We start from the raw sequence: 43,769 nt of genomic DNA, 5'->3' as shown, positions 1-43,769 counted from the left end.
GGAACCTCGCCCTGCAGATCCACGAACACATCACCGGTCACCCACGCCACACGACCCGCCCCGTTGGCCGCCAACGACGGAGAAACCTTCGCACTCTCCGCATTACGGGCAATCTTGACCGTCACGTCACCGGCCTCGGTCACCTTCTCACCACCAGGCAACGGCACAAACGTGTCTGCATTCGCAGCTCCGGTCGACATCAAGCCGAGCACAACCGCCGCTACAGCACCAAGGCCGGCAACGCGGGCTCCACGACGCAGACCGGACTTACGGATCTCGCTCATTCGTTCCCCTCATCAGGATTCTTGCTGACACTCAACCTCGGATGTCGACGCTGAGAAGTGGCCGTATCGGGACCAGCGGGTTTCACACCTGCTGAACCCAGGGAGTGAACTGGAGATGACCACGAATTCATGACTGCGCCGGAACCGATCGACTCCGTCAGAAACGGGGAGCACATTCGATTCGCGTGCAACTCCATTAACAACTCGCGGAGGACAGTAACGCCATTTCGCCCAAAACGGCAATAAATCCGGACACAAACAGGAGCGTGATGTCGAACACACCAATTTCAGAGTTCGACAATGATCGGAAAATACATCAGATTCACCCAAAGCACACGTCTGGACCTGCATGTTTGATTGAATTTTACCGTGCGTACATCAGCACACTATTACAATTAACCCAGCCGTCATTTGGTGCGACTAAACGATCTTCACTCCAAATCCCATGACCCGAAATTGCGGAACGTGAACACATTTGTTCATCTTCAGTTCATTCGGTGAACAAGAACACCGAACCAGAAGAAAGCGATGGAGCCGACCCGGAAGGGTCGGCTCCATCGCTGAAGAGGGACGGTATCGGTCACCCGTGATGTGGGGGGACCTGACTTCGCAACCATGCGTCCGATCCGCCGGACTCCCCCGACGTCTCCGGGATACGTTCGTCGGACGTGGTGTCCGGCAAGATGTCACCGAAGATCCGGGCCAGTTCGGCCCGGTCCACCGGCTTCTTGTCAGCTGTGATGGTTCAGTCCTCCAACCCGGACAGCTCCGAGATGACATGGCTGGCCAGCAACGTCAGCGTCGCCATACCGTCACGCACCGCCGAACGCGACGAAGCGAGGTTGACCACGAGCGTGCTGCCGGATACGCCGGCCAGACCGCGGGACAGTCCGGCGTCCAGCGACCCTGCCGCCAGCCCGGACGAGCGCAGGGCCTCCGAGATTCCAGGTATCTCACGATCGAGAACCTCCGCCGTCACGTCCGGTGTGACGTCACGAGGAGACACCCCGGTACCTCCGACCGAGATCACGAGATCGACGCCTCCGATGACCGCGGTGTTGAGGGCGTTCCGGATTTCCACCTCGTCGGCGGCGACCGCAACGGTGGCGTCGACGATGAAGCCTGCTTCGCCCAGCAACTCCGTGACCAGCGGTCCGATCGAATTGTTTCCATCTCCGTGAGCGGTTCGGTCATCGACGATGACCACCAATGCACGACCGGCCAGCGAGGCTTCGATATCCATGCTCCCTACCGTAGTAGGCAGATCGGAAAGGGACGCGACGTCCCCGACAATTCCCGAGATCATCAGCGGCCTCCCCGGTCCGCAACCGCGAGTTCGAGGTCGACCGATTTCTCCGACCTGCCGCCCGGCTCGACGTAGGTGACGGTCACCTTGTCACCCGGGGCGTGAGAACGAATCGCCGCAATCAATGCGTCGCCGCTGTTGACCAGCCGATCGTCGACCTTGGTGATCACCGCACCCTCCGGGATACCGGCTTGCGCGGCCGGACCGCCCTCCATGACGGAGATGACGGTTGCCCCGTTTGCGTTGTCCCTGGACGGAACCGTGATCCCGATCATGGCGTGCTTCACTTCGCCGGTTTCGATCAACTGCTCGGAGATGCGACGGACCTGATCGACGGGGATCGCAAATCCGAGCCCGATCGACCCGCTCTGCCCGCCGATACCCCCTCCCATGCTGGCGATCGCAGTGTTGATTCCGATCAGCTTGCCGTTCATGTCGACCAGCGCACCGCCCGAGTTCCCGGGGTTGATCGCAGCATCCGTCTGCAGTGCATTGATAACGGTGTTCTGATTCTCGGATTCACCACTCGTGGACACAGGGCGGTCGAGAGCGGAGACGATCCCCTCGGTGACCGTTCCCGCAAGCCCCAGCGGGGAGCCGATGGCAACAACCTGCTGGCCAACCTGCACATCCTCGGAGGTGCCGAGTTCGATGGGGGTCAGGTCGGTTTTGCCCTCCGCCTTGATGACAGCGAGGTCCGACACCGGGTCGCCGCCCACCAGTTCGGCGGGTGCCACGGAACCGTCGGAGAAACCCACCTTCAACTCCCCACCACGCGCGGCGGCACCGACGACGTGGTTGTTGGTGAGAATGAGCCCGTCCGAAGAGAGAATCACCCCGGAACCCTCACCGCCGCGTCCCTGCGGTGTTGCGATTTCGATCTGCACCACGCTGGGTACGACTTTTTCGGCGACCGCCTGCACACTTCCGGACGGAGCATTCACGGCCGGACTTGCCGAGTTGATGGGTGCGTCGAGCGAATTGGTGACGCTGCCACTCGAACCGTTGGTGCCGACGGACCAGGCGCCCACCGCGCCGCCGATGCCTCCGGACACCAGCGCCAACGCCAGGCCACCAGCTACGAGGGCGGTGCGGCCGGAACGCTTCGGCTTGCCTTGCGCGGGCTCGTGTTGCCCATGACCGGGATGTCCGTAACCACCTCGACCGGGAGTCGGCGCTCCGGCCGTGGGCTGCCCCAGCTGACCTGGAAACGGGCCACCAGAGAAGTTCCCTCCGGGTTGCGGCTGTCCGTACCCACCGGGATGTGTGTGCTGCTGGGGCGGCACGCCGTAGGGCGTCGGCCCGCCCTGTGGCGTGACACCATAGGGATTGCCACCCAACCCTGCCTGCTCCTGAGGCCGAGTGAACTGCCCGTTCGGATCGTGCGGCGACGCGTTCTGAGGATTCGGGTTCTGGGGAGTCATGCCGTTGTCGTCTTCAGTCATCGCACCGCTTTCTCTCCGGCTACCACTCGTTCGAGGGTTGCTTTCTCTGCCTACAAGACTGCCAACCGCAACTGAGAACGCCCTGAGACCGGGCTGTCATTTGTCCAACGATGTGCAGTCACTTGTTCATGTGGGTTCCCCGGGTAGGACGATCCTGATGAGCGCGCCGCCGCGCTCGGATACGTCAACCGCAATTGTCCCACCATGCTTGACGACCACCTGCCGCACAATCGCCAGGCCCAGTCCCGAGCCCGGCATCGAACGCGACGCCGTAGAACGGTAGAAGCGTTCAAACACCAATTGTCGGTCTTCCTCGGGAATGCCCGGACCGGCATCGCCTACGGTCAGTTCGAGGAGTCCGTCACGAGGAAGCATCTGTACGCGCACACGTTCGCCGGTGGGACTCCACTTGGCCGCGTTGTCGAGCACGTTGAGCACCGCGCGAGCCAATCCGGCTTGGTCGCCGTAGACGAACCACGGCACCGTCTCGGCGGTGAAGTCGATCTCGTTGCGACGTCTACGCGCACGCTCGAGGCTGCGATCGACCACTTCTCGCAGGTCCACCCGCTCGAACACCGTCTCCGGCGCATCCTCGCGTGCGAGATCGACAAGGTCACCCACCAGTGTCGACAGTTCCTCGATCTGTGCCACCACATCGGCGCGCAACTCGGCCATGTCGTCGTCGGGAATCCGAGGCGCTCCGGGACGACTGGAGGCGATGAGCAGTTCCATGTTGGTGCGCAACGAGGTGAGCGGTGTGCGCAGTTCGTGGCCGGCATCGGCGACCAGCCTGCTCTGCCGTTCACGCGATTCCGCCAGAGCACGCAGCATGGTGTTGAAGCTTTCGGTGAGCCGTGCCAACTCGTCACTTCCGGCCACCGGGATCGGGGTCAGGTCGTCGGTGCGCGCCACACGCTCGGCCGCCGCGGTCAGGCGGGCCACTGGTCGCAGACCGGTTCGGCCGACAGTGGTGCCCGCAGCTGCGGCGAGGATCACGCCGCACCCACCGACAACCAGCAACACCCAGGCGAGGCGGTCCAGCACCGCATCCGTCGGTGCCAGTCGCTGCGCGATCACCAGCGTGCTGCCGTCCTGGGTGCGCTCCGCGAGAACCCGCTGCTTGTCGACGGTCCGCAAAGAGCTTTCGCGCTCACCGCGGGCAACGGCCAACTCCGCCGCCCCGACCGGAACGTTCGATCCAGGAGGTGTGTACGAGTCGAGATTCGGGAAGATCAGCGCCACACTGATGTCGGTCGCGTACGACGTGGCACCCGCAATGTAACGAGGATCGAACGTGACCAGACGACTGTCGACCAGCGCCGCAGCACGGGTACGCAACTGATGGTCCACGTCGGCGTAGAGAGCACGCGCGACCACCGCGTATGCGGCAACCGCCATCACAGCCACCGTGATGGCAACGACGGACGCGGCCAACAACGTCACCCGCCACCGCAACGACACCGAGCGGGTCAGCGGAATCGGTGGTCGCATCTGGGCCGGAACCGGCTCGGTGGGGATGGGACCGGTGCGCGGATGATCGTTCTTCGACTGATCCTTCGGCTGACCCCGGGTCCCGAAGGGCGTGGCCATCACGGAGGAGTCTCCCGAAGCACGTAGCCGACGCCTCTGACCGTGTGGATCAACCTCGATTCCCCATCGGCCTCGGTTTTGCGACGCAGGTAACCGACGTACACTTCGAGCGCGTTACCCGAGGTGGGGAAGTCGTATCCCCACACTTCTTCGAGAATACGGCCGCGGGTGAGGACCCTGCGCGGGTTGGCCATCAGCATTTCCATCAGGGAGAACTCGGTGCGGGTGAGGCTGATCGAGCGACCGGATCTGGTCACCTCTCGGGTCACCGGGTCCAGCGTCAGGTCGCCGAACTCCATTTCCTCGGAATCCTCGCCGGGGTCGGGCGTCGTGCGGCGCAGGAGCGCCCGTAGCCGTGCCAGCAGCTCCTCGAGCGCGAAGGGCTTCGGGAGATAGTCGTCGGCGCCGGCATCCAGACCGGAGACACGTTCGGATACCGAATCCCGGGCAGTGAGGACGAGGATAGGCAGATCGTCACCTGTGCTTCGCAATCGGCGGCACACCTCGAGACCGTCGAGGCGCGGCATCATCACATCGAGCACCAATGCGTCCGGCCGCGAATCGGCGACCTGTTCGAGTGCGTCCAAGCCATCTACTGCAAGGTCCACCGTGTAACCGTTGAAGCTGAGTGAACGCCGCAGGGATTCCCGCACGGCCCGATCGTCGTCGACCACCAAGATGCGCATACCAGACAGTTTGAACCGACCAACTGAGATATGTCTGAGAAGGGCAGATCAGCGCGTCGGACGCGGTGACGGCAAACTCCACTTCCGCCACAGCGCAACGAGCCGCAATCCCGTCGCGAACACCGTCCCGATCACCAGGGCGAGATTGTTCACGCCACCGATCTCGATCACCGCCACCACCAGCGCGGCACCGAGCAGGGCCGGCACCGCATACAGATCCTTGTGCAGCAACAACGGCATCTCGTTCACCAGGACATCACGCATCACACCACCACCGATCGCGGCCGTGCCCCCGATCAAGCACGCCGCCAACGCCCCCGAATCGTGTTCGAGTGCGACGACGGCGCCGGTCGTCGCGAATACGCCCATACCCAGGGCGTCGAGCGTCAGAATTGCTGTCCGCAGTTTGTCCAGGATCAAATGTGCATAGAACACCCCCAGTGACGTGACCGCTGCCGTACCGAAGTTGGCCCAACTGGTCAGCGAGGTCGGCGGATGGATTCCCAGCAGGAGGTCACGGACGATGCCGCCCCCGATTCCGGTGAACACGCCGACGCAGAAGACACCGAACAGGTCGAGGCGTTTGGACACGCCGACGAGAGCACCGGAGGCCGCAAAAGCCGCGATACCCACCAATTCCAGTAACTGCTGTAGCACCGGATCAGCGTGCCACGCCGCGCCCTCACATGTTCTCGACGTCGATCAATCCACTCCGAACAGCTTTCACGAGTCTGCGCGGCACCCGATGCGTGACACCACCGACCGTGACACTCACCAACTCCGGCGCTTGTGCTTTCCACTGCGCTCTACGACTGCGGGTGTTGGCTCGCGACATCTTCCGTTTCGGAACGGCCATTTCTACTTCCCTTTCGCCTGGCGCTTGCCGTAGCGGCGCTCGAACTTCTCGACCCGACCCGCGGTGTCCATCACGCGCTGCGCACCGGTCCAGAACGGGTGCGATTCACTGGTCACGTCCACGACCACGAGCGGGTACTCGTTGCCGTCTTCCCACTCGACGGTGCGGTCGCTTGTCAGGGTGGACCGGGTGAGAAACCCGTTTCCGGTACTTGCGTCCCGGAAGACCACCGGGTGATAGTCGGGATGGATGCCTTGCTTCATTGCTGTCCTTCTTTCCTGTCCTGGTCTGCGTACGGTGATTCGGTCAGCTCGCACGGGTCTTCGTGGAACTGACCGAACGGGTCGTTCCAGGTCCGCCATCGGGTCTCGTCGACGAGTTCGTCGTCGGACACGAGCGCCCATTGCAGGGTTCTGTCGATCTCGGTGGGGTCCGCAGCATGGACCAGCACGACGATGGACGAGTGCCGGTCGCCGAAGCGCTCGTCCCACCGCAGAGCTGCCATCGCCCTGCGATCGGTGGGTACTTGTTCCTGCTCTTCGGGCGTCATGGCGGCCAACCACCGGTTCGCACTCGCGACACGCAGTCCCCCGCCCGCCGATTCGAGCCACAGCGCTTCGTCCGATTGCGTGGCAACCCACACCCGTCCCCGCGCAGCGACAACACCTTCGAGCAGTACGTCGATTGCCTCGTGCAGGCGTTCCGGGTGGAACGGGCGCTGCGCTTCGAACTCGACGATCATCACGCCACAATCGTCGGTCAGTGGCGGTTGCCCGCGCAGTAGCGGGGAATGCGCGTCGGACACCGCACCACGGCGTGCGTCTGCGGGCACCTGCGACAGCAGCTTTTCGATATCGGGGAGGTGGCTCTCGGCGGTGGTACCCCACGCAATCGGGGCTCCCGGTGCGAGACGAACCAGTACAGCGTGCAATTTCGCCTGTTCCCATCCGTCACCCGCACTGCCGGTGACGACGAGCGCATCCGCATAGTCGACCTGCCCGACCGCTATCTGCGCGACCGTGCGACCGTCGTCGAGTTCGTCGTCGCCGGTGGCATCGCCGAGCCACGTACCCGCGTCGACGCAGGTGATCACTGAATCGACACGAACGTCGCGGGACGCGGGTCCGTCAATCTGTCCCACCACACCTGCGACGACGACATGGTCGATGGCCCAGCACAGCGCCTCCGGCTCGAGTCGACGATCGAGATGCAGGACGATGCGCTGTACGGAACTACGCGTGTGCAATACCCGGAGCAGCGGCAACAGATCCTGACGCAGGGTGCAGGAGATGCACCCGTGCGCGAGTTCCAGAACACGGAGCCGGTCGGTCGGCCGACCGTCCTCGACGGTGGTGACCGTGCAACGCACGACGCCTTCGTGGACGAGGTCGAGATCGTGATGGACCACCACCGTTCCCGGTTCGAGCAGCGCCCGCGCGGTCGCGTCCGTCGTCTCGTTCCACCCCGCCACCAGGATCAGCGGCGTCCGGCCGTCGAGAATCTCACTCACGGATAAACCCTTTCGGCAACGATTGTCATTAACGATAACGAACGGTACATTGAACTTTCGCTCTTGTCGAAAATGATTATCACCCCCAGTTGGGGTGGAGAAGGACCGCACATGTCGAAGCACTGTCAGGTGACCGGACGCGCACCCGGATTCGGAAAGTCCGTGTCGCACTCCCACAAGCGCACCAGCCGTCGCTGGAACCCGAACATCCAGAGCAAGACCTACTTCCTCGCCAGCGAGGGTCGCCGCGTCACACTGACGCTCTCGGCCAAGGGCATCAAGACGATCGACCGAGACGGGATCGAAGCAGTGGTCGCGAGAATCCGCAATCGTGGAGACAAGGTCTGACCATGGCGAGAAACGAGATTCGTCCCATCATCAAACTGAAGTCGACCGCCGGAACCGGGTACACCTACGTCACCCGCAAGAACCGCCGCAACGACCCTGACCGGCTGATCATGAAGAAGTACGACCCTGTCGTGCGCCGTCATGTCGACTTTCGAGAAGAGAAGTAGCTCCCATGGCAAAGAAGTCGAAGATCGCGAAGAACGAACAGCGGGCGTTGCTCGTGGCAAAGTACGCCGAACGGCGGGGTGAGTTGAAGGAGATCATTCGTCGCCCCTCGAGCAGCCACGACGAGCGTGTGCGGGCACAGGCCGCCCTGCAACGTCTACCACGCGACTCCAGTCCGGTAAGATTGCGCAATCGAGACGCTGCGGATGGACGTCCGCGCGGCCACCTGAGGAAGTTCGGGCTCTCTCGCGTGCGTGTACGCGAGATGGCGCACCGCGGGGAGCTGCCAGGCGTCCACAAGTCGAGCTGGTAAGGAAAGTCAATGGCAGTCAAGAGATCATCGTCCAAGAAGCCGCGGCCGGTCGAGGGTCGCAAGCCCAAGAAGAACCCGTTGTTCGCCGCCAAGATCGAGCATGTGGACTACAAGGACACCAACCTTCTCCGCACCTTCATCTCGGATCGCGGCAAGATCCGTAGCCGCCGCGTGACGGGCCTGACCCCGCAGCAGCAGCGCCAGGTTGCCATCGCCGTGAAGAATGCGCGCGAGATGGCGCTCCTGCCCTTCACGAGCCGGTAGCCCCACCCCTTACCCGACGAATGTCACACCCGTTCAGCTCACGCGAACCGGTGTGACATTCGTCGAGGTGAACGGTTGCTCAGGAACCGGGCACCGTCCGAATGATCTCGATCGCCGCGTCCTCGAGCGACCCGATGGTGTTCGACAAAATCACCACACCGCGGTCGTGGCTTCGATCCAACACGATCACACTCTGAAACCCGCCGGTGGTACCGGAATGCACCGTGTACTGCGTACCCGCAGCTTCCACAGCTTTCCAGGTCAAGCCGCTCCGACCACCGTCCGCAAAGGACCATCTCGGATCCATCGCCGACTCGCCGGGCACCGAACCCAGGAGCAATTGCCTGGTGTACGCACCCATGTCAGCGATCGTCGAGCGCACCCCACCTGCCGGCGCATAGCCGTCGAGCGGCCACGCCGGCTGCGACCGGCCCAGAACGTCGAACCCTGTGGTCACCTCCGGCGGCAGCGCCGACGCGGTCAACGGAACCCAGGTATCGGAAAGCTCCAGTGGACGGAGCATCCGCTCGGTCAGCAGCGTCGAATAGTCGGTGTGCGCGGCCGCGGCCAGCGCCTGTCCCAGCAACGCGTACCCGAGCGTCGAGTACTGGTAGCGGCCCGGCGTCAACAATGGTGTCTGCCGTGCCTGCTCGAGCAGTTGTTCCCGGTCGATTTCGAACGGGTTCCGGCCCACGACCCAGCCGAGCCCGCCGACCGCCATGTCGGCCGTCAGCGCGAATGGAGGCAGACCCGAACGGTGGCTGGCCAGATCGAGCAGAGTCACCCCACCAACCGCCGTGCCACCCAACGGCAACAGTTCTTCCAGGCGCGTGTCCTCTCGGACCTCGCCCCGACGCACCGAATCCACGAACAACGCCGCAGTGAAGGTCTTGGTGATGGACCCGATCTCGTACTGGGTGTCGTTCTCGGCCCCGAAGTTTGCGTAGCGAACTCGCTGACCATCGACGACGACGACACTCACACTGCGCTGAACGCTGCGCTCGAGAATCGGCGCAGCTGTCGCGATCACCGTGGGGTCTCCCGACGAGGGTGGCGCCAACGCACCAGCTGCGGGGAGCCCCCCGAGAAGCATCGCGAACACACACGTGGCGACAACCACACATCTACCGAACATATTCTGCCCCACCGTCGTTCCCGCAGGAACACCTGCTCCGGGCTCCCGACTCACCGTCAATTGTCTCGCACTCGAGCGCTCCAACACTAGACTGCTGGACGTTTTTCCAGTCGAGGAGGTCCCGCAACATGTCGGGTGTGGTTGCGGGATTCACCGTCATCTTTGTCATCATCGCGATCGGCTATTCGCTGGGCCGATTCGAAACGCTCGGCCCACAGGCGGAGACCGTGCTCGGCAGGCTGGTGTTCTTCGTCGCGACGCCTGCCCTGCTGTTCGACACCCTGGCCACCTCCGACCTGTCGGTGATCTTCTCGCCGACCCTCGCCGTGGCGTCCGCCACAGCCTTCGCGGTCGGCGGCTTGTACGTGGTGATCGCAAAGCCCTGGCTGCACCGGCCGGTTCCCGAATTGACGATCGGCGCGCTGTCGGCCTCCTACGTGAACTCCGCCAATCTCGGCATTCCCATCGCCGTGTTCGTTCTCGGTGACGCGTCGTACGTGGCACCGTTGTTGCTCTTCCAGATAGTGGTGTACTCCCCGATCGCACTGAGCATTCTCGACATCTCATCTCTGCGTGGTGGAGCGTCGCGATGGGAAACCATCAGCGCACCGTTCAAGAATCCGATCGTCCTCGCAGGCGCAGCCGGACTCGCCCTCGCCATCTCCGACTGGACGCCTCCCGAGGCGTTGATGCAGCCGTTCCACCTCCTGGGCGGCGCCTCGGTGCCGGGCGCTCTTATCGCGTTCGGCTTGTCGCTCTACGGCGTGCGCGTCCTCGAAAAGGGAGCGAGCCCCCGCCGTGACGTCGCGCTGGCGTCGACATTGAAAATCGTCGTACAGCCCGTTCTCGCCTACCTCATGGCGCACCACCTACTCGGACTCGACGGACACGAATTGTTCGCCATCGTCGTCGTATCGGCACTTCCCACAGCGCAGAACGTGTTCGTCTACGCCAGCCGCTACCAACGCGGCACCGTACTGGCACGCGACAGCGCATTCGTCACCACACTCGCCTCCATTCCCGCGATCGGGGTCGTGGCAGCGCTCCTCGCGTGAGCACGCGTTACGCTCGAGCCATGCGTGTTCTCACCGTGACGCTGATCGGTCTCGCCGTCGCGGGGTGCTCGTCCGGGTCCGATAGCGAAACCCTGGAACCGTCCCCGGAGCGGCCACAGGCCATTCAGAAGGTCCCTGTCGACGACTTCCGCACCGCGTTCACACCACGTCCCGACATCGTGCGTGGCCACGAGACCGCCATCGAGTCGTGGTCGGAGGTCAACCCGAAGACGATCGCGTTGAACTTCACCACCGGAACCCCGGAGTGCTACGGCGTGGACCCTGTCGTCAGCGAAACGGCCGCGACGATCGAAGTCTCCGTTCGCACCGGGGCACTTCCCGAAACCGCGGACAGGATGTGCGTACTCGTCGCTGTCATGGGCACCGTCGAAGTCCCGCTCGAAGCGCCCATCGGTGACCGCATCGTGGTCGGCAGCTGATCGGTGAGCCGTTGGTTCTTCAACGTCTGCATTGCGACCGCACTTCTGCAGGCCGTCTACAACGCGGTTCGCGTTCTGGTTTCTTACCGGATTCTCGATCTGGGCGGGGACGCGACCACCGTCGGTGTGGTCACCGCCCTCTTCGCTTTGACGCCACTGCTGCTGGCGGTGCAGATCGGGCGCGCGGCCGACCGCCACCACACCGGGTCACTGATGCGGGCGGGCGTGCTGCTCACGACAGCCGGGACGGCGGTGATCGCGTTCAGCGGCGATCTGCTCACCCTCGCAGCCGGAAACGTCGTGCTCGGTTTCGGTCAAATCCTGGTGACTCTCACCGCGCAGAGCTTCGTCTCCACCCTGTCGCCGCCCGGCCAACTCGACCGGGGATTCGCGGGCCTGACGCTGGCTGTGTCGATCGGTCAGGCGCTCGGGATTCCGACGGTGGGTCTGATCGTGTCGTGGAGCAGCGACGCATCCGGCGTCCACACGACACCTGCCTTGTTCGCGATGGCGGCCGTATCTGCCCTCGCGATACCCTTCGCATTCCCGCTCCGTGACCCAGGTCCGCGTAGCCAGGACGGCCCACGCAGGGCGCCGGAATCGATGCGGAGCATGCTCGGCACGGGCGGCATGAAAGCAGCTCTGCTGAGCAGTCTCGTCGTATTGTCGTCGATGGATCTGGTGCTGGCCTACCTTCCGGTGCTCGGTGCGGAGTTCGGGTTCAGCGTGATGACTGTGACCCTGTTGATCACTGCCCGCACCCTCGCCACCATCGCTTCCCGCGCATTCCTGCCGCACTTGCTCGATCACCTTCCCCGCGAACGACTCCTGGTCTCCGCGACCCTGTGTTCGGCTCTGCCGATGGCGCTCGTCCCGTTCGTTCCGAACGCTGTCGCCATCGCAGTGCTGATGGTGATCGCAGGCATTTTCTGGGGTATCGGCCAGCCACTCACGATGACCTGGGTGGTGGGCCTGGTCGCCCCGACCGACCGGGGGGCTGCACTCTCGTTGCGTCTGACCGGGAACCGTCTCGGCCAGGTCGTGGTCCCACTCGCGGCCGCTGGGGCTGCAGGAATCGCCGGAGTCGGCTCGATCTTCGTCATCGCCGGCGTGCTACTCGGGGTGTCGGCCACCGCCACCTGGCGGGCGGTTCGAAAACCGATCCGTTAGAACGCCGTGGCCGACTCGTTGTTCGCCTGCAAGAGTTCGCCACGGGTGCCGGGCATGTCGCTGCGCCCCCGATCGGTGCACTTGACGGCCAGCACATGGTTGATCCCGAGCCGGTTCGCCGAAAAGCTCAATGCCGCACCGGCCATGTACAACCGCCACACTCGTGCTCGGCCGGCACTGCTGTGGGCGACTGCCTCATCCCAATTCGCCTCCAGGTTCGCCACCCAGGCACGGAGGGTCTGCGCGTAATGCTCACGCAACGCCTCCACATCGCGCACTTCGAAACCGACGCCTTCGAGTGCCGCGATCATCGTTGCGAGCGGCAGAATCTCGCCGTCGGGGAACACGTAACGATCGATGAAGGAGGTTTTGGAGAACGCGGGCACGGACGTGCGCGGTCTCCGCGAGATCGCGTGGTTGAGCAACCGCCCCTGTGGCCGTAGCAAGGCGAACAGGTCCGCTGCGTACGTCTCGAGCATCGTGTCACCCACGTGCTCGGCCATGCCGATGCTCGAGATCGCGTCGTACGGGCCGTCGGTGACGTCGCGGTAGTCCTGGACTCGGATCTCCACCAGATCGCCCACACCCTCCTCGACCATTCGTTTGCGGGCGTAGTCGGCCTGCTCCTGGGACAGGGTGACGCCGACGACGCGCGCACCGTACTGCCGTGCAGCGTGTAATGCGAAAGTCCCCCACCCGCAACCGACATCGAGTACGCGCATCCCCTCGGCCAGCCCGAGCTTGCGTGCCACCAGATCGCATTTGGCGTACTGCGCCGCGTCCAGATCCTCGCTCTGCTGCGCCCAGTACGCGCACGAGTAGGTCATCGATTCACCGAGTACGAGTCGATAGAAGTCGTTGCCGACGTCGTAGTGGTGGCTGATCGCGACAGCATCGCGCGCCTTGTCGTGCCGGTGCCCGCGGCCCGGTTTCGTCTCCTCCGCCGGCGGCTTCGGCGGCGGGCCCACGATCCCCAGTCGCAGTGCCGCTTTCGCAAGTTCCTTCTTGGTGTTCCCGTCGATCTGCACGCCGGGACCCCGACTCGGGTCCGCCACCTCTTCCAGCGCGTCCAGACCGGCGAGCAGGTCGCCTTCGATGTCGATGTCGCCGGAGACATAGGCACGCGCGAAACCGAGATCGTTGGGCGCCCACAGCAACCGTCTCAGACCGCGACGATTGACGAGGCGCACCCGCCACGGAGCATCCGGAGGACCACTGCGGCTCCCGTCCCAACACTCGATACCGACCGGAACCTGATCACCCAGCACCGCACGAACCAGCGGCGCCACCGTGTCGGCGACCGTCATGTGCACCTCCACCCCAGCTGCAGGACTGCGACCTCGGAGGATGTTCCGAAGTCGGTGAAACCTCTGCAATGCTCCCTGTGCGGATCACAGCGGAGCACGCCCGATCAGTCTGCACCACCTACGCTCCCGCCATGCGGAGAATCGCTGCCAAGTCGGTGACGGCCATGCATTCGTCAGGCGGTCCCTGCCGGTCACCACCCTGTCCACAGGGCTTGTTCCTGCCCCGACGGCCGACCGGAGGGGGACTATCCCCCACCGACGAGACTTCATTCCTCGTACCGAAATCCGGCACCGAGGACCCTATCTCCTACGCCGCACGTAGTCGCCGACCACGGCCGCACCGAGTCCGTCGAGGCCCGGTGCCACGACTCGTCCGCCGACTCGTTGCGCCAAACGATCGACCACATGCGCAAGACCCGGATCGTCACCCAGACGGAAGAACGTGACCCGCGCACCGAAACGCGCGACCGAATCCAGCTCTCGCACGGTCAACCCCAACGTCCGCGCTGTGGGCGGATAGTCGAAGTACGCGAAGCCATCCGGCTCGAGATGAGCCGTCGGTTCACCATCCGTCACGACCATCACCACCGGTTGCGCGTTCGGGTGCCGACGAAGGTGACGCTCGGCGAGCAGAAGGCCGTGATGCAGGTTGGTGCCCTGTTCCCACACGCCGTCCAGACCCGCCAATTCGGTGGGCGTCACCACCTGTGCGTGTCGGCCGAACGCGATGATTTGCAGTTCGTCGCTGCGGAATCGCGTCGTCACAAGGTGATTCAAAGCGAGCGCGGTGCGCTTCATCGGCACCCATCGCCCTTCCATCACCATCGAGAACGACGTGTCCACGAGCAGAGCGACGGCGGCGCGGGACCGTTGCTCGGTCTCGGCCACTTCCACATCCGACATCTGCAGACGTACCGGAACGCGACCGGGTTCGCGAAGCACGGCGTTGGTGATCGTGCGGGTGACATCCCACGACTCGGTGTCCCCGAACTCCCATTCACGCGAGGCACCCGTCGGTTCCCCCAGAGCTCCCGCGCGCCGGGTCTCGCGTTCACCGCCCCGCGACGACAGTTGACCAGCCAGGTCCCGCAGGACAGTTTGCCCCAACTGCCGCATCGCTTTCGGAGACAGTCGCCATTGCCCGTCGGCACCGCGGTCGAAGAACCCTTCGTCACGTAGCGCCTTCTCGAGATCGGCGAGGGTACGCACGTCTGCCGCCGCCTCGTCACCGAGTTGGCGTGCCAGCGCCTCCGGATCGATGTCGTCGAGTTGCGCGCCGGCATACTGTTGCGACAGCTGCTCCGCCAGCGACTCGAGCTCGGCAATGTCCTGCAGCGCTCCGGTCCCCTCGCCGAGACCCATTCCGTCGTCGCCGCGGAAGCGGTGCGCACCCTGCCAATCCTCGCCCGGTCTGGCTGCCTGCAGTTGCTCGTCCAGCCGATCGAGTTGCCCCATCAACGACGGATCACCGAACGCCTGCTGCGCCAACGCATCCAGCTCATCGCGTTGCTCCGGGCTCAGTGAATTGCGCAACCGCTGGGCCGCTGCGGCGCGCTGAGCCAACGAGTCCAGCAGTTCGCCGACATTGCGCGGGTTCTCGGGGAAGAACTCGCCGTACGCGTCCATGAACTCGTCGAAATGCTGACGCGTGTCCTCGCCACGCGCGTGCTCGTCGAGCAGGTCGTTGAGGTCTTCGAGCATGTCACGGATACGCGCACGATCTGCGTCGGTGGCACCCTCGAGTGCCTGCTTCATACCCTCGAACCTCTGGTCCAGCATTTCCCGCCCGAGTAGATCGCGTACCTGCTCGTACTTTTCCCGTGCGTCGCTGCTGCGCCAGTCGTAGTCGGCAAGGTCTTGGACTGCCTGCGCCGCGGACGGCGGCAACTCTTCGATGCGCATTTCCGCGAACCGCGCGTCGTCGTCCAACGCCCGCGCGAGTTGTTTCCGCTCCTCGAGAACCGCCTCGTCGAGGAGTTTTCGAACCTCGTCGAGCGTCCCGTTCAAGTTGTTGCGCTTCAACAGCTCTCGGCGGCGTCTGTTCGCCTCGGCGGCAAGTTTGTCCAGACCGCGCATACGTTCGCTACCGCGGCGCAAGTACTCGCGCAGTGCCTGCCGGGGCGACGAGCCGCCGAGCACGTCGTCACCGATCGACGACAACGCATCTCGCAGATCCACGGGCGGGGCCAGCGGGTCACCACCCTCGTAAGGCCCGTAACGCGATCCGTGCGACATCAGGAATACACCGTCTGACCTTTGACATCGGGACTCTTGGAGATCCGCCGCACCAAGTACAGGCCTTCGAGGGCGAGTTCTGCTGCGGCAGCGCGCTCTCCGTCCGACTCCGCGCCGAGACGTGCAGCCACCTGGTCCAGAACTGCGAGCTCGGGAAGCTCGTTCAACAGAGCCTTCGCCGTGACCCGCTCTCCCGTCACGACCGGTTCGCCCTCCTCGACGGCGGTGACGAGGGACGCCAAATCGATCCCGCCGAGCCGGGTCCGCACCGTATCCGCGGTCGCGCGGCGCAGCAGGTGGGACAGAACCTCGAGTTCGCGCCCCTCCTCCCCCGCTTCGAACTCGACCTTCCCACGCAGGACCTCCACCACTGTGTCCAAATCCACCGGGCGAGCAACAGGGTCGGCCTCACCGAGAATTGCTGCGCGATGGACCGCTGCTGCGCTGATCGTCTCGGCTCCCGCGACGGCGAAACGTGCCGACACACCGGCACGTTGGTCGACGGAGGTGGATTCGCGCAACAGCCTCGTGAACCGGGCCAGGATCTCGACGAGATACACCGGAACGGTTGCCGTCAGGTTTGCTTCCTGCCCGATCAAGGCGATTTCGTCGCTCAGCTCGGATGGGTAGTGCGTACGGATCTCCGCTCCGAACCGGTCCTTGAGCGGAGTGATGATACGTCCGCGGTTCGTGTAGTCCTCCGGGTTCGCGCTCGCCACCAATAGGACGTCCAACGGGAGGCGCAGCGTGTACCCGCGGACCTGGATGTCGCGTTCTTCCATCACGTTGAGCAACGACACCTGGATTCGTTCGGCCAGGTCCGGAAGCTCGTTGATGGCGACGATGCCGCGATGTGCCCGCGGGACCAGCCCGTAGTGAATGGTCTCCGGATCACCCAGGCTACGACCTTCCGCGACCTTCACCGGGTCGACGTCGCCGACCAGATCTGCCACCGACGTGTCCGGGGTTGCCAACTTCTCCGAGTAACGCTCACTGCGGTGCCGCCAGCGGACCGGCAACGCATCGCCCAACTCCTCGGCTCGACGGATCGATGCCGGAGTGATGGGCTCGTACGGATGCTCTCCGAGATCGGAGCCGTCGATCACCGGAGTCCACTCGTCGAGCAGCAATTCCAATGTGCGCAGGAGGCGGGTCTTGCCCTGGCCACGTTCACCGAGCAGAACCACATCGTGGCCTGCAATCAGAGCTCGCTCGAGCTGCGGTGCTACGGTGCCGCCGAAACCGACGATGCCGGGCCACGGATCACGCCCGTCCCGAAGAGCCGCGAGGAGATTCTCACGGAGCTCTTCCTTGACAGTGCGATGCACGTGGCCCGACGCGCGTAGCCGGCCGACGGTCGAAGGAGTTGGACGTTCGGAATTGGACTGCGCGGTGAAGGTCACCACTCAAAGCTACGAGCGATCACCGCTTACGTCACGCGATTACCTGTCCGTCACTGCCCGGGCCGCGATCGAGCGGACACGTCAGGCGTATGCGACCACGTCGACAAGGTCGAGGGAGTCCCACAGAACATCGAAACGTTTGCGGGTCACCTCGTCGGCGTCGGCGAGCAAGGCCACGAGCAGCAGTCGTGGGTCGGCCTCCCATGCGCGTGCCGCGTCCGCCACCACGCGGTTGGAGAACAGACCCGACCGGGCGACCGCGTCGACCCACTCGTCGATCTCGCCGCGGTGGATTCGCGCGACCGACTCGAAGCCGTCCGGGCCTGCCACGAAGTCGAGTCCGAACACGGCGCTGATGTAGTCGCCGGGGCGCAGTGTCGTTGCCGTAGAAGCAATGGTCGATGTGCTCATCGGGGGCCGCCTTTCCATATGCAGCGGATCATCTGCCCGCTACGGTCGATCTGTTGGTAATGACGCTAGGCCGCGGATTTGTGAGGACTGTGAGCCTTCTCTGAGAGCTCTGGTAGACACGACGACATGTCTGACACCGAGATCACCTTCGACAGCGGCGACGTCACCCTCCACGGAAGCCTGCGCATCCCCGAAGGGGCAACCAGCGCCCCGGCAGCACTCGTCCTCGCCGGGAGCGGACCAACCGATCGGAACGGTGACAGTGCGCTGCTCGCCGGGGACATCGGCACCCTCCGGCACATTGCCGACGTTCTCGAAGAGAACGGTTTCGCGAGTCTGCGCTACGACAAGCTCGGCAGCGGGAAGACGGCGCTGGGACCCTACGAGATGGAGGACATCGCCGATCTCGGTTTCACCACGTTCGTCGATGCCGCGTCGGCCGGGCTCGACTTCCTCGGCGCCCAGGATGCGGTGGATGCGTCGAAGATCATCGTCATAGGGCACAGTGACGGCGCCCTGGTTGCTCTGGCCCTGGCCGCCGAAGACGACAAGCCTCGCGTACACGGCCTCGGACTCCTCGAACCGCTCAGCATTCGGCTGCTCGATCTGCTGACCACCCAGATTCACGCCCAGCTCGACGCCGTCGTGGCGGGCAACCAGCTTCCCGTGGGCGTTGCCGACGAGCTCAGACTGGCATTGGCCGGAGCGGTCGAATCCCTACGAGCCGACGGCACGATCAGCGACGACCTCCCGGAACCGCTGCAGAACGCCGGCCTCGTGAACGCCAACGCGAAGGCCCTCGCAGAGGAAGACGCACTCGATCCTCGTGAACTCGCACAGTCGCTCCCCGCGGGATTCCCGGTTCTCACCAGTTGTTCCGCGAAGGACATTCAGGTCAACGACGCCGACGTCGACGGCCTCGACGCCGCGCTCGCGCACACCAGCCTGGTCTCGGTGCGGATGAACAACGCCAATCACGTTCTCAAGGACGTCGGAGACCAGCCGTCGAACGGTGCCGACTACATTGCACCGCTCCCCTACTCGGACGAGTTCAACGAACCGTTCGAGCAATGGGTGAAATCTCTCTGACCTCTGCTGCACATCCTGGGCGCTACTCCATAGCACCCAGAGCGGCACCCAGTAGCGCGCTGGCAAGGTCGGAGACGAGGCCGAGGTTCTCCTCGTTGACGAGACCCTGCAGGTCTTCTACGCCGCCGACCTCGAACAACGGCTCCAGCAACGCCAGGACTCGCGACAACACCTGCGACAGTTCACCGCCCTCGACGGTCCCCGGTTCCGTCGACTCCGGTGAAGGCGCAGCCGGAGTCGACTCTGGAGCCTGCGGCGCGGGCGGGGTCGCGGCCGTCGGCGCGCCCGAGTCGGCGGCGGGCGCCGCCTCGCTGGTGAGCAGATGGGTGACGATCCCTGTCGTGATCGCGATGGCGTGCTTGACCTGACCGTCCTTGCTCTCGAGCACGGCGGCGTCTTCGGGATTGGAGCCGTTGCCCATCTCGACGAACACCAACGGCACCTGAGTGAGCGCCGGGCCGGCAACATCGTTCCTTGTCTGGATTCCGTCGACCACCCCTGCGTAATTGGCCGGAACCATTCCGTTGCGCTTGTAGGCGTCGCGCATCGCATACGACGCGGCCCGTCCGGGTCCGCTTTGAGCGGCGTTTGCCTGCGCGTCCGGAATAGGCAAGGTCGGCACGATCATGTGGAACCCGTGATTGGCCGGGTCCGCACTGGCCGACGTGGAGTCGGCGTGAATGCTCACCGCAAGATCTGCACCCGATTCGTTCGCGGCTCGGGCACGGTCGTCGATGCAGCCGCCCCAACCGGTGTCGTCGTGTCGGCTCTTCACCACCGTGGCGCCGAGACTCTGCAGGCTGCTGGCCACCATCTCCGACACATTCCAGTTGATGGTGTGCTCGGGGACACCGCCCAGGGAAGTCATCCCCGTGGTCTGACAGTCCTTGGTTCCGCCGCGGCCGTCGGGGACCTGCTTCGCCAGATCGTGTCCTTCCGCCGAACCTTGATGGCCGGGATCGAGGAACACCGTCGCTCCGGCCAGCTCGTTGCCGGTCGGTGCAGCTGCAGGGGCGGGCTCGACGGGCGCCGGTTCGGCATTCGCGATCGCGGGAACGAAGCCCGACGCCGCCAACGCCACAGCGCAGAAACCGGCCTTGATCGCAGTTCGTTTCATACGGAAATTGGACGACCGAAGGAAGGTCGCCGCTCTCCTTCCACATCACACGACAGATGCAACTCGCGTCACATCTACCACAAGTGAACCACTCATCACGGGATCGGATGCACGATTCACGAAAAGATCGAAAGCAAGCTGTGACCTCGTGAATCACGCCGAACATAACAACGAACCGCGCCTCACCACCGAATATTCGGCGTGCGAAGCCGGCGGGGTTCCTGTACGGTCGTTGACCAACCAGCAATACACCAGAGAAAGGTACGGCCATGATGCAGCTTCACGCGCACGTCCACTCCGTATCAGCCTGGCATTGCTGCACCGCAGACAAGCAGATTTTCACACGCGGAATACCCCGAGAATGACTCGACTCATTCGATCCGTTCTCGGGCACCCCAGGCACTCGCCTCGGGTGCCCTTTCTTTTACCTTTCACCCTCAGGAGCACGACATGAAACTTCGTATCAACCAGCAGTCCACCTCGCCCCCGTACCTGGACCTGCCCGACGACCTCACGGGTTACGCCGTCACTCTCGACCTCTCCCGCTCGGATTCGGACGTCGAGGCCGGACTCGGCGGCCTGATCAACGAGATCCGTAGCCGTGGCGCTGCGCGCGTCGTCATCACCGGAGACCGGCGTGAGGTGATCGGCACCAACCGGGCGGCCTGACGTGGGGCGAACGCTGGGCATCCGTGCCCGACTGACGGAAGACTGGCGTCATGCGAAAACTGATCTACGGCATGAACGTGTCTCTCGACGGCTACATCACAGCTCCCGGAGACGACCTCGACTGGAGCGAACCGAGCGACGCACTCTTCCAATGGTGGCTCGACCAGGAGCTGGCGATCAGCCTGTTTCTGTATGGGCGCAAACTGTGGGAGACCATGAGCGCCTACTGGCCGACCGGCGACCAGCAACCGGACGCCACCCTCGCGCAGATCGAGTTCGCACGGAACTGGCGGGACACACCGAAAGTGGTGTTCTCCTCGACGGTCGACAAGGTCGACTGGAACACTCGCCTGGTTACCAGCGACGCGGTCTCGGAAATCTCCCGGCTCCGGGCCGAACGCGGTGGTCCGATGAGAGTCGGTGGCGCAGCGCTCGCCGGGACGGCGATGCGGGCCGGGCTGATCGACGAGTACACGGTCGTCACCCATCCGGTCTTGCTGGGCAGCGGCACACCGTTCTTCTCCTCGTTGGGCAACTGGGCGAACCTGAGCCTGGTGGAGACACGGACGTTTCCCGGCGGCGTGGTCCTGACCCGGTATGAGACGAGGCGCTGAACGCACCCTCCGCACGAACAAGAATATGGGAACAGGTCGATGCCCGGCCCGACCGATCCGAGGAGGGATCCAACCGGGCATCGTCACGGAGTTCAGTGTGCGAAGTGGCGGGCACCCGTCAGGTACAGGGTGACGCCGGCTTCCTTGGCCGCCTCGATCACCTCGTTGTCGCGCACCGATCCGCCGGGCTGAACTACGGCGCGAACGCCGCCGTCGATCAGCACCTGCAGACCGTCTGGGAACGGGAAGAACGCGTCCGAGGCGCCGACCGAGTCCTTGGCGCGCTCACCGGCACGCTGCACAGCGAGGTGCGCGGAGTCGACGCGGTTGACCTGGCCCATACCGACGCCGACCGAGGCACCGTCGGCAGCCAGCAGGATGGCGTTCGACTTCACCGAACGGCAAGCACGCCATGCGAACTCGAGATCCTTCAACGTCTGCTCGTCGGCCGCGTCGCCGGTCACGAGGGTCCAGTTGGCCGGATCGTCGCCGTCGGCGTCGAGCACGTCACGCTGCTGCAGCAGCGCACCACCGGACACGGGGCGCAGCTCGATGCCGGCGGGTGACGGGGCCTCGGCCTGCAGAACACGGATGTTCTTCTTGCGCTGCAACACTCCCAGTGCGCCATCGGCATACGACGGCGCAATGATCACCTCGGTGAAGATTTCGGCCACCTGCTCGGCCATCTCCACAGTGACCTCACGGTTCGCCGCGATCACTCCGCCGTACGCGCTGACGGGGTCACACGCATGCGCCTTGCGGTGGGCCTCGGCGATATCCGCGCCCACAGCGATACCGCACGGGTTGGCGTGCTTGATGATCGCAACAGCCGGGTCACCGAAATCGAAAGCAGCACGCCATGCGGCGTCGCCATCGGTGTAGTTGTTGTACGACATTTCCTTGCCGTGGAACTGCTCCGCCTGTGCCAGACCGGCAGGTGCGGCCGAGTTCACGTAGAGCGCGGCGGCCTGGTGCGGGTTCTCGCCGTACCGCAGCACGGTCGAGCGGTCCCAGGTGGCGCCAGTCCAGTCGGGGAACGGCGACTGGTCCTGTGGCCTCTCGACGGCAACGCTGTTCATCCAGCTCGCAACGGCGACGTCGTAGGAGGCGGTGTGCTGGAATGCCTGCGCCGCCAAGGCCGTGCGCTCAGCCAACGTGAAACCTCCGCCGGATACTGCGGACAGCACATCGTCGTACTTGGCCGGATCGACCACGACAGCCACCGACGGGTGGTTCTTGGCGGCTGCGCGGACCATCGACGGTCCACCGATGTCGATCTGCTCGACGCACTCGTCCGGTGTCGCGCCGGACGCGACGGTCTCAGTGAACGGATACAGGTTCACGATCACCAATTGAAATGCCTCGATGCCGAGTTCCTCGAGCTGCGCGAGATGATCCGGCTTGCGTGTGTCCGCGAGCACGCCCGCGTGAACCCGAGGGTGCAGCGTCTTCACACGGCCCTCGAGGCACTCCGGGAACCCGGTCAGGTCCTCGACCGGAGTGACCGGGATGCCTGAGTCGGCGATCTTCGCGGCAGTCGAACCGGTGGACACCAGCTCGACACCGGCCTCGTGCAGGCCGGTGGCCAGCTCGACCAGCCCGGTCTTGTCGTAGACGCTGACAAGTGCGCGGCGCACAGCCTTGCGTTCACTCACTGGGGATCACGGCCTTTCGTCCATCGGATACAACTCCACGGGTGACGACGGCGGCGATGACCTCCGCCAACAACCGTCGCTCCACAACTTTGATTCGCTCGTGCAGACTCGCCTCGTCGTCGCCGACGAGGATCGGCACCGCTTCCTGAGCCAGCACCGGTCCAGTGTCGACCCCGGAGTCGACGAGGTGCACGGTCGAGCCGGACACCTTGGCGCCATAGGCGAGAGCATCGGCGACGGCATGCGCACCAGGGAAGGCCGGCAGCAATGCGGGGTGAGTATTGATGATTCGGCCACCGAAACGTTCGAGAAATGTGGGGCCGAGAATCTTCATGAACCCGGCGCTCACGACAAGATCGGGCTCGTGCGCAGCAACGGCGTCGGTCAGCGCCGCGTCCCAGGCCGAGCGGTCGGCATGATCACGAACCGACACGGAAAAGCAGGTGACTCCGCCGTTCGCTGCAATCGTCAGTGCGCCACACTCACGGTCGGCTCCGACCGCGACGATCTGCGCCGGATAGTCCGCGGTTCGCGATGCCTGGAAGAGTGAGTTCAGAAGGCTTCCTACACCGGAAGCGAGTACGACGATGCGCGCCGGCGTCGGCGGCCGTAGATGGACACGCGAGGCAGTCAGCGCACTACTCCTGAGAACGAGAAAAGGCGACGGCCGAAATCGTCGGCCACCACGAATCCTAGTCGTTGGGGGTCGACCGGCTTGCCGGTAGGGCACCCTCAGGGTCGTCACTGTCCTCGGGCGACAGGGTTTCGTCCTCGGCGTCTTCTGCTTCGTCGACTTCGGCATCCACGACGTCTGCTTCGGCGCTCGACTCCTCCACCGCCTGTCCGATGGCCGGATTCTGGTCTTCGACGACCTCTGCCTCGAGCACCCGGCTCGATGACTGCACTGCCCGAGCCGGGGCGATCGTAGGCACGTCCCCCTCCGCCGACTCGATGGCCTCGGATGCTGCGGAGGTGTTCGCCGCAGCCCCCACTTCGTCGGAGCCGGATCCGGCGCTCGATTCACGACGCGACCGCGCCCACGCCACAGCGACTGCCGTCACCGCGCCGGGCAGCGCGAGCCAGGCGAACGTCAAAAGTCCGAACAACCACCACTCGAGGTCCACCGCGCCGAACGTGCCCAGATCGCCGCCGGCAAACACACCCGCGAACGCCGCGACGCATCCCGCAACTGCCGCAGCGCACAGCACGGTCAGCAGGGCTTCCTGACCGGCCGCCTTCCGCCCACAATCACGGCCGAGGAAGACCCCGACAACCAACGGCACCACAAGTACAGCCACCCACAGATCGCCTGCCGATCCGTCGGGAACGACGGCCAGTACGGGTAGCGGAGGTAAGGCGCCGGCCACCCCACCGAAGAGGCTCACGGATGCGTCACCGATCCGAGCCGTCGCACCCACCAGCGCAACGACAGCACCGATGACGACGTTCGGTAGATACAGAATCGACAGCAGCGTCAACCCCGCCATACCGACGATTCCTTCACCACGCCCGATCAACTCACCCACCGTCGACCAGGCGAACAACAGCGACACCAGCACCGCGAGAGCGCCGAGCCCCAGCAGCGCCGTGAGGACCCGTATGGCCGGACGAACCGCATCGAGCATCCAGACCGGAACCGACTTCTGCAGGCTCGACCACTGAGTGACACCGAGTCCGATCGCCACCGCGATGGCATGGATGCCGAGGGTCCACCCCACAGCCGCCAGTACGTTCGGGGTCGACAACGCGATGACGACCGACGCATCCTCGACCACAGCGAGACTCGTCAACGTGATCAGGAACGGCCCCGCGAGTGCAGCGCCGGCCACCCGGACCATCCACGCACGTTCGCTTCCGGACGGCTCGTCCACCGAATTGACGGCGCTTGCACACCCCTTGGCCGCGGCCCAGATCATGACCGCGGTCGGCACGATCGGGAGCACACCCAGCGTCGTGCCGTCGACGGTCACCGGAACCTGGTGAACGACCAGCCACATCGACGCGATCGCACCGAACGTGCCGGTCAGGTCACTGTTGGCGGCCATGAGCGTGACCACGACGAGCACAGCCGCCAGAACGATGGTGACACCCGCAGGCCGGAACGCCACGGTCAGCAACGTCCGCATCTTGTCGGGGCCCACCGTGAGGCGGCTGTCAGTAGTTTGCCGCTGCGCACGATCAATCAAAGAACTCATCCCCTCGAGAATGGCAGCCAGACGGTCCGAGACCCCTCAGGCGCGCCGCCGAGGGCACTCGACCTCATCGCATGCAGGTGGCCTCCGACCATCGACGGTCGGAGGCCACCGTGACCAACTGGTGGTCTATTTGTCGTCGGGCCTTGTGGAATCGGTGTCCGATGCCTGTTCCCCGGACTCGGACGGTCGCTCGAACGGTGATCGATCGGACGGGTTCCGACCGAAGGTCGGCGCAGCGTGCTGCGCCGAGCCGTAGCTGCTGCTCCCTGCCTGGAAAGCTTGCGTGGGAGCGGCAGGCTCTGCGGCGCCGGAACCCGTGGAAGCCGACGATGCACTGCTCTGAGCTGCGGTCTCCGGTGCTGTTCCACCCGAAGTTGTGTCACTGGAGGCAGACGGCGGACTGTAGCTGGGGTACGGCGGCTGCTGCCCATACGACTGCTGGTACGGCGACTGCTCCCCGGACACCGGATACGCTCCGTACGGGTTGCCGAACTGCTCGGATTCGGCCGATTTCTGCGGCTCGGCGGGCGGAGTCTGTGAGGACTCGCCGAACGTCGGCGTCTCCGGCGAGGTGTACCCGTGCTGCTCGTACGGTTGCTGACCGTAGCCCTGCTGCCCATAGGGCTGTTGCTGACCGTAGGCCGGTTGACCGTAGCTCTGTGCTTGGCCGTAACCCGGCTGCCCGTACGCTTGCTGCTGACCGTAGCCCTGCGGCTGTGCATAGCCCTGCTGCTGCGGCTGACCGTATGCACCGGCCTGCTGCCCCTGTACGTACCCCTGGCTCTGAGCCTGGGGACTTTGCGGCTGAACCTGTTGGGGTGTCTGGCCGAAAGCCTGTTGCTGGGGTGCGCCCGGCGCGAAGCCCTGCGGTGGTGCGTTGTGCTGTTGCGAACTTTGCTGGAATCCCGCTGCGGAGGCCGGCTTGGGCGCAGGCGCCTTGACCAGACCCGATTCCAGAAGCAGCGCGGCCACGGTGGCAGCCACCTGGAAGAACGCGAACACCAGGATTGCGATCGCACCGTACCTCAGCGAAACGCTGGTGTCCTCTCCGGTGAGGGCATTCGACGACAGCGCATGAATCAGTGTGGTCAGAAAACCCGCGACAGCCGCAGCCGCCGCAGCGCCGACATAGGACTGCTTGGGGAGCAGCGACACACCTGCCAGCAATCCGGCGAAGAACACCAGGCCCAGGCCGTAGATGTTGGCTTCGAATGCGTTGAACGTCATGGATACGCTGAACGCACCGTTGCCCCCGCTGATCTCGTAGAAGGTGCCGAACCCGAACAGTAAGCCGAGGACACCGAGGACTGCGGCACCGACGAGAAGCAGGAATCCGAGGTCCTTCGAGCTTCCACCCGAGGTAGATTCCGCGGGCGGACCGTAACTCGGCCCTCCGGGCGTGAACGTCATGACTTCTCCTTGTCGAGATTTCGGTCGTCGGCGCCTGCAAGTATTGGTATCGACGCTAGCCTACGTACTTTTGTCGGTCTCGGCGTGCGTCGACACCTCCCCCCGCGACACCGGCCACAATGAACCCATGCAGTACACGCTCGCGGGACGGACGGGAACGGAAACATCCGCCGAAACCATGGTCAAGCATTCGCGATTCATCGCGACCCTGCGCCGAGTGCACACCGAACAGGAAGCCCGCGATTTCGTCGACGAGCAGCGGCGCACCTACCCGGATGCGCGGCACCACTGCTGGGCGTACGTGGTGGGTGACGAGCAGGTGAACCGAGTCGAGCGCTCGAGCGATGACGGCGAGCCCGGCGGCACCGCGGGTGCGCCCATGCTGCAGATGCTGACGGGGCGCGATCTCGTGAATGTCGCAGCGGTGGTGACCCGCTATTTCGGTGGTATCAAACTCGGAGCGGGAGGGCTGGTTCGTGCCTACTCGGGCGCCGTGGGAGCGTGCGTCGATGGGGCGACGTTGACGAAGCGATCTCGACTGGAACTGTTCACTCTGGCGATCGACCACGCCGACGCGGGGCGGGTGGAAGCGGAGCTTCGCGGGCGGGGCATCGTCGTTGTGGACACGTCATACGAAAGATTGGCCGTATTCACGCTCGCAGCAAGAGATTCGGCGGAGCTGGCTGATCAGGTCGCAGCCGCGACGTCGGGGCTCGCAACCCTCGATCCGGCCGGAAGCGTGTGGGTGGATGCCTGACGGCCTGTGAGTGGTCAGCGAGTCCAGAGACTCGCTGACCACTCACAGGCGGCGAAGCCGCCTACGCCTCGATGGAGAGGCTCTGCAGGATTTCGCGAGCGAGCGAGGCGGTCTCGGACGGCGTCTTGCCGACCTTCACGCCAGCAGCCTCGAGCGCATCCTTCTTGGCCTGCGCGGTACCCGAGGAGCCCGAGACGATGGCGCCGGCGTGGCCCATGGTCTTGCCCTCCGGCGCCGTGAAGCCTGCGACGTAGCCGACGACCGGCTTCGTCACGTTCGCCTTGATGTAGTCGGCGGCACGCTCCTCGGCGTCGCCACCGATCTCACCGATCATCACGATCACCTTGGTCTCGGGATCGTTCTCGAACGCCTCGATGGCGTCGATGTGGGTGGTTCCGATGACCGGGTCGCCGCCGATCCCGATGGCGGTCGAGAAGCCGTACTCGCGGAGCTCGAACATCATCTGGTACGTCAGCGTGCCCGACTTCGACACGAGGCCGATCGGGCCCTTGCCGGCGATGTTGGCCGGGGTGATGCCGACGAGCGACTCGCCGGGCGTGATGATGCCCGGGCAGTTGGGGCCGATGATCCGGGTCTTGTTGCCCTTCTCGACGTTGTATGCCCAGGCGTACGCGGCGTCCTGCACCGGGATGCCCTCGGTGATGACGACGAGCAGCGGGATCTCCGCGTCGATCGCCTCCACGATGGCGTCCTTGGCGAACTTGGGCGGAACGAACGCGATCGAAACATCAGCGGACGTTTCTTTCATCGCCTCGGCGACCGTGCCGAACACGGGCAGTTCGACTCCGCCTTCGTGCGAGACGGTGGTGCCGGCCTTGCGGGCGTTGACGCCGCCGACGATCTGCGTGCCGGCCTTCAGCATCAGTGCGGTGTGCTTGGTGCCCTCGCCGCCGGTGATGCCCTGGACGATGACCTTGGAGTCCTTGGTCAGGAAGATTGCCATTTTCTTGTGTCCCTTACTTTGCGGCGAAGGCCAACTCGGCTGCCTTGTCGGCGGCCTCGTCCATGGTTCCGACTACCGTGACCAGCGGGTGAGCGGCCTCGGCGAGGATCCGGCGACCCTCATCGACGTTGTTGCCGTCCAGACGGACGACCAGCGGCTTGTTGGCCTCGTCGCCGAGCGTCTTCAGCGCGCCGACGATGCCGTTCGCAACGGCGTCACATGCGGTGATACCACCGAACACGTTGACGAACACGCTCTTGACCTGGTCATCGTTCAGGATGACGTCGAGACCGTTGGCCATGACCTCTGCGGAGGCGCCGCCGCCGATGTCGAGGAAGTTGGCGGGTTTGACGTTGCCGTGCTTCTCACCGGCGTATGCGACGACGTCGAGGGTCGACATGACCAGACCTGCGCCGTTGCCGATGATTCCGACCTGTCCGTCGAGCTTGACGTAGTTGAGGTCGTTCTCCTTGGCCTTCAGCTCGAGCGGGTCGGTTGCGTCCTTGTCCTCGAATGCCTCGTGCCCGGGCTGGCGGAAGTCCGCGTTGGCATCGAGAGTGACCTTGCCGTCGAGCGCGAGGATCTGATCGTCCGGGGTGCGGACGAGGGGGTTGACCTCGACGAGGAGAGCGTCTTCGTTGATGAAGACATCCCACAGCTTCGCAATCGTGACGGCTGCGGCGTCGAGAACCTCGGCGGGGAGTTTGCCTGCTTCTGCAATGGCCCGAGCTGCTGCGACGTCAATACCCTTGACCGCGTCGACGGGAATCTTCGCGAGCGCGTCGGGGTTCTCCTCGGCGGTGACCTCGATTTCGACACCACCCTCGACGGAGCACATTGCCAGGTAGGTGCGGTTCGTGCGGTCCAGCAGGAAGGAGATGTAGTACTCCTCCGCGATGTCGCTCGCCTCTGCGACCAGAAGCTTCTTGACGACGTGGCCCTTGATGTCGAGTCCGAGGATCGACTCGGCATTCGCCTGCGCCTCGTCTGCGTCCTTGGAGTACTTCACGCCGCCGGCCTTGCCGCGGCCACCAACCTTGACCTGAGCCTTGACCATCACGGGCTTGCCGATTTCTTCGGCAATCTCACGTGCTCCGGCGACCGTGTCGGTAACACGTCCAGCCGACGTAGGCACCTCGTGCTTGGCGAAAAGTTCCTTCGCCTGGTATTCGAAGAGATCCATCTGTTCACCGTCTCGTCTGCGTTGACACCCGCTCGAGGGGTAGGAGCGGGCCTGGTTTTGGACTTTAACTAGTTCGCGCGGTCCGATTACGTCCGCATTCATGCTATGTGTCTCAGATCACGAAACTGAAGCCGTCGGGACATGCCTCACCGTGATTCGACCCGGACTGTGAGGACGGCCGCGGCTCCGATCAACACTATGCCCACCGCCACTGGGTAGACACCGGCACCCAGCTGTACCTGCTCCACCCGGGCGCCGGTGAGAGGCCAACCCGCCAGGTAGACGGCCAGCACCGCCACCGTTCCGGCCAGTACCGCCGCGGATCGGGGTGGGCGCGATCTGGCCGCGATCCCAACCGACACCAGCGTCACGATCGCGAGCATCGCCGGCCCCCACCATTCGAGTCCGCGGCCGTAGTCGACCAGCGTCACCGAGACATATTCGTCTCCGCGCGCGTCGACGCCCGTGTAAAGGGGCAGCGCGAGACCGACGACAGCGATCAATGCACCGATACCGCCGACGAACAGGACCGGCTTGTTGGCGTCTTGCTCCTCGGACTCGTCGATTTCCTCGCGTTCGGCCGATCCGGCGAACCCCGAGAGGAGCCCCACCCCGACTGCCGCTGCCGTCGCAACCCACGTCAGGAGCGCGCCGACACCGATACCGACACCGGGGACCTCTCCGGCCGTGACCACGGAAGCGGTCACCCCTACGGCGGCCAACGGGATCGCCGTCCACACCACCCCCACGACAGGACGTGCCGTCGCGGCGAACTCCGAGAAAAGCAACCACACGCTCGAAACGACGAGCAGAGCTCCGGCCACGAGGACGAGTCGGGTCGCGTACACCTGCGGCGACGCGGAGTCGGCCGCATCGCCGAGTTCGATTACGGGCAGCAGTGCGCCGCAGCCGGCGAGAACACCGACTGCCACGCCGACGATTCCGGTGACGACGTGCCAGCGAGTTCGTCGTTGCGCTGCTGCGGCCGCCTCGGCGCGCATCGCAGCCTTCGCAACACCCTTCGCGGACGGGCGGACGGCCCCCTTCTTGGTCGACGGCGCGGCATCACCGTCGACATCCGACGTTGCAACGCCACCGACCATTCCGAGGCTGTGCAGAACCCGGCGATCACGCACTCGGTCGACCGGTACGACTGCCCCTCCCGCCAGCACCAGAATTGCTGCAGCGACCGTCCCCACGACGGAACCGACACCCGGATCGATCCGATCTCCTGCGGTGAGTGCCGAGACGAAGCGCGTGCCGACCACCCCCATTGCGGCGATACCGGCGCCGACAATCCCGGCACGGGCGACCGACGGCGCGATGGACGCGAGCGCAGACGCCACCACCAGTAGGACCGCAGCGGCCAGAATGCCCGCGCCGGTCGATGCCGTCACGTCGGCGTCGATGACCGTGGGAACCAGAATCATCGGATCGTTCGATACCAGCGCCGGCGCGAACAGTGCCCCGCCGAACCCGAGGGCCGCTATCGCGATCGTCGCGGACAATGCGAATCCGATTCGGGCTCCGGTGGGCCGACCGACTTGTTCGGAACTGTGCGCGCTTCCGTACCCGTCGGCCAGGGACGCACGGTGCACGGTGGATATGCCGAGCAGTCCCGCCAGCGCCATGGCGAGGTGCCCACCCAGGACCAGGTAGGCCCCTGGACCTGCGACGAGATCGACAGCGGTTTCGGGGCGAAACAACTCGAGCCTGTTCGCGTCGACTGCGTCGGTCCACAACTGTGCGTCGACGACCGCGGCCCCGAGCGACACCACCCCCGATCCGGCGAGCACTGCACCGGATACGGCCACTCGTCGGGCCAGCAGAGCCAGCACTGCGAGCAGCACCGGCGCAATCGCGCACGCAGCCGCCCACACCCCTCCCGGCGAGCTACCCGATCCCCAGACACCGTTCGAGGTCGACGTCACGACGTCGAGAAGAGGCGCTACCGATACCGCCACCGCGCCGGCACAGGCGACGAGCACTGCGGCCACACCACCACCGACCGCGGTACCGGGATCGTCGTCGAGACCTGTGGAGACGGAGCGCGAGGCGATCCGCACGGGCTCCGCCCGATGCTCGCTTCCGGATCGAGTTGTTGATTCCACGAGCCGACGCTATCGCTTCCACGTGATTCGACGCCCGTCGTGACACACCTCTCACTACACATGTGTCCCAAATAGTGGAACGCACACGGCAGGGAATTCTCCGCATCCACCATTCACCCTGTTCGCCAAGTGATGCACATCACATCTGCGAAAACCAACACGTTACAGGTTGCGCCCATCGCAACCATTTCGTTACCGTTCGACCGGTCCACGTCACAGTCAGGTCACACAACGGAGGTCGAAGGGGCAGATGCGTCATCGCCACCAGTTCGATCCCAGCGAACTCGAAAACAACCCGACCCCTGTGAACGACGGCTTTTCCGACTACCCGCAGCAGCCGGTTCCGTATCGCGTCGGCGCCGAGAGTCCCGAAGGTTCGATCGGCATGTTCCGTTACGCCACTGACACGGATCCGTACCAGCAGGACTATCAGGGAAGTTACCAACCGGACGGGTACTACGACGCCGGAGACCAGTACGACTTCGACTACTTCGAGTCTCCCGGCACGTACTTCACCACCCCCGGTGCCGTCTCACATAGCGGACCCACCTCGCACGACCAGACGACGCTCGACCCAGCTCCTGCCCTTCGCCGCAGTGGAGCTCACCGTGTTCCCACGCCGCCCTCCGCCCTCAAGGGCCGTGCCGCAGTCCTCGCCGTCGCCGCAGGCGCCGTGGTCGCCGCAGGTCAGGCTGCAGCCAACGGATCGACCAGCTCGGACCAAGCCGAAATCACTCTCGCTTCGGACGCCGCACCCACCACGGCAGAACCGCAGGCCGCCCAGTTCGACACGGTCGCAAACACCGCCGGCGCCACACAATCGGACGCTCCGCAGGTCCTCAACATCGCTCAACCGGCCGACCTGTCGCAGTTCGACACCCTCCTCGCCAAGGGGCAGCGTTTCAGCGAAGAGCGTGCCGCTCGCGAGGCCGCCGCCCGCCGCCCGCTGTTCGTACTCCCCTGCATCGGAAACTTCACGTCGAGTTTCGGTAGCCGCTGGGGCACCCTCCACGCAGGTGTCGACGTCGCCGCACCCATCGGCACTCCCATCGTCGCAGTGGCCGACGGAACGGTCATCGAGAGTGGCCCGGCAGCCGGCTTCGGGATGTGGGTCCGCCTTCTCCACGCCGACGGCACTGTCACTGTCTACGGCCACATCAACCAGTCGACTGTCTCCGAAGGTCAGCACGTGATGGCCGGCGACCAGATCGCCACGGTCGGTAATCGTGGATTCTCCACCGGGCCGCACCTGCACTTCGAAGTTCACCTCGGTGGTGGTCAGAAAATCGACCCTGTCCCGTGGCTCGCCTCTCGCGGAATCAGCCTCGGCTTCAACCAGGACTGAATTCCCCGCTTCATCCATGTTTTCCGGTATCACCGACGTTCAGCGACGCCTTCTCGACGGTTGGCTGGGCACCTGGCAGATAGTCGACGACTACTCCTGGCCGCTGCAGGACACCACCGTGCTCCACGTACGCACTGCGGACCAGGACTGCATCGTGAAGGCCTCGACAGGCAGCCACCACATTCCTCGCGAGATTGCGGCCCACCGACACTTTCTCCACCGCATCCCCGAGACAGCACCCCTGTTGCACGAGTGTGCCGCCGACTTCGTACTCGTCACACAGTATCTGCCCGGCCAGATCGTCGAAGGTTCGGCAGCCGAGTGGGAACCCGACACGTACCGGCAAGCCGGTGCACTCCTCGCGCGGTTGCTCGTTCCGGGCGAGCGCGCGAGCGACTACTCGCAGCGACTACGCCGGCAATGCATGTTCGACCTCGACCAGGCCACCGACCTACTGCCCGATTCGTGGCTGACAGAATTGCGGTCGAGAGTGGAATCGACAACTGCGCCACCAATTCCGGTGTCTTTCACACACGGCGACTTTCAGCCCCGCAACTGGCTGATCCACGACGACACCGTATCCGTCATCGACTTCGGCCGAGCAGAACAGCGTCACTGGACAAGTGAACTGTTTCGGTTGCGCAATCAGCAGTTCGTCGGCCGACCGGATCTCGAAGATGCCTTCTTCGACGGGCTGGGGCCGGGGTTCGCGCTCGACGAGAACGACGAACAGGTGTGGCTCCTCGAACAGATCCACCAGTCCGTATCCACGCTCATCCGGGCGCACGAGCACGGCGACGGGGGGCTCGAAAAAGCCGGGCGTGCGATGGTGCAGGCGATCGCCTGAGTCAGAGCTTCACCATCGGCACGCCACCGATCAGCATCAACCGCACCTTTCCTGCGCTGCCGAAGTCGATGGTGACCGTGGCAGTCGGCCCCGCGCCCTTGGTCTCGAGTACCGTGCCGAGGCCGTACTTGTCGTGACTCACCCGGTCTCCCACTGCCAGCACCAGGTTGTTGTTGCGCCGTGCCGCACCGAAGCCGGTGGCGCTGCCGGCTGTACCGCCCGAGAATCCACTCGCCCCGTAACCGCCTCCGCCGCGTGGTCGCCCACTCCCGATCGCACCGCCCAGAGCCGGCCCCGGGTCCACGCGCCGCCACTCCAGCAAATCTGTTGGGATTTCCTGCAGAAAACGTGATTCCGGGTTCTGGATCGGCTGACCCCACGCCGACCGCATCACAGCTCGTGTCAGGTACAAGCGATGCCGTGCCCGAGTGATTCCGACGTACGCGAGGCGACGCTCTTCGGAGAGTTCCGCAGGGTCCCCCAGCGCCCGCATGTGCGGGAATTGACCGTCTTCCCAGCCGGTGACGAAGACGACTGGAAACTCGAGCCCCTTGGCCGTGTGGAGTGTCATGAGGGTGACCACTCCGTCTTCCGAGTCCGGCGCCTGGTCGGCGTCGGCAACGAGCGACACTCGTTCGAGGAACGCGGCCAGCGACCCCGGTTCGGGTTCGCCGTCATGCTCCTCATCGTCCGAATCGGCAGAGCCCGCATCTTCGGCGTCCGTAGCGCCGAGCGAGTCGATCCCGGCCGCATTGCGCGCATCCGAGCTGAACTCGCGCGCCACGCTGACCAGTTCGTTGAGGTTGTCGAGGCGGGCACCGTCCTGCGGGTCGCTGCTCGAAGCCAGATTCGCGTGGTAGCCGCTGCGTTCGAGAACTGCCTCGATCACCTCGCCGAGGTCCCCGATCTCGGTGGCGTCTGCGAGCTCCGAACTCGCTGCGTCGGGTAGCAGGGCACGTAAACCGTCCATCATGTCCATGAACGCCGTAATCGCTTTCTGCGAACGCGTGTTCAGCAAGGCGACCTTGCCGTCGACCGCATCACGCAACGCCTGCGCGAAGCTCACGCCGCGCTGCTCGGCATGCACCGCCACACAGGCCTCGGCGCGATCACCGATTCCGCGGCGTGGAGTGTTCAGGATGCGCCGCAGACTCACGGTGTCGTCCGGGTTTGCCAGCGCCCGCAGATACGCGACGACGTCTCGCACTTCCTTGCGCTCGTAGAAGCGAACACCACCGACAACCTTGTACGGCACACCGAGCCGAATGAAGATCTCCTCGATGGCGCGAGAAGAATTGTTGGTGCGATAGAACACCGCCACATCTGCGAATGTGGTTTCTCCAGCGTCGACCAGCTTGTCGATTTCCGAAGCGACGAACGACGCTTCGTCGTGCTCGTTGTCGGCGACGTAGCCGGTGATGAGTTCACCTTCACCCGAGTCGGTCCACAGCTTCTTCTCGCGACGCCCTGTGTTCCTGGAGATCACCGAGTTGGCGGCGGAAAGGATGTTCTGTGTGGAGCGATAGTTCTGTTCGAGGAGAATGGTGCGCGCATTCGGGTAGTCCCGTTCGAACTCCTGAATATTACGGATCGTCGCACCACGGAATGCGTAGATGGACTGGTCTGCGTCACCGACCACACACAGCTCGCTCGGCGCCGCCCCGCCGTCGTCCTCCGTGGTTTCGAAGCCCACGAGTTCGCGGACCAGCATGTACTGCGCATGGTTGGTGTCCTGGTATTCGTCGACCAGCACGTGCCGGAACCGACGCCGGTAATACTGGGCGACCTGCGGGAACGCCTGCAGCATGCCCACCGTTTCGCCGATCAGGTCGTCGAAGTCGAGGGCATTGGCCGCGCGCAAACGCTGCTGGTAGTGCCCGAACACCCTGGCGACGAGTTTCGGGAGTTCCGACGGCTCCTTCTCCGCGTCGGCCGCGGCCTGCTCCGGATCGATCAACTCGTTCTTCAGGTTGGAGATATGGGTGGCCAGAAGGCGCGGCGAGTGCTTCTTGGAGTCGATACCGAGATCCTTGGAGATCATCGTCAGGAGTCGACGCGAATCGTCTGCATCGTAGATCGAGAAGTTGGAGCCCAGGCCGGGCAGCAACGCAGCCTGAGCCCGCAAGATTCGAACACAACTCGAGTGGAACGTGGACACCCACATGGTGTGCGCCCGGGGTCCGACGAGCTGGGCCACGCGTTCACGCATCTCCGCTGCGGCCTTGTTGGTGAACGTGATGGCCAAGATCTGGCCGGGACGCACGTCACGTTCGGCCAGCAGATACGCGATGCGTCGGGTGAGGACCGCCGTCTTGCCCGAACCTGCGCCCGCCACGATCAGCAGGGGCGAGCCGGCATGCAGCACTGCCTCACGCTGCTGCGGATTCAACCCGTTCAGTAGAGTGTCCGACGGAGATGCATGGTGTGCCGTGGCGTTGGAAGAGACCGTGGCGTTGGAAGAGACCGGGGAGCTGGGCGCGGCCGAGAGGCTGGAAGAGGTAGTCATCGCGCTTCTACGCTACCGCCGCCCACCGACAGCTGCGCACCCGCTCAGCGCCACTTGGCCGCCGAGTGACCGACGTGGCAAACTGGTACGTATGTTCAGAGCAGCGCGTCGACGGGTATTCGGTGGTCGACAGCGGCAACTGAGCAGCTCGCGAGCCTCGTGGTCCCACCCGGGCCCCGGGGGTCTTTCGTCAGTGAGCCTGGATCGGTAACGACCCGAGCCGAAACAACGATCCAAGTTCTGAGAAGAGGAGACGAACAATGAGCATTCAGACCGTCACGAATCCGTCGTCGGAAACCCCTGTCCCGACGACGGAGGCGGAGATCGACGCGCTGCGCCAGGAGATCGACCGCCTCGACGCGGAGATCCTCGCAGCCGTCAAGCGCCGTGCCGAAGTTTCTCAGCTCGTCGGCCGCACCCGAATGGCTTCGGGTGGCCCCCGACTGGTCCACAGCCGCGAAATGAAGGTCCTCGAACGCTACAACGAGCTCGGCCAGGAAGGCCACACGCTCGCCATGCTCCTGCTGCGTCTCGGACGCGGACGTCTCGGTCACTGAACTCTCGGTCACTAAACTCTCGGTCATCGACGCTCGACGCTGTCACCTCTCGAGGGCTATGTACTTCGTTTCGAGGTATTCCTCGATCCCCTCGGAGCCGCCTTCCCTACCGAAGCCGGACCACTTGATGCCGCCGAAGGGTGCCGCCGGATCAGAGATGACTCCCCGGTTCACACCGACCATCCCGGTCTCGAGGGATTCAGCCACCCGCAGCGCACGGTCCAGGCCCCGCGTGTAAATGTAGGCAGCCAGCCCGAACTCGGTGTCGTTCGCGGCGGCAATCCCCTCCTCCTCGGTTGCGAAACCAGTGATCGCCGCTACCGGACCGAAGACTTCCTCCTTCAGAATCCGTGCATGTGCTGGCACGTCGGTGAGCACGGTGGCCGGGTAGAAGCAACCGGGCCCATCCGTCTTCCTGCCGCCGAGTCGCACCTTCGCCCCGGCAGCGACGGCGTCCTCGACGAGTTCGGACACTGTTCGGAGCTGCTTCTCGTTCACCAACGGGCCCAGCGTCGTTTTCGGGTCGGAGCCCGGGCCGACCACGAACGCCGCCATCTTCTCCGTGAGCTTGGTGGTGAACTCCTCACGCACCGCGTCGGCTACGTGGAATCGGTTGGCAGCTGTACACGCCTCACCGCCGTTGCGTAGCTTCGCGAGGACCGCCCCCTCGACCGCCGCGTCCACGTCGGCGTCGGCGAACACGACGAACGGAGCGTTGCCGCCGAGTTCCATCGATGTACGCAGCAGCCCTTTCGCGGACTTCTCGACGAGCATGCGTCCGACACCGGTCGATCCGGTGAAGGTGACCTTGCGCAGACGGCTGTCTTCGAGCAACACGTCGGTGATCTCGCCCGCCCTCGACGTCGGGAGCACGGACACGACTCCCCGTGGAACGCCCGCCTCCCCCAGGAGCCTGGCCAGGTACAGCATGGTGAGAGGTGTCTCGGCGGCCGGCTTGACGATCATCGTGCAGCCGGCAGCCAGTGCGGGCCCCAGTTTGCGAGTACCCATCGCCAGCGGGAAGTTCCACGGCGTGATCGCGAGGCACGGCCCGACCGGCTCCTTCCCGACGAGGATGCGGCCGTTCCCGGCAGGGGCGTGGGTGTATCGGCCCGCGATCCGGACTGCTTCCTCCGCGAACCATCGGAAGAACTCGGCGCCGTATGTGATCTCGGCACGACTGTCCGGCAGCGCCTTGCCCATCTCCAGGGTCATCAGCAGGGCCAGGTCCTCTGCGTGCTCGACGAGCTTGTCGTAGACGGTGCGCAGAATCTCGCCTCGTTCACGAGCGGGCGTGTGCGCCCACTCCGCTCGAACACCGCATGCCGCATCGAGTGCCCGGCGCGCATCGGCGGGACTCGCGTCGGACACCGCGGTGAGCACCTTGCCGGTGGCCGGGTCGTATACGTCGAAGGTGGCCCCGCCCTCCGCGTCCACTTCGTCACCGCCCAGAGACAACTTCGTGGGAACCGACCGAATGAGTTCGAGTGCGTCCATGCATCCATCATGCGCGACCGACCCTGCCGCGAACAGCCGAACGAGGCAGACTTCAGCGACGCCGGTCGCCAGACACTAAGGTCGACTACCGTGAGCACAGACATGACTCGAACCGACGCCTGGCAAAAACTCGAAGCCCATCACGCCGGTATCGAATCTGTGCACTTGCGAGACTTCTTCGCCGACGATCCCGAGCGTGGTCGCGAACTGCAGGTGACCGCAGGAGACTTGTACATCGATTACAGCAAGCATCGGGTCGATCGCACGGCGCTGGCACTTCTCGTCGAGTTGGCGCGCGCTGCCGGCGTCGAGGAACGTCGGGACACGATGCTCGCGGGCGGGCACATCAACACCTCCGAGGATCGCGCGGTACTGCACACCGCCTTACGTCTGCCGAAAAACGCCGACCTCACCGTCGACGGCGAGAGCGTGGTGTCGGACGTCCACGAAGTTCTCGACCGGATGGGTGACTTCACGGACCGGGTGCGGTCGGGTCGGTGGCGCGGAGCCACCGGCAAGAAGATCGAGACGGTGGTCAATATCGGCATCGGTGGATCCGACCTCGGACCGGTGATGGTCTACCGCGCGCTGCGCCACTACGCCGATGCGGGCATCACGGTCCGGTTCATCTCGAACATCGACCCATCCGATCTGGTGCGCAGTCTTCACGGACTCGACCCCGCCACCACCCTGTTCGTGGTCGCGTCGAAAACCTTCTCCACCCTCGAGACGCTGACCAACGCGACTGCGGCGAAACGCTGGCTGCTCGAGTCGTTGAACCTCGGAAACGATGCGGTGGCGAAGCATTTCGTCGCCGTGTCCACGCACGCGGAACGAGTTGCCGAGTTCGGTATCGACACCGCCAACATGTTCGGGTTCTGGGACTGGGTGGGAGGCCGCTACTCGGTCGATTCCGCGATCGGTCTGTGCGTCATGGCCGCGATCGGCAGAGAGCGGTTTGCCGAGTTCCTTTCCGGCTTCCACGAGGTGGACGAGCACTTCCGGACGGCGCCCCTCGAGGAGAACGCGCCGGTCCTGCTCGGGCTCCTCGGACTCTGGTACTCCAACTTCTTCGGGGCCGAGTCACGTGCCGTCCTCCCCTATTCCAACGACCTCGTACGGTTCGCCGCGTACCTCCAGCAACTCACGATGGAGTCGAACGGCAAGTCGGTCCGCGCCGACGGCACCCCGGTGTCGACGTCGACCGGTGAGATCTTCTGGGGAGAGCCTGGAACCAACGGACAGCACGCTTTCTACCAGTTGCTGCACCAGGGCACTCGCCTCGTACCCGCCGACTTCATCGGGTTCACCTCGCCCACCGACGACCTGCCCACGATGGACGGCACGGGCAGCATGCACGATCTGCTGATGAGCAACTTCTTCGCGCAGACGAAGGTGCTGGCATTCGGCAAGACTGCAGAGGAGATCGCCGCGGAGGGCACCGATCCCGTACTGGTTCCGCACAAGGTGATGCCCGGAAACCGGCCGTCCACCACGATCCTCGCCCCCAAGCTGACTCCGTCGGTCCTCGGGCAGCTCATCGCACTGTACGAGCATCAGGTATTCGTCGAAGGCGTCGTGTGGGGCATCGACTCGTTCGACCAGTGGGGTGTCGAGCTCGGAAAAACCCAGGCCAACGAGTTGCAGCCAGTCCTCACCGCCGACGCCGCCCCCGCACCGTCGGGCGACTCGTCGACCACCGCATTGATCGACTGGTACCGCAAGGGTCGTGGAAGGGCCTCCGGCCCTGTGAGTGGTTGACGAGTCTGGGGACTCGTCAGTCGCGCACGGGCGGCGAAGCCGCATCGGCCCAATCGTCGGTCGTGATCACGCGTCCCGCACGGTCCACCAGTCTGGCCTGCAAACCGTGCTGATCGATCCACCGAATCGCACCTATTCGACGTGACATCGCCGCCGACGCGGCCGCGTACGCCCACAAGGGATCGGCGGCGACGACGGTCACCTGTTCCCACTCGGTTTCCGGCGCCATCGGATCGTCGACTACACCTTCGCGGAACACCGTCGCCATCGCCGTTCCGTTGACCACCTCGACCACCCCGTCCGAGGGGACGTCGATCTGCCAACCTCCTGCAGGGCAGTGGCCGGCTGTGGCCACCACCTCACCGATCCGCACCGCCACCCCGCATTCGAGTTCGGCGGCAATCAGTTCGGCGGCCCGACCGACCGTGTCTGCTTTCGCGATGTCCGCGATATCGAACGATGCACCCCACGGTGCGAACACGGTGTCGTCGTCGATCTGCACATCCAGGTAGGTCGGCGCAGGGTGAACGGGAGGCATCGATTCCTCGTCGAAGGTGGCGAGCGCCAACGGGCCGACAACGCCGTCCGTCATTCGCGCCGCCCACAACGCAGACCGCAGCAACGACGACATACGCCGACTCACCTTCACCGGAGCGCCCTGGGAGAGGTTGACCTCGTGGATCTCGGCATCTCCCCGTTGCAGATCGCACACGGCCTCCACATCGTCGATGAAGGACGCGATCAAGGCAGAAGCGGTGGACAGGGCTGCACCCTCCGTCACGTCGATCTCGACGACAGAACCCCACATCTTCCACTGTTCGACACTGACCACGACTTGCTCCAGGGCTAGCTGCATCGGCTCACTTTTCCAGTATGCGCCGATTTGCCGAGAGCGGCCTGACCACGATTCCGCCGTACACTGCGCCACGTGTCCACCCGTCTGAGCGTCGTCGACGAGATGTTTCTCCGCACCCACCTGGGGTGGGGCAACCCTGTCGTGATGCAGGGGCTGTGGCGGTGCACGGGCACTGTGGAGCCGACACTCCTCGAGGAGGTGCGCCAGGCTCTCGCTCACGGACGGCTCGGTCGACGCGTGGTTCGTTCCCGGGTCCCGTTGGCGCGTCCACGCTTCGTCGTCGACGCTTCGGCGTATCCGATCCACCACGGCATCATTGCGGCGTCGAACCTGCTGAATTGGGCCGACGAACAGGCAGGCCTCGACGTGAATCCGGAGGCCGGGCCCGGGTGGCGAATATCCGTCGCACATCTCGACGGCGGGGACACGGTCGTGTCGGTGGTGTGCTCGCATGTGGTTGCGGATGCCCGTGGACTGGTGTCGGCGATCGAGGATGCCATGACGGGGAGGACGTTCACCCCGCCACGTGATCGAGGCCCCTCGGACGTACACGATGCGCTGGCGCTCATCGCTCGCGTCGGGTGGCGAACTGCTGTGGCGGTGGCGGGATTGATTCGGCATCCGTCACGACGGAGCGAGTTGGCGAGTGCGCAGCACAGGTCACCGCCACCGATCCGGTCATGCACACGGGTGATCGCCGAAATCGGTGTGGACGACTGGACTGTGTGCGCCGCCCGTGAAGGCGGGACACCGAACAGTCTGTTCCTGTCCGTCGTGGCCGAACTGGCGCGGATGGATGCCGCCGAGCCCGTTGTCGTGAGTGTTCCGATGGACGTCCGCGCGTCTGACGGTGTCGACAACGCGATAGCGATGGTCGAGGTTGCGGTGAGCCCCCAGGACACCACCGGACACATCCGTGAAGCGAGCAGGGCCGCGTACGACTCGCCGCCGATGTCGAGCCCGGCCGGCTTCCCCGAGGAGCTTCTCCAAGTCGTCCCGGACCGGTTGGCACACAAGCTGGCGAGTTCACCTGGCGAGCGAGACGCCTTGTGCTCCAACATCGGGCGAATACCCGGAACGGTGCGAACTCTCGGACCCCACCGAGCCACCGGCGTGGCAGCACGGGCGGTTCACCCGCACAAGCTGGCAACGCGCACCCGAATCTTCGCCTTCCTCGACGAGTTCGACGGACGCTACACCCTGGCGTTGGAAAGCACAGTCGACCACGATCTCCGAAACCGCACAATCGATGTCCTCGAGAGTCGGGGGCTGCGCCCACTGCTGTGGTGAGCTACTGACCGAACGTGGACGTCAGCCCTCGTATGGCTGACGAGCGGTTTCCGGGTCGCCATAGGTGACGGCACGTTCTCGACGCGAATCCGTTGCAAAGGTTGCCGCCCAGTTCAACAGTGTGCCCATCTGGTTTCGCGGACTTGCCAGAAACGCGATGTGGATGACTCCCCACGACACCCAGCCGACGAAACCGGACAGATTGATCGGCCCCACCTGAACGATGGCCTGTCGACGCGCAATGTAGGCAGCGGTCCCCAGATTGCGGTATTTGAACTTCGTCCGGGCCTGTCCGTGGCCGAGTGCGGCACGAATCTGCTTGCCCGCGAACCGCCCTCCCTGCATCGCCACTTCGGCCACGCCGGGCAACTTGTCGAGCGCCATCAGATCGCCGACCACCCATACGTTCGGATGGCCCGGAATGGTCAAGTCGGGCCGTACCGTAATGCGTCCACCGGCGACCTGGTCGACACCGAGCCCATCCGCCAATGCCGCAGCGAACGGCACGGCCTCCACGCCCGCCGTCCAGAGCACCGTCTTCGCCTCGTACCGCGTCACGGACTTCGGTTCTGCCTTCTCGGTCACCTCCACCCCGGTCTCGGTGACATCGGTGACGTGGACACCGAGATGGGTCTCCACACCGATCCGGTCCAGCGTGGTCTGCGCAGCCGCGGACAACTTTCGATGGAACGACGGCAGCACGCGATCTGCGCCGTGGAACAGCAGCACGCGCGCCTCGGAAGGATCGATCGCGTCGAATTCGTCTGCCAGCGCTCGGGTGGCGAGTTCTCGGATCTGCCCCGCCAACTCCACCCCGGTCGGTCCCCCTCCCGACACCACGAAGGTCAACCACGGGCGTCGCTGCTGCGCCGTATCCAAGGTCTCCGCCATCTCGAACGCGGTGACGATCTTGCGCCGGATGGCGAGAGCGTCGTCCAGCGTTTTCATGCCGGGCGCCCATTGGCTGTATTCGTCGTGACCGTGATAAGCCTGCCGCATACCCGCTGCGACGACGAGGTAGTCGTATGGAAGGGTGAATGTCGTGCCGTCCAGCCGGGTGACGGTGAGCTCACCGGCATCCGGATCGATCGCATGCGCCTCTCCCAACGCGACGCGCAGGCTCGGGTCTTTGCGCAGAAGATGCCGCAGCGGTGTGGTGATCTCGCCTTGCGACAACAGTCCTGTCGCACACTGGTAAAGCAGGGGTTGAAACAGGTGGCTGGTGCCACGGTCTATCAGTGTCACCTCGGCGTTCACGTCACGCAGCTGCCGTGCCGCATAGAGCCCGCCGAAGCCACCACCGACGATGACGACGCGCTTGGTCATATCTCGAAACCTACGCCTGTGACCCGTGGGGGGGGGGGGGGGGGGGGGGGGGGGGGGCCCCCCCCCGCGGAGGGAACACCGGGGGGGGGGGGGGGGG

At 64.7% G+C, this 43,769-nt stretch carries 42 protein-coding genes and 1 pseudogene; 16 read left to right on the top strand and 27 right to left on the bottom strand.

Annotated elements, in window-relative coordinates:
- From ACZI8Q_RS13710 to mrf, 10 genes and pseudogenes are all read right to left on the bottom strand, one after another.
- Positions 1 to 284: pseudogene (locus tag ACZI8Q_RS13710) on the bottom strand (MspA family porin); the annotation flags it as partial.
- A 580-nt stretch (positions 285 to 864) separates the two neighbouring features.
- Positions 865 to 1,005, bottom strand: a complete 141-nt coding sequence (locus ACZI8Q_RS13705; protein ID WP_463374092.1) for a hypothetical protein — start codon at positions 1,003 to 1,005, stop codon at positions 865 to 867.
- Positions 1,006 to 1,029: 24 nt separating this feature from the next.
- Positions 1,030 to 1,590: a MogA/MoaB family molybdenum cofactor biosynthesis protein gene (locus ACZI8Q_RS13700; protein ID WP_463374091.1), complete on the bottom strand. Its 561-nt coding sequence runs from the start codon at positions 1,588 to 1,590 to the stop codon at positions 1,030 to 1,032.
- Entirely contained in the window at positions 1,590 to 3,035 is a 1,446-nt protein-coding gene (locus ACZI8Q_RS13695; protein WP_463374090.1) for a S1C family serine protease, read from the bottom strand. Before ACZI8Q_RS13695 ends, ACZI8Q_RS13700 begins: the two co-directional genes overlap by 1 nt.
- 126 nt (positions 3,036 to 3,161) lie before the next feature.
- A complete protein-coding gene (locus ACZI8Q_RS13690) occupies positions 3,162 to 4,625 on the bottom strand; it encodes a sensor histidine kinase (protein WP_463374096.1) in 1,464 nt (487 codons plus the stop codon).
- On the bottom strand, positions 4,625 to 5,311 hold the full coding sequence (locus tag ACZI8Q_RS13685) for a response regulator transcription factor (protein WP_463374089.1): 687 nt from the start codon (positions 5,309 to 5,311) through the stop codon (positions 4,625 to 4,627). The genes ACZI8Q_RS13690 and ACZI8Q_RS13685 overlap by 1 nt, the downstream gene beginning before the upstream one ends.
- Before the next feature lie 48 nt (positions 5,312 to 5,359).
- Entirely contained in the window at positions 5,360 to 5,968 is a 609-nt protein-coding gene (locus ACZI8Q_RS13680; RefSeq protein ID WP_463374088.1) for a trimeric intracellular cation channel family protein, read from the bottom strand.
- Between the two features lie 25 nt (positions 5,969 to 5,993).
- Complete coding sequence (gene rpmF / locus ACZI8Q_RS13675; RefSeq protein ID WP_463374087.1) at positions 5,994 to 6,167, bottom strand: 50S ribosomal protein L32; 174 nt, start codon at positions 6,165 to 6,167, stop codon at positions 5,994 to 5,996.
- Positions 6,168 to 6,169: 2 nt separating this feature from the next.
- The gene (locus ACZI8Q_RS13670) at positions 6,170 to 6,430 is read right to left on the bottom strand and encodes a type B 50S ribosomal protein L31 (protein WP_463374086.1); all 261 of its coding nucleotides are present in this window, start codon (positions 6,428 to 6,430) and stop codon (positions 6,170 to 6,172) included.
- A complete protein-coding gene (gene mrf / locus ACZI8Q_RS13665) occupies positions 6,427 to 7,677 on the bottom strand; it encodes a ribosome hibernation factor-recruiting GTPase MRF (protein ID WP_463374085.1) in 1,251 nt (416 codons plus the stop codon). The genes ACZI8Q_RS13670 and mrf overlap by 4 nt, the downstream gene beginning before the upstream one ends.
- Before the next feature lie 111 nt (positions 7,678 to 7,788).
- Here mrf and rpmB point away from each other — a divergent pair, with 111 nt between their 5' ends.
- The 4 genes from rpmB to rpsR are packed head-to-tail and all read left to right on the top strand — an operon-like array spanning position 7,789 to position 8,767.
- A complete protein-coding gene (gene rpmB, locus ACZI8Q_RS13660) occupies positions 7,789 to 8,025 on the top strand; it encodes a 50S ribosomal protein L28 (protein ID WP_463374084.1) in 237 nt (78 codons plus the stop codon).
- A gap of 2 nt (positions 8,026 to 8,027) precedes the next feature.
- A complete protein-coding gene (gene rpmG, locus ACZI8Q_RS13655) occupies positions 8,028 to 8,192 on the top strand; it encodes a 50S ribosomal protein L33 (protein ID WP_378578131.1) in 165 nt (54 codons plus the stop codon).
- A gap of 5 nt (positions 8,193 to 8,197) precedes the next feature.
- Complete coding sequence (gene rpsN, locus ACZI8Q_RS13650; RefSeq protein ID WP_463374083.1) at positions 8,198 to 8,503, top strand: 30S ribosomal protein S14; 306 nt, start codon at positions 8,198 to 8,200, stop codon at positions 8,501 to 8,503.
- A gap of 9 nt (positions 8,504 to 8,512) precedes the next feature.
- Positions 8,513 to 8,767, top strand: coding sequence for a 30S ribosomal protein S18 (rpsR, locus tag ACZI8Q_RS13645; protein ID WP_463374082.1), 255 nt, complete (start codon positions 8,513 to 8,515; stop codon positions 8,765 to 8,767).
- Between the two features lie 79 nt (positions 8,768 to 8,846).
- Here rpsR and ACZI8Q_RS13640 read toward each other — a convergent pair whose 3' ends face one another.
- Positions 8,847 to 9,887, bottom strand: a complete 1,041-nt coding sequence (locus tag ACZI8Q_RS13640) for a serine hydrolase domain-containing protein (protein ID WP_463374081.1) — start codon at positions 9,885 to 9,887, stop codon at positions 8,847 to 8,849.
- 143 nt (positions 9,888 to 10,030) lie between these two features.
- Here ACZI8Q_RS13640 and ACZI8Q_RS13635 point away from each other — a divergent pair, with 143 nt between their 5' ends.
- Genes ACZI8Q_RS13635 through ACZI8Q_RS13625 form a run of 3 tightly spaced genes read left to right on the top strand, consistent with a single transcriptional unit; the run spans position 10,031 to position 12,567 of the window.
- On the top strand, positions 10,031 to 10,957 hold the full coding sequence (locus ACZI8Q_RS13635; RefSeq protein WP_463374080.1) for an AEC family transporter: 927 nt from the start codon (positions 10,031 to 10,033) through the stop codon (positions 10,955 to 10,957).
- A 20-nt stretch (positions 10,958 to 10,977) separates the two neighbouring features.
- Positions 10,978 to 11,397 carry a hypothetical protein gene (locus tag ACZI8Q_RS13630; RefSeq protein ID WP_463374079.1) on the top strand — a complete coding sequence of 140 codons (420 nt, stop codon included), beginning with the start codon at positions 10,978 to 10,980 and terminating at the stop codon, positions 11,395 to 11,397.
- A gap of 3 nt (positions 11,398 to 11,400) precedes the next feature.
- A complete protein-coding gene (locus ACZI8Q_RS13625) occupies positions 11,401 to 12,567 on the top strand; it encodes an MFS transporter (RefSeq protein WP_463374078.1) in 1,167 nt (388 codons plus the stop codon).
- Here ACZI8Q_RS13625 and ACZI8Q_RS13620 read toward each other — a convergent pair.
- The 4 genes from ACZI8Q_RS13620 to ACZI8Q_RS13605 all read right to left on the bottom strand — a co-directional run bounded on the left by ACZI8Q_RS13620 (position 12,564) and on the right by ACZI8Q_RS13605 (position 17,923).
- Positions 12,564 to 13,874: a class I SAM-dependent methyltransferase gene (locus ACZI8Q_RS13620; RefSeq protein ID WP_463374077.1), complete on the bottom strand. Its 1,311-nt coding sequence runs from the start codon at positions 13,872 to 13,874 to the stop codon at positions 12,564 to 12,566. The genes ACZI8Q_RS13625 and ACZI8Q_RS13620 overlap by 4 nt on opposite strands.
- A gap of 300 nt (positions 13,875 to 14,174) precedes the next feature.
- Positions 14,175 to 16,109 (bottom strand): vWA domain-containing protein, encoded by a 1,935-nt coding sequence (locus ACZI8Q_RS13615; RefSeq protein WP_463374076.1) that lies wholly within the window; start codon positions 16,107 to 16,109, stop codon positions 14,175 to 14,177.
- The gene (locus ACZI8Q_RS13610) at positions 16,109 to 17,512 is read right to left on the bottom strand and encodes an ATP-binding protein (protein WP_463374075.1); all 1,404 of its coding nucleotides are present in this window, start codon (positions 17,510 to 17,512) and stop codon (positions 16,109 to 16,111) included. The genes ACZI8Q_RS13615 and ACZI8Q_RS13610 overlap by 1 nt, the downstream gene beginning before the upstream one ends.
- Positions 17,513 to 17,593: 81 nt before the next feature.
- Positions 17,594 to 17,923: a hypothetical protein gene (locus ACZI8Q_RS13605; RefSeq protein WP_463374074.1), complete on the bottom strand. Its 330-nt coding sequence runs from the start codon at positions 17,921 to 17,923 to the stop codon at positions 17,594 to 17,596.
- A 126-nt stretch (positions 17,924 to 18,049) separates the two neighbouring features.
- Here ACZI8Q_RS13605 and ACZI8Q_RS13600 point away from each other — a divergent pair, with 126 nt between their 5' ends.
- Positions 18,050 to 19,012 (top strand): alpha/beta hydrolase family protein, encoded by a 963-nt coding sequence (locus tag ACZI8Q_RS13600; protein WP_463374073.1) that lies wholly within the window; start codon positions 18,050 to 18,052, stop codon positions 19,010 to 19,012.
- Between the two features lie 22 nt (positions 19,013 to 19,034).
- On the opposite strand, the gene ACZI8Q_RS13595 is transcribed toward ACZI8Q_RS13600, so the two are convergent.
- Positions 19,035 to 20,129 (bottom strand): N-acetylmuramoyl-L-alanine amidase, encoded by a 1,095-nt coding sequence (locus ACZI8Q_RS13595; RefSeq protein WP_463374072.1) that lies wholly within the window; start codon positions 20,127 to 20,129, stop codon positions 19,035 to 19,037.
- Between the two features lie 450 nt (positions 20,130 to 20,579).
- On the opposite strand from ACZI8Q_RS13595, the gene ACZI8Q_RS13590 reads away from it, so the two are divergent.
- Both ACZI8Q_RS13590 and ACZI8Q_RS13585 read left to right on the top strand, forming a co-directional pair.
- The gene (locus ACZI8Q_RS13590) at positions 20,580 to 20,798 is read left to right on the top strand and encodes a hypothetical protein (protein ID WP_463374071.1); all 219 of its coding nucleotides are present in this window, start codon (positions 20,580 to 20,582) and stop codon (positions 20,796 to 20,798) included.
- 50 nt (positions 20,799 to 20,848) lie between these two features.
- On the top strand, positions 20,849 to 21,412 hold the full coding sequence (locus ACZI8Q_RS13585; protein WP_463374070.1) for a dihydrofolate reductase family protein: 564 nt from the start codon (positions 20,849 to 20,851) through the stop codon (positions 21,410 to 21,412).
- Between the two features lie 92 nt (positions 21,413 to 21,504).
- On the opposite strand, the gene purH is transcribed toward ACZI8Q_RS13585, so the two are convergent.
- The 4 genes from purH to ACZI8Q_RS13565 form a co-directional block, all read right to left on the bottom strand.
- The gene (purH, locus tag ACZI8Q_RS13580; protein ID WP_463374069.1) at positions 21,505 to 23,067 is read right to left on the bottom strand and encodes a bifunctional phosphoribosylaminoimidazolecarboxamide formyltransferase/IMP cyclohydrolase; all 1,563 of its coding nucleotides are present in this window, start codon (positions 23,065 to 23,067) and stop codon (positions 21,505 to 21,507) included.
- On the bottom strand, positions 23,060 to 23,701 hold the full coding sequence (purN, locus tag ACZI8Q_RS13575) for a phosphoribosylglycinamide formyltransferase (protein WP_463374095.1): 642 nt from the start codon (positions 23,699 to 23,701) through the stop codon (positions 23,060 to 23,062). The genes purH and purN overlap by 8 nt, the downstream gene beginning before the upstream one ends.
- A 58-nt stretch (positions 23,702 to 23,759) precedes the next feature.
- Complete coding sequence (locus ACZI8Q_RS13570; protein WP_463374068.1) at positions 23,760 to 25,262, bottom strand: cell division protein PerM; 1,503 nt, start codon at positions 25,260 to 25,262, stop codon at positions 23,760 to 23,762.
- Positions 25,263 to 25,388: 126 nt separating this feature from the next.
- Positions 25,389 to 26,672, bottom strand: a complete 1,284-nt coding sequence (locus tag ACZI8Q_RS13565; protein ID WP_463374067.1) for a DUF5336 domain-containing protein — start codon at positions 26,670 to 26,672, stop codon at positions 25,389 to 25,391.
- Between the two features lie 127 nt (positions 26,673 to 26,799).
- Here ACZI8Q_RS13565 and ACZI8Q_RS13560 point away from each other — a divergent pair, with 127 nt between their 5' ends.
- Positions 26,800 to 27,429, top strand: coding sequence for an IMPACT family protein (locus ACZI8Q_RS13560; RefSeq protein WP_463374066.1), 630 nt, complete (start codon positions 26,800 to 26,802; stop codon positions 27,427 to 27,429).
- 61 nt (positions 27,430 to 27,490) lie between these two features.
- On the opposite strand, the gene sucD is transcribed toward ACZI8Q_RS13560, so the two are convergent.
- The 3 genes from sucD to ACZI8Q_RS13545 all read right to left on the bottom strand — a co-directional run bounded on the left by sucD (position 27,491) and on the right by ACZI8Q_RS13545 (position 31,687).
- Positions 27,491 to 28,393, bottom strand: coding sequence for a succinate--CoA ligase subunit alpha (gene sucD / locus ACZI8Q_RS13555; RefSeq protein ID WP_463374065.1), 903 nt, complete (start codon positions 28,391 to 28,393; stop codon positions 27,491 to 27,493).
- A gap of 13 nt (positions 28,394 to 28,406) precedes the next feature.
- The gene (sucC, locus tag ACZI8Q_RS13550) at positions 28,407 to 29,576 is read right to left on the bottom strand and encodes an ADP-forming succinate--CoA ligase subunit beta (RefSeq protein ID WP_463374064.1); all 1,170 of its coding nucleotides are present in this window, start codon (positions 29,574 to 29,576) and stop codon (positions 28,407 to 28,409) included.
- A gap of 146 nt (positions 29,577 to 29,722) precedes the next feature.
- Positions 29,723 to 31,687, bottom strand: coding sequence for a hypothetical protein (locus tag ACZI8Q_RS13545; RefSeq protein ID WP_463374063.1), 1,965 nt, complete (start codon positions 31,685 to 31,687; stop codon positions 29,723 to 29,725).
- Between the two features lie 385 nt (positions 31,688 to 32,072).
- On the opposite strand from ACZI8Q_RS13545, the gene ACZI8Q_RS13540 reads away from it, so the two are divergent.
- Both ACZI8Q_RS13540 and ACZI8Q_RS13535 read left to right on the top strand, forming a co-directional pair.
- A complete protein-coding gene (locus ACZI8Q_RS13540; protein ID WP_463374094.1) occupies positions 32,073 to 33,032 on the top strand; it encodes a M23 family metallopeptidase in 960 nt (319 codons plus the stop codon).
- A gap of 16 nt (positions 33,033 to 33,048) precedes the next feature.
- Entirely contained in the window at positions 33,049 to 33,879 is an 831-nt protein-coding gene (locus tag ACZI8Q_RS13535) for a phosphotransferase (RefSeq protein WP_463374062.1), read from the top strand.
- A 1-nt stretch (position 33,880) separates the two neighbouring features.
- On the opposite strand, the gene ACZI8Q_RS13530 is transcribed toward ACZI8Q_RS13535, so the two are convergent.
- Positions 33,881 to 36,385 (bottom strand): UvrD-helicase domain-containing protein, encoded by a 2,505-nt coding sequence (locus tag ACZI8Q_RS13530; protein ID WP_463374061.1) that lies wholly within the window; start codon positions 36,383 to 36,385, stop codon positions 33,881 to 33,883.
- A 260-nt stretch (positions 36,386 to 36,645) separates the two neighbouring features.
- On the opposite strand from ACZI8Q_RS13530, the gene ACZI8Q_RS13525 reads away from it, so the two are divergent.
- Positions 36,646 to 36,942 carry a chorismate mutase gene (locus ACZI8Q_RS13525; RefSeq protein WP_463374060.1) on the top strand — a complete coding sequence of 99 codons (297 nt, stop codon included), beginning with the start codon at positions 36,646 to 36,648 and terminating at the stop codon, positions 36,940 to 36,942.
- A gap of 42 nt (positions 36,943 to 36,984) precedes the next feature.
- On the opposite strand, the gene ACZI8Q_RS13520 is transcribed toward ACZI8Q_RS13525, so the two are convergent.
- Entirely contained in the window at positions 36,985 to 38,439 is a 1,455-nt protein-coding gene (locus ACZI8Q_RS13520) for an NAD-dependent succinate-semialdehyde dehydrogenase (RefSeq protein WP_463374059.1), read from the bottom strand.
- Between the two features lie 90 nt (positions 38,440 to 38,529).
- Between ACZI8Q_RS13520 and pgi the strand changes: the two genes are divergently transcribed.
- Positions 38,530 to 40,200: a glucose-6-phosphate isomerase gene (gene pgi, locus ACZI8Q_RS13515; RefSeq protein WP_463374058.1), complete on the top strand. Its 1,671-nt coding sequence runs from the start codon at positions 38,530 to 38,532 to the stop codon at positions 40,198 to 40,200.
- 16 nt (positions 40,201 to 40,216) lie between these two features.
- Here pgi and ACZI8Q_RS13510 read toward each other — a convergent pair whose 3' ends face one another.
- Positions 40,217 to 41,008: an FAD:protein FMN transferase gene (locus tag ACZI8Q_RS13510; RefSeq protein ID WP_463374093.1), complete on the bottom strand. Its 792-nt coding sequence runs from the start codon at positions 41,006 to 41,008 to the stop codon at positions 40,217 to 40,219.
- A gap of 120 nt (positions 41,009 to 41,128) precedes the next feature.
- Here ACZI8Q_RS13510 and ACZI8Q_RS13505 point away from each other — a divergent pair, with 120 nt between their 5' ends.
- On the top strand, positions 41,129 to 42,346 hold the full coding sequence (locus ACZI8Q_RS13505; RefSeq protein ID WP_463374057.1) for a hypothetical protein: 1,218 nt from the start codon (positions 41,129 to 41,131) through the stop codon (positions 42,344 to 42,346).
- A gap of 21 nt (positions 42,347 to 42,367) precedes the next feature.
- Here ACZI8Q_RS13505 and ACZI8Q_RS13500 read toward each other — a convergent pair whose 3' ends face one another.
- Complete coding sequence (locus tag ACZI8Q_RS13500) at positions 42,368 to 43,672, bottom strand: NAD(P)/FAD-dependent oxidoreductase (RefSeq protein ID WP_463374056.1); 1,305 nt, start codon at positions 43,670 to 43,672, stop codon at positions 42,368 to 42,370.
- Positions 43,673 to 43,769 lie beyond the last annotated feature (97 nt).

The organism is Rhodococcus quanlei (assembly GCF_055231015.1).
This window is presented reverse-complemented; position numbering and strand designations above follow the sequence as displayed.

Excerpts from the sequence above, each read along its gene's own strand:
- rpsN (WP_463374083.1), top strand. The coding sequence starts at position 8,198 with ATGGCAAAGAAGTCGAAGATCGCGAAGAACGAACAGCGGGCGTTGCTC.
- ACZI8Q_RS13600 (WP_463374073.1), top strand. The coding sequence starts at position 18,050 with ATGTCTGACACCGAGATCACCTTCGACAGCGGCGACGTCACCCTCCAC.
- ACZI8Q_RS13510 (WP_463374093.1), bottom strand. The coding sequence starts at position 41,008 with ATGTGGGGTTCTGTCGTCGAGATCGACGTGACGGAGGGTGCAGCCCTG.
- ACZI8Q_RS13595 (WP_463374072.1), bottom strand. The coding sequence starts at position 20,129 with ATGAAACGAACTGCGATCAAGGCCGGTTTCTGCGCTGTGGCGTTGGCG.
- ACZI8Q_RS13500 (WP_463374056.1), bottom strand. The coding sequence starts at position 43,672 with ATGACCAAGCGCGTCGTCATCGTCGGTGGTGGCTTCGGCGGGCTCTAT.
- ACZI8Q_RS13525 (WP_463374060.1), top strand. The coding sequence starts at position 36,646 with ATGAGCATTCAGACCGTCACGAATCCGTCGTCGGAAACCCCTGTCCCG.
- ACZI8Q_RS13620 (WP_463374077.1), bottom strand. The coding sequence starts at position 13,874 with ATGACGGTCGCCGACACGGTGGCGCCGCTGGTTCGTGCGGTGCTGGGT.
- ACZI8Q_RS13530 (WP_463374061.1), bottom strand. The coding sequence starts at position 36,385 with ATGACTACCTCTTCCAGCCTCTCGGCCGCGCCCAGCTCCCCGGTCTCT.
- ACZI8Q_RS13605 (WP_463374074.1), bottom strand. The coding sequence starts at position 17,923 with ATGAGCACATCGACCATTGCTTCTACGGCAACGACACTGCGCCCCGGC.
- rpmF (WP_463374087.1), bottom strand. The coding sequence starts at position 6,167 with ATGGCCGTTCCGAAACGGAAGATGTCGCGAGCCAACACCCGCAGTCGT.
- rpsR (WP_463374082.1), top strand. The coding sequence starts at position 8,513 with ATGGCAGTCAAGAGATCATCGTCCAAGAAGCCGCGGCCGGTCGAGGGT.
- ACZI8Q_RS13560 (WP_463374066.1), top strand. The coding sequence starts at position 26,800 with ATGCAGTACACGCTCGCGGGACGGACGGGAACGGAAACATCCGCCGAA.
- sucC (WP_463374064.1), bottom strand. The coding sequence starts at position 29,576 with ATGGATCTCTTCGAATACCAGGCGAAGGAACTTTTCGCCAAGCACGAG.
- ACZI8Q_RS13690 (WP_463374096.1), bottom strand. The coding sequence starts at position 4,625 with ATGGCCACGCCCTTCGGGACCCGGGGTCAGCCGAAGGATCAGTCGAAG.
- ACZI8Q_RS13695 (WP_463374090.1), bottom strand. The coding sequence starts at position 3,035 with ATGACTGAAGACGACAACGGCATGACTCCCCAGAACCCGAATCCTCAG.
- ACZI8Q_RS13585 (WP_463374070.1), top strand. The coding sequence starts at position 20,849 with ATGCGAAAACTGATCTACGGCATGAACGTGTCTCTCGACGGCTACATC.
- ACZI8Q_RS13685 (WP_463374089.1), bottom strand. The coding sequence starts at position 5,311 with ATGCGCATCTTGGTGGTCGACGACGATCGGGCCGTGCGGGAATCCCTG.
- ACZI8Q_RS13535 (WP_463374062.1), top strand. The coding sequence starts at position 33,049 with ATGTTTTCCGGTATCACCGACGTTCAGCGACGCCTTCTCGACGGTTGG.
- ACZI8Q_RS13635 (WP_463374080.1), top strand. The coding sequence starts at position 10,031 with ATGTCGGGTGTGGTTGCGGGATTCACCGTCATCTTTGTCATCATCGCG.
- ACZI8Q_RS13615 (WP_463374076.1), bottom strand. The coding sequence starts at position 16,109 with ATGTCGCACGGATCGCGTTACGGGCCTTACGAGGGTGGTGACCCGCTG.
- ACZI8Q_RS13540 (WP_463374094.1), top strand. The coding sequence starts at position 32,073 with ATGTTCCGTTACGCCACTGACACGGATCCGTACCAGCAGGACTATCAG.
- ACZI8Q_RS13700 (WP_463374091.1), bottom strand. The coding sequence starts at position 1,590 with ATGATCTCGGGAATTGTCGGGGACGTCGCGTCCCTTTCCGATCTGCCT.
- rpmG (WP_378578131.1), top strand. The coding sequence starts at position 8,028 with ATGGCGAGAAACGAGATTCGTCCCATCATCAAACTGAAGTCGACCGCC.
- ACZI8Q_RS13565 (WP_463374067.1), bottom strand. The coding sequence starts at position 26,672 with ATGACGTTCACGCCCGGAGGGCCGAGTTACGGTCCGCCCGCGGAATCT.
- rpmB (WP_463374084.1), top strand. The coding sequence starts at position 7,789 with ATGTCGAAGCACTGTCAGGTGACCGGACGCGCACCCGGATTCGGAAAG.
- ACZI8Q_RS13670 (WP_463374086.1), bottom strand. The coding sequence starts at position 6,430 with ATGAAGCAAGGCATCCATCCCGACTATCACCCGGTGGTCTTCCGGGAC.
- ACZI8Q_RS13570 (WP_463374068.1), bottom strand. The coding sequence starts at position 25,262 with ATGAGTTCTTTGATTGATCGTGCGCAGCGGCAAACTACTGACAGCCGC.
- ACZI8Q_RS13590 (WP_463374071.1), top strand. The coding sequence starts at position 20,580 with ATGAAACTTCGTATCAACCAGCAGTCCACCTCGCCCCCGTACCTGGAC.
- ACZI8Q_RS13630 (WP_463374079.1), top strand. The coding sequence starts at position 10,978 with ATGCGTGTTCTCACCGTGACGCTGATCGGTCTCGCCGTCGCGGGGTGC.
- ACZI8Q_RS13520 (WP_463374059.1), bottom strand. The coding sequence starts at position 38,439 with ATGGACGCACTCGAACTCATTCGGTCGGTTCCCACGAAGTTGTCTCTG.
- sucD (WP_463374065.1), bottom strand. The coding sequence starts at position 28,393 with ATGGCAATCTTCCTGACCAAGGACTCCAAGGTCATCGTCCAGGGCATC.